This window comes from Lutimonas halocynthiae (assembly GCF_030409835.1).
Classification (GTDB): domain Bacteria; phylum Bacteroidota; class Bacteroidia; order Flavobacteriales; family Flavobacteriaceae; genus Lutimonas; species Lutimonas halocynthiae.
Map to the genome: position 1 here is coordinate 1 of NZ_JAUFQO010000002.1, position 57,671 is coordinate 57,671.

Below are 57,671 nucleotides of genomic sequence, written 5' to 3' on the forward strand. Positions count from 1 at the left end.
AGGTGCTACAACACAGAGTATTACGGTAAGTCCTAGTTCAACAAGGGATTATACTGTTACAGCGACCATAAATGGTTGTGAAGATACTGATAGTGTTAGAGTAACAGTAAATACAAATGATATTTCGGCACCCACTGAAACTATTGCGAACGCAGGTGAACCTATGACTATTTGTTTAGGAGAATCAATAACCCTAACTGGGAGTGGCGGTAATACTTTTAGATGGGATACAGGAGAAACTAGTCAGATGATTACTGTAAGTCCAAAGAGGACTACTACTTATACATTAGAAGTTACTAATCAAGGTTTAACAAGCGTTGATACTGTAATTATAACAGTCGAAAATTGCTCAAATGATATATCAGAGGAAACTTCTATGAATTCTAGTATTTCTGTTTATCCGAATCCTTCTTCAGGAGTTTTAAATATCAAAATTGATAATCTTGAAGAAAATTCAGAACTATTGATTAATGATATGAAAGGGAGTATTATTTATATGGATGATTTGAATTTATCAAAATTTAATACTATTACAAAACAAATAGATTTATCTCGATATAGTAAAGGAATTTATTTTGTGCGTTTTAATAATTCTCGACAACAAATAATTAAGAAATTCATACTTATTTAGCTTAAGTGCGTAGATTTTTCTTCTAATCTTTTAGAAACTAACCTCCAATCTTCGTTTTTTTTGAAAATTTCATACTTATTCAGATGGACTTTAACCTTTTAAAGAAACTGAGACATCATGCTGCATAAGTTTGTCATTCTTTTTTGCAAAGAAGTGTTTTGATACAAGAATTTCCTTTCTTCTTAGCCCTTAAATAAAGGTTATTTCAAAAACCATATTTCTATAAATATATCAGTTATCTATGGCTAAATAACTAAAACATCTGGCGTATTATTGAATACATAATGTTTATTAATTAGTTGCCGCTGATCATTGCAGGAAGCCGACAATCCATAAATATAGATTTTAGAAATAATAACATTTGAAAATATATTTGAGAATCTTTGAGAATTTGTAATATCATTGCTAACCGTAAATTAGTGCCCTAGAAAACCTATTATAATTTCATCAAAAGGTTAGTTATTCTCATAATCAATAATTGTACTAAAACTCTGTAGATAAGTCTTAATGTAATGTGGCTTTTCAGAATTTAGTTGCATCATTATAATATTCAAGGCAAACATATGATAACATTTTCGTCATATTCGACTAAGGTATACGTACGAGTTGTAATGAAAAGTAATTCGAAACATTTAATATCTACTTTTTTTATTAACCAAAATTCGATAAGCCATAATTAATAATTCTATTATTATTAAATTAAAATATGAAAATTCGCCATTGTATTGAATTTTTTTTCCGCGTGTCCCTTTCTTGAAATTGTATATTCCATTTTTTTCTGAATTTGAAACTGGAATCCGGCACAAATCAAAAAACTCAAAATTTTCTGATTTAAGACAATTTACCACATAATCCACTAAAAAATGGGAGCCAAATCGAGTTTTAGCTTCTGGAGAATTTGCTGCAATAACAAATGTAGAATAAGGTTTGTTGGTATGAATTATTACAACAGAAATCGGTCCAAATTCAGGGCTTATCGCCATGAAAGTTCGGTAGTCATTAGATAAAACTAGTGATTCTAAAGATTTAGTATTGTGATGTTTGAGCTTTTTAGAGTCTGCCATTTTAGCTATCAGCATAATAATTTGAGACAAATTATTAGTACTAAAATCAGTTATTTCAAAGGCATTTAGTTCATTTTTGAATCCTTTTCTAATATTTCCTTTCCAATTATTGTCATATTGAATTTTTTTATTTAAATCTATTTCAATCGAAAGATTGGAGTTAAACGAGCCTAAAGGCCTTCTAAAGCCAGCTAATTTGAGGCCTATTTCAAAAATTATATTGTACTTATTATCGCTGAATATTTCGACTCCTAAATACCCTAAATTCTTCAAGTGAGAATAGCAAGATTCGATTTTTTTCTCACTAATACATGAATCAAAACATTCTCCCTGAATCGTAAAAATTTTTCCTCTTATTATAGGTACCTTATTTAAAACACCCCAAAATGCAATTTGTGTATTCTCTAAGGAATCAACAAAAAATAGAATTTCCTTATTTAATTGAAGAACATAATTATACCATCCATGAGATTGTTGATATGGGATCTTAGTAAATGTTTGTTGAATTTTAAAAAATTCATTCGAATCATGAATTAGTATCATGCTTAATTATGAGGGGATTTAACTTAATTTATATCTGATGTAAAATACAAAATTCAATTAATTTAATCACATTGTTCTGCCGAAATTTATTCTTAAAAAATATTCATTGTTTTATTAAGTTTGACGGTAAACTAACTGGATTTTGTATTTTTAAATTATCTTATCTTCGGAAAATGATATGCCTGGATTAATTGAAATAATTGATGTCGCAAAATACAATGAATATGTATGAAAAAATGAAAATTGGTTTAATTGTGGATGGGCTCGAAATTTCTAATTGGGCTTACGAAATGATCCAAATTTTGAATAATAGTAATTATTCGAAGGTCGTACTTATTGTTAGGAAAGATTATATAGATGAACAGAAACCCACATTTTTCTCCAAACTAAATAAATTAAGAAAACAATTTGTTTTAATAATTTATTCAAAATTTGAATCAATATTTTATAGATTTAAGCGTGATGCAATGGAGCTTAAAAATTTAAGTGATATTAATAATTGTTCAAGTATTTCAATAAGATTGAAGAAAAGTGAATATACAGATTTTTTTAATGAAAAGGATTCAAATCGAATAATGCCGTATGATTTGGATATACTGTTGAATTTGAGTCAAAATGATAGTCGAGGTGAAATAGTTAAATCTGCTAAATATGGTGTTTGGACTTTATGTTTTGGTACACAAGGAGTTTATGGAAGTGGATTAATTGGAGTTTGGGAAGTAATAAAAAATAAGGATGTGTCGATCGTTTATTTAAAGCTGAATAGGGATACTAAGGATAGAGAGCTCTTATTGTTTAAATCATTCTCTTCAACTGATTCGAAAAGCTTTAGAAAAAACGCGAACAATATTTTATGGAAAACGAAAAATATTATTCCAAGAAAGATACAAGAGTTATATATTAAAGGTGGCAAAGAATTTTTTCAAAGAGTACATAAAAATAATAAATTACCAATATTTGTTTTTGATAAAAATCCTAATTCACCATCTAACATTCAAATGCTGAAGTTTATTATTTCAAAGTATTCAATGTACTTGATAGGGAAGATCAGATTAAAACTCTATTTTAAACAATGGATTCTACTGGTTAAATTTAATGAAACTAATTTAATTTCAAATTCATTTTTTAATTTTAAAAGACTTATCCCTCCGAAAGATCGATTTTGGGCTGACCCTTTTATTTTAGAAAGACAAAATAGTTATTTTATCTTTTTTGAAGAATTAATCTATAGTGAAGATAAAGGTAAAATTAGTGTTATAGAAATGAATTCAAATGGTATCGTTAAAGAGCCGGTCGTCGTCCTTGAAAGAAATTATCATTTATCATACCCATTTTTAATAGAATATTGTGAAGAATTGTATATGATACCGGAAACGGCAGAGAACAATTCAATTGAGATATATAAATGTATAGATTTTCCTGTTAGTTGGAAGTTGCAAAAAGTATTATTTAAGAATATTAAGGCTGTAGACACGACAGTATTTAGGCATGATAATGTTTATTGGTTATTTACAAATATTAAGGAAGATTCTGGTGCATCTCAACATGATGAGCTCTTTCTTTTTTACTCAGACAAATTATTAACTGAAAACTGGGTGCCTCACCCAATGAACCCAATTGTTTCTGATGTAAGGTTTGCAAGACCCGCAGGGAATATATTTTGTTTTGAGGATAGAATTTTTAGACCTTCTCAAAATTGCGCCAAACATTATGGTCACGGAATTGAAGTAAGAGAAGTTATTGAGTTAACTAAAACTTCTTATTCAGAAAAAAATGCCCAATCAATTTATCCGAATTGGAATGATGACTTGACATCTACTCATACTCTAAACTGGTCCAATAAATTGACTGTTATTGATGCAATGATTATTAGAAGAAAGACTATGTTTTAAGTCTAGGTTAATTTGATTTATTGATTTCAATTTCGTAAATTTTCATGCAACAATGGAGACAATTTTAAATAGAAAAAATGTTATTCAACTCACTTGATTTCGCTATTTTTTTACCAATAGTCTTTGTACTGTATTGGTTTGTGACAAACAAGAATCTGAAGCTTCAGAATTTGTTGATTGTTGTGGCGAGTTATGTTTTCTATGGATGGTGGGATTGGCGTTTTTTATCCTTGATCTTATTCAGTACACTTGTAGATTATACGGTAGGTAGGAAGCTAAGAGATGAGAATGATAGTTCAAGAAGGCTTTTATTACTATGGACAAGTATTATAGTGAACCTCGGATTTTTAGGATTTTTCAAGTACTATAACTTCTTTCTTGATAATTTTATTGAGGCTTTTAGTTTCTTCGGATATGCCTTCAAGGCAGGAAGTCTTCAAATAATCTTACCTGTAGGTATTAGTTTTTATACTTTCCAAACACTTAGTTATACCATAGATGTCTATAAAAAGAAATTAGAGCCAACCAAAGATTTTATTGCCTTTGCTGCTTTCGTAAGCTTTTTCCCACAATTGGTTGCTGGGCCCATTGAGAGAGCGACGAATCTTTTACCACAGTTTTATAAGAAGAGAACCTTTGATTCTAATAAGGCCATCGATGGTTTGAAACAAATCTTATGGGGATTGTTTAAAAAGGTGGTTATTGCTGATAATGCAGCACAGTTTGCCAATGAGATATTTAATAATTCAGGCGATTACTCTGGAAGCACCTTGTTCTTAGGAGCCTTGTTTTTTGCATTTCAAATTTATGGTGATTTTTCAGGATATTCTGATATTGCTATTGGAACGTCAAGACTCTTCGGTTTTAATTTAATGAAGAACTTTGCTTTTCCGTATTTCTCAAGAGACATTGCGGAATTCTGGCGCCGATGGCATATTTCATTATCCACCTGGTTCAGAGATTATTTGTATATTCCATTAGGAGGTAGTAGAGGAGGATTGTCGATGAAAATCCGAAATACATTTATCATATTCGTCGTTAGTGGTTTTTGGCATGGAGCTAACTGGACATTTATTGTTTGGGGAGTTTTGAACGCCTTGTATTTTTTACCATTATTGCTGGCTAAGAAAAACCGTCAAAACATAACCATTGTAGCACAAGGAAAACTATTCCCTGGAATCAAGGATTTATTGATGATGGGAAGCACATTTTTTCTGACTCTAATTGCCTGGGTATTTTTTAGAGCAGAAGATATGTCTCACGCGATGGGCTATTTGTCAGGTGTTTTCTCCAAATCTATATTGAGTGTACCTGAATTTGAAGGAAGAGAAAGTGCAGCGGTAACGCTTATGGTCATTGTATTTTTTGTATTTATAGAATGGTTAGGAAGATCTAATGAATATGCTATTGAACGTTTAGGCTCAAAATGGCCTAAAATATTGAGATGGTCATGGTATGCGCTTATCATATTTTTAATAGGTATCCTTGCTCAAACTGAGGAGACACCTTTTATATATTTTCAATTTTAGAACATGAGAAATTTTTTAATATCCTTTTTTAAGTTTGTTCTTTTCGCAGGTGTGTTTTATATATTGATGATCATACTTTGGGGAGAATTTTCGCCTATAAGAGGTAATTTAATTTATAAGTTAGGTGCAGGAGGGCATGCATTTACTAGGCTAAAAGAGGTGAAGCAGGCAAAAAATATTGATATTTTGTTCTTAGGGTCTTCTCATACTTTTAGAGGATTTGATACCAGAATATTCAATAAAAAATATAATTCTTTTAATTTAGGAACTAATTCTCAGACTCCTATTCAAACAGAGTATTTGTTAAATAGACATTTAGACTCATTAAATCCAAAAATAATATTTTTGGAAATATGCCCATTAATTCTCTCCTCAGACGGTATAGAATCAACGTTGGAGATATTGTCAAACGTAACTATTGATCCTAAGATAACTGAATTTGTTTTTGAACAGAATCATTTAAAAGTGTATAACACATATTTTTATGCCGTTTTCAATGATTTTGTTTTAAACAGAGTGAATAATTTTTCAGAAAAAAATAAAGTAGGTAATAGCATTTATATAAAAAATGGATTTGAAGAGTCGGAGCTAAAAAATTATAAAAAGATGTATTTTCAGCCTTCAAAATGGCATTATTCAAAAAAACAATTTATGTCCCTAGAAAGGATTCTGAATTTAGCCAGAGAGAAAAATATACAAATTATTTTAGTTCAGGCTCCGGTAACCTCTGATTACTATAATTCCATTCGAAATAACAATGAATTTGATTTCGAATTAAGTAAATATGGTAAATATTATAATTTTAATGAAATTTTAGAGTTAAATGATACTATCCATTTTTTAGATTATCATCATTTGAACCAAGGAGGGGTTGAATCTTTTAATAATCAAATCCTGAAAATATTGGAAGAATTGGAGGTTTCTAATAACTTGAATTAAGAAGATTGGAATAGAATATCTACTTTTAGGGATTTTAATTTCTTTTTTTTCAATATTCGGCCTGTAATTTTAATCACTATTAAAAAAGAATAAAGAATAATTTTCCTCAACACTATATTTGTGTCAATAGCGAAACATTTTTTATTGCATTATGAATTGAAATCATTAATTGATGAAGTGTTATCTAGATATTAATTTTTGAAAAACACCATCATAAGAAGGTTATAAAAAAGAAAAAATAAAGCGGTTTGGTCAACGGTCTAATTACAATAAGCAATTAATACAAATTTTTATAATTCAAGAATTGATTTATTCATATTTTCGAATCAAAAAATTCCATTTATATTTATTAAACACTTCAATATAAACTCTTAATGCCATATGCCTAGAATTTAATTTTTTTTTAAATTTTATTGAAGGGGTATTAAAATAATCTGAAAAACTATAGAATTCATTAATGCCCATGTTCATCAATAATAAATATGCTTTAAACCTGAGGTAAGGCGCCAAATTTTTCCCTCTATACTTTTCAATAGTTTTCATTCCAATCAAAAATGCCTGGTTTTTTTTTAAACTAATGCATTCCGTTCTTTCAGAAACTTTGGAAAGTTCAATCCACATAAATGTTGAGTAATATGAACCATTGATAAGCCCAACGCACATTTGACCATCATTAAGTCGTTTTATTTTTTCATTTTCATTTAAAATATATCCCTTTTTACTAAGTTGTAAAATATCAAATTCATCAAATATTCTGAATTTATAATTTGATTTTATATCTCTTATAACAGGTTCTTTACATTCAGTATCAAATTCTTTTTCTAAGTAATAAGGTGAAATTTCAATCCCTAATTTTTTACATTGATATAAAATACTATACAGAACTGTTCCGTATTGAAAATATTTGGAATATTTATTAATTAACCTAGATTTCATTCTTTAATTATCAATAAGGCCATACTTACCGTTGCCTGGTTTCAATTTCATAATATTTCTAAATTCTGATGAGCTCATAATTTCTCGTGAATTTGCTTTTGCAATTATATGTATGCGTTCTATTAAATCCACATTAGTTGCAAGTTTAGTTCTATTGTGATCATACCAGATATTGTCCTCTAAACCAACTCGTACGCCCCCTCCAATAGCAATAGATATTGAATTCATTTTTAGTTGATTATCTCCAATTCCAGCTAAACTCCAAATAGAATTTTTGGGTAAGTCGTTAATCATAAGCCCTGAGTGCAATAAATCAGCTTGAGCTCCAGCAATATTTCCTAAAAGAAGATTAAAATAAAAAGGAGGTTTTATTAATTCTTTTTTTTCCAAATATTTTGAAAAATTAATCATCCCAGAATCAAAAGCTTCTAATTCTGGTAAGATTCCTTTTTCTTTCATAATACTCGCTAAATTAACAATCATATCAGGAGAATTAACACTTGCAACTCGATTAAAATTTAAAGAGCTTAATGTTAAACTACCCATGTCAGGTTTAAGATTTCCTTCCAAATTTAATGGATCTGCTCTTAAATGTAGTTCACTAAAATTTCTTCCACTTAAGGAAACACATATAACAAGGTCAGGAACGTATTTACGAATTCCTTCAATTATTTCTCCATAAATTTCTTTTTTGTAGGTAGGCACTCCTGATTCCAATTCTCTTGCATGCAAATGAACTTTTGTTATCCCTAACTCACATGCTTTATGCACATCTTCAATTATTTCTGAGCTGTCTATTGGTACATGGGGAGTCATTTTTTTTGTTGGAATCATTCCGGTAGGAGTAAAATCTATGATTAATTTGTTGTTCATATTAATGTAATTAAAAAATGAAAGTTTGAATTAATGAATATTTTTATATTCACACCGTATTTTTGTTTTCATTAAATGCACCTATATCATTTGTTTCCTATTTATAGCTGCATGAATAATGATGAATTTTAAAATCAAATGATTAAAGCCGATAGATACCTAAATTTTAATCAATAAACTGTACAGGATGGTGTTTTAGTTTTTCATGAATATCGTCATTCATAAAAAGACAGTGTAAATAATTACGACAGAGAATATTTAAACATTATTCCCTTAAAATCGACTAATAATAGAGAGACGAATATTTTAAGATTCATCTCTCTATTTGATAAATGTTAATTTTCGCAGATTACAGCATGTGGAATAAGCCAAACACCATCACCATCCTTATCTTCAGCAACAAATTCTTTAGAAAAGGTTTCAACACCTGGATCAAATTCACGAGTAAATCCAAATTGACCAGGAGCTATTGTAGTCGGTACGGCGTCATTAGCATAAATGTGTATTTCTTTAATTGAGTAGCCTTCAAAAACGCTGTAAGTAACAATTAGGCCGGAATCATCTATTCGCTTGACATTAACATTTCCTACCAAAGTTCCTTTGTTTGTATCATTTTTACCTGCCCCAGACCATAATTCAAAATTAAATCCGTAAGTAGCATTATTATGGCCATCTGGAATATTAATGGCCCAACCCCATCTATTTTGAGTCAATCCTAAGGAGGCAAGTTGCTCCGGATTTGCATTTCTGTTAGAGGCGAAAACATAACCTACCCATTCACATACTTGGTGCCATTTAGCAAAAGCTGTTTCACAACCTTCATCATCAGTATCTGATGTTTCAGTAGATTGCATTTTTTCTGTAGGTCTTTTCTCAGCTTCGCTGATGTCTAAAGAGTCTTTGTTACAGGCACTTATTACAACAAAAAGTAACATGGCCGCTAGAATTTTGAGGGGATTCATAGTAGATAAAATTTAATTTATTAATAAATATTTAAGCCACATTAATGGTTCAAATCAAAATAAAAATATTTTTAACAATTTTTTTCAATCAAATCCTCATAGCAGTGGAAAAACAAAAGTATGTTTTTTTTTTTAAATATCAAAGTAAACCCGTAAAGACTTAATAATCAATTAAAAAAAGACCCAACTTTTTGTAGCTGTCTGTATTTTATCCCTTTCAAATTGTTAGGAAATATTGTTGTGAACAAATTAGGTGTTAAGATGTTAACATCTATACCTGTTCATATCTTTTTTTGGTGTTTACATTGGTTTGTGATATTTTTACATTTAAATGGCGTTGTGGCCGAGAGGATAGGCATTACTCCGCAAGAGTATTTACAGTGGTTCGAATCCATTTTACGCCTCATTTCATAAAAAAATCAGAAAACAAATTTCTGATTTTTTTTTTAATATAAACTTACCAGATACCTTTAGCTTTTCTCACATTAATTCAGCGTTATCTTTAAATATCAAATATTGTACTTTCTTTCATTTTACGATATCTGAATAGGATGTTTTTTATATCCCTTTACTCTCTTTTATTCTAAATATAGTTCTAAAATTAGGGCAAAGATTAAATTAAAAAAAACAAATTTAAATTTGGAAGAGAAGACTTACTTATATACTTTTGGAACACAGGCGCTATTGTTAGGTCTAATATTAAAAGCTTAATTTGTCAAGATCAAACATTTTCACTTATCTGTACGAATAGCAATATTAAACATGCTTAGTAAATACTAAATAGCAAATGACAAAAAAAAAAGAAATTCTTATTATAGGTGCAGGACCAAGTGGCTTATCTGCAGCCTTGGAATTAGCCAAAACAGGTCATAAGATTATACTTATAGAAAAAGCAAAATGTCCAGGAGGTTTAATGCGAAATATTAACCATGGTGATTTTAATGTCGATCTTGGTCGCAAAGAATTATATACTAGGATCCAAAAAGTAAATGATTTTTGGGAGGAATTGCTTCATGATGATTATATAAAATATGAGCATAGAGTAGGAATTTTATATAAAAATAAAATTCTTGAATCATCTATTCTTTATAAGGGCCGTTTAAAAGGGCTTTCTCTTATTCAGTTTCTTAAATGCCTTATCAGTTTCGTAAAAGAGAAAATATCAAATAGAAAAGTTTCTAATTATCGAGATTTTGCCTATAAAAATTCGGGTGTTCTATTCACAGAGATATTTACCAAAGGATTTCATGAAAAATTTGTTGGTAGACTCTGGAAGGATTTACCTATTCCCGATAAAACAGCTAGGGAGATTGATAATCGTTCCACTGTTTCTTTGTTTCAATATTTTTTTTTAAAAAAATTTGAAACAAAAGCATCTCGGATCGAATGGAGGCATCCCAAATATGGAGCGGGCCAAATAACGAATCTAATTATTGAAAAATTAAATAACTTAAATGTAAATGTTCATTATGAATCAAATTTAAGTGGTGTAAAAATTATTGACAATAGTATCTCTTTGGTTACAATTGAATTAAAAGGTGTAAAAAAAGAATTGAAGCCAGACTATGTAATAAGCAGCATACCTCCGGAGTTTTCTGGAAATATTTTTTTGAATTTAGATTATGCAAAAACCCAGGTAAAGACAAGCATGAATAGAGGTGCTATTTTAGTTTACTTATTTCTAGATGAGTCGTCTAAATTTAATCATTGTTGGGTTAATGTTTCTGATCAAAATAGCAAAATTGGAAGGATTGTTAACTATTCTAATTTTGGTGGAGGAATGGTGCCTAAGTTTAAAACCTGTCTTTGTTTAGAGTATTTTCTGTTTAATAAGGACCCTCTTTTTGATTTGCCAAAGCAAGAGCTTCTTGAAATGGCATTGACCGAGCTAACAAAGGCTCACTTAATAAATCGGGAAAATCTTCAATATCATATGATATTTAAACTTCCAAATACTAATCCTGCCGTTGATTGGAAGGATTACTTAAATGAACCTCATAAGGTGGAATTATACAAAAAACTTAAGGAAATTAAAAACCTTTACAATGTAAATAGAGCAGGAACAGATCGAGCTACTCACGCTGGTTTAGAAGCGGCAGCCGCGATTAAATTTGGTTCTAAAGAACTTTTTGAGAAGTATACTGATCCTCGACAGAAAGAACCTTGGAATCATTAGCTTTTTAATGTTTTCAAATTTCATCAATTATAATATTGACCCAAATATATATAGGCTTAAATAGTCTATCCCATTTTATTATTCAAATATTACTAGAATTGAAGAAATGAGTAACAGGGTTTATTGATTGTGGGATAGATGGAATTATGTTCAGTTTTCTAGATTAACAAGATACCCCAATCTCCACAACATACCCCTCCCAATTCCTCACATTAAAAACAGTGCTATCTTCAAAGATCAAATACTGTCCTTTTACACCTTTTAAAACTCCTGAATAGGAAGGTGTTTTATCAAGATTCAGGCTTTTTACTTTTACCGGAAATTGTTCCACAGGAAAGGAGATAGGTGTTTCTTTATTATTTTCAATCAAATAGGGCTTTGCTTCTTCAGGGACATATTGAAATAATTTATCTCTTTCTTCAGCCAGATCAACATCTTCAATATTATTGGTGAGCATTTTACGCCAGTTGGTTTTATCCGCCACATAGTCTTTGAGTGCGACTTCAGTAATTCCTGCTAAATAACGATTAGGTACTTCAACAATTTCAATAGCTTCATGAGCCCCTTGATCGATCCAACGTGTTGGGATTTGCGCTTTTCTCGTCACACCCACTTTTACATTAGAACTATTGGCCAAATAAACAACATGAGGTTGCAATTGCGCCTTCTTTTCAAACTCCAGGTCTCTATCCTCTATATCCAAATGTGCCTTGCTTAATTCGGGCCTCATGATCCAATCCCCGGCATTGGGTGTTTTGTAAAAATCTTCATAGCAATAGCCTTGCCTAAAGATCTTCTTATTCTCTCCACAAGCCAAACACTGATATTTTACAAAATCTATTGAAATGGTTTTGTTGATCAGTTGATTCATGTTTATATAATCATCACCCATATCGAGATAGTAATTTACTGGAGATGTGAATTCAGTTTGCATTTTTTTTAAGACACCGGAATATTTCATAGTTTGATATTTTACTAAAATTCTTCATAAAGTAAAACCAAATTTATGAATTTAAGTATAGTTATGTGTTATTGATTGGAGATTGAAGATTTTTGATTTGGGATTTTAGAAGTTTTATAAAGATGTTGACATAAAATTCATGGAGGAACAAAGTACTAAACATCTACATGAATAGAAATGATTTAGAGACAAGGCTGATCGAGTTTTCAGTTGTAATAATTAAATTATCTCGGAAAATGCGGAAATCATATGCAGCCAGAAATTTATCTTCTCAACTCATACGATCAGGAACATCTGTTTCACTTAATTATGGTGAAGCCCAAAGTGGAGAATCCAGAAAAGATTTTATTCACAAATTAAAAATTATTTTAAAGGAACTTCGAGAATCATATATCTGTCTAAGAATTATTCAAAAAACACAATTATGTTCTGATGTAAAAGAATTGGAGATCATCAAAACTGAAAACAATGAGCTAATATCCATTTTCGTTAAAAGCATAACTACAGCTTCTAAAAATTAGTCGATAATCAAATAAGGAGTAATTTTCCAACAATCTTGATCTCCAATCAAAAATCTTCAATCTCCAATCTTCAATCCAAAGTTTCTATTTATTGAATTTACCCAGTTTTCGAGAAATATAATAGCTCATGGATCCAAGTATACCGCCTAAACTAGTAAAAATTAAATCTAGTTTATCACGATCTCCTCGAAGGTAGGGGTCAATTAATTCTTTTGCTAGCCCAATAAAGGAAGAGGTTACTATCCCAAAGAATAAAGCGACCCAAATAATATGGGTCTTTTTAAAAACGAAATACGAAACGATGGCTCCAATTAGTATTCCACCTATAAAATGTTCGACATAGCCATTACGAGTAACTTGCAAAAAAGATTCAATTTTTCGAATTAGATCAATCATAAAATAATTAAAAATATTTTAGGAGGGTTTCGCCACAACCCGAATCGTCTCCTTCACCTTCTCCGCAATCTTCCTCGCTTCATCAAGGTCTTCATTAACAATAGTAACATGCCCCATTTTCCTAAACGGTCGGGTTTCTTTCTTGCCATAAATGTGTGGTGTCACCCCATCAATGCCTAGAATTTCTTCCATGTTTTCATAGACAACCGGGCCTGAATGGCCTTCTTCACCTACCAGGTTTACCATGATGCCGGCAACTTTGTTGTCTGTATTTCCTAAAGGAAGGTTTAAAATTGAACGTAAATGTTGTTCAAACTGACTCGTATAAGAAGCTTCGATGCTATAATGACCGCTATTATGGGTTCTTGGTGCTACTTCATTGACTAGAATTTGATCATCCTCTGTCTGAAACATTTCAACTGCTAATAAGCCAACAATGCCCAACTTATCTGCTACGTTTAAAGCGATTTCTCTTGCTTTTTCAGCCACATGTTTTTCTATTCTTGCAGGGCAAAGTACGTATTCCACTTGATTTGCAGTAGGATGAAATTCCATTTCTACAACAGGATAGGTTTTGATGTCGCCTTTTTCATTTCGAGCCACGATGACAGCCAATTCATTTTTGAATGGGATCAATTTCTCGGTGATGCAATCTACTTCAGGGAGTCCTTTTAGATCGCTAACAGATCTGATTACTTTTACTCCAGTGCCATCATAACCGAATTGGGCCGATTTCCAAACAAAAGGAAAATCGGTATTCGTATCCATTTCACTAATGGCATTAAATCGATGATAAGGTGCGGTAGGAATATGATGTGCCTGGAAAAAATCTTTTTGTCTTCCTTTATGTTGTATAATCTCTAAAACAGCTGGTTGAGGATAAATAGCAAGGCCTTCTTTTTCGAGTTGTTTCAGAGCCTCGATGTTTACATGTTCGATTTCGATTGTTAAAAGGTCCACTTTTTTACCAAAATCATAGACGGTTTGATAATCCATTAAGCTGCCCTGGTAAAATTCATTGCAAATCTGTGAACATGGCGCATTTATGTCACCATCAAGAATGGCTGTGTAGACATCATATTTTTGTGTTTCTGTCAATAACATGCGTCCTAATTGTCCACCACCAAGTACGCCGAGTTTGAAATTAGAGGAAAAGTAATTTTTCACTGTAAAGAGTAGGTATTAAAAGTTGGTTATTTGTAGGGTATTTGGTCCGGTATTGAGCACCCTGTATTGCCTTGCAGCATAATTCACACCATCTGTCAAAGGAGCTCCATTAAGGATGTTAAATACACTACCATCACAAGGGCATTCCATGGTTAAGCCATTTTTGACTGACATTCTTGAGCAAGGCTGTGGGCTAAGATGCGGAGCGCTTCTTTCAAAAGCTATAAAAGTATCAATCCCATAATGATAAATGATGATACCGCTTATTCCGTCAGAGGTATAGGCCCATCCTCCAACTACCTGAAGATCAATAAATTCAGGATTATTTAAAAATACGGTTTTATTCACCTGAACCTCTGGTAAAAGATCTCTAAATTCATCTCCATCGTCATTACAAGCAAGCAAGGTGAATAATATTAAAAGTGTCAAAAGTTTTTTCACTGTCAAAAATTTTTCGCAAGGTACAAATAAATTACGTTTGGGTATGACGACTTTCAATGTCATTATCGCATGTTTTTGGCTATTTTTTCGTACCTTTTTGTCGAAATAAAATAGAAATTGGTACATTTGTACTTAGATCTCATACCAAGCACTTTGGTTGTGGGATTTTTTGTCTTTATATGTATTAGTAACAATCCAAGGATTTTAATATAAAAATTGTTGAAAATGAGTGACGTATCCTATTATACTGCCGAAGGTTTGAAGAAGTTAAGAGATGAATTGGAGCATTTGGAACATACTGAACGTCCAAGAGTGACCCAGGAAATCTCTGATGCCAGAGATAAAGGGGATTTGAGTGAGAATGCTGAATATCATGCTGCTAAAGAAGAGCAGTCTATGTTGGAATATAAAATAGCCCAATTGAAAGATACGCTTTCTAAAGCCAGATTGATAGATGAATCTTTACTTGATACATCTAAGGTATTGGCCTTGTCAATAGTAAAGATCAAGAATATCGATAATAAGATGGAATTTGAATACACTTTGGTCGCTGATGCCGTGTCTGATCTGTCTCAAGGAAAATTATCAGTAAGCTCACCTATTGGTAAGGGTTTACTCGGTAAAGAAGTAGGGGATATTACAGAAATTCAGGTGCCCAACGGAATCATGAAATTTGAGATTCTTAGTATTTCAAGATAAGCTTCTTATATTCGTATCATATAAATCAAAAGTATGGCCAGTATATTCACAAAAATAATTCAAGGAGATATTCCAAGTTACAAAGTTGCTGAGAATGATCTTTATTTCGCTTTTTTAGACATTAGCCCGAATTCAAAAGGACATACGCTTGTGGTGCCGAAAAAAGAAGATAACCGCTTGTTCCATCTGAGCGAAGATGAATATCTTAATCTCATGCGCTTTTCGTATAAAGTGGCCAAAGCTATCGAAAGGGCAGTACCCTGTGAAAGAGTTGGGATGAGTGTTATCGGACTGGAAGTACCTCATATACATGTGCACTTGATTCCACTTCATACCATGGATGATGCTAATTTTTCTAAGAAAGAGGAATTAACTCCGGAGTTGTTTAAGGAGATTGCTAGTGAGATTAGTAGGAATATGGTGTATTAGGTTTATTTTTTTTGAATTAGGATTGTAGTAGACCACCTTTTACATAATGATCTTTTCTGTTCATTTTTTTTGCTTCTCCAAAAAAAACGAACCAAAAAAAAGGAGCCTTTTGCGAGGTGTTTTTAAGCTTTTCTGCCGAACGCTTAAAACCGTTTAAAAAACGCTAAATTTTTTCCAAGGCTTCAAAAACTTTTAACGCTTTTTTCAAACTACACTGACGCAAAAGATTCGATATAATTATCGTTTTTGGATCGAAGATAGTTTTTTTGACCTTTCTGACCTCTTTGAATTCTCGTTTTAGCTTCCGAATTATTTTAGAAGAGAGAAGCAGCAGCCAAAAAGTGAAACGGCTAAGGCTGCGGAGGAAAAATAATGAGGTAAAGCTACAGAGAAATCGAAGATTCAGCGGAGCTAATTAAAAGTAGTCTTGAAATCGAAGATTCATGAATCCTTTGAAAGCAAATAGATTCCTGAGTAATTTTTCGTTCTTTTGTTTCAAGACAAAAGGACAAATAAGATTTATTGAAAAAGAATTATGAAAACTACACTGACGCAATAGATTCGATATAATTAATAATAGCTGATTCAAAGAACACTCTTAAATCCTGCCTCGCCGGCAGGCGGGTCCAATCAACTTTTCTCTTCTTCTGAAACTTTAAGCTGAATCAAAAACGTCGTCCCAACACCAATCTCTGATTTCTTAACATAAATGCGTCCTTTGTGGTAATCACTAATGATTCTCTTGGTAAGTGATAGTCCGAGACCCCAGCCTCGTTTTTTAGTAGTGTAGCCAGGTTCGAATATTTTTTTCTGTAAGCGTTTTGGGATACCTTTTCCTGTATCCGATATGGTGATGATGGCATTTGAGTTTTCCTGAACTACATTGATATCAATTTTACCTTTTCCTTGCATGGCGTCAATGGCGTTTTTGACCAAATTTTCTATTACCCAGCTGTAGAGCTGCAGGTTAAGATCTACATAAATAGGCTTGTCATTTTCTGTGTTGAATGTAAATTCTATTTGTTTAAAGCTTCGAGATCGGATGTAATCAAATGCGGTATCTGTCTCTTTAACGATATCATGTTGTGTCAGTTTGGGTATAGAACCAATCTTAGAGAAACGATCAGCAATGGTATTTAAACGATCAACATCTTTTTCGATTTCCTTTACGGTATCTTCTTCCACTTCTTCCATCCGAAGTAATTCGACCCAACCCAACAGTGAAGAAAGCGGTGTGCCAATTTGATGCGCCGTTTCTTTAGCCATACCAGCCCACAATTTGTTCTGCTCAGCTATCTTATTCGATTTAAAGGCGAGGTAGATAATTGTTCCGAATAGAAATAAAATCAGTAATAAGGCAAAAGGATAATACTGTAGTCTGTTTAATAAGTCAGAATCTCGGTAGTATATTTTTTGAGTGATATTAACGTTGTCGAGTTGAAAGTTCACCACCAATGGTTCGTTTTCTTCCATCATGATCTGAAGCTGACGGCTCAGGTATAACCTGTCATCAACATCTAATTTGGTAAATCCTTTATTGTTTTCAACATCCAGATTCGCCCAGCGGTTAATGTCTCCGTTTTCATAGGTAATGATCATTGGGATGCTCCTGTTACTTTGAATGATCTTCTGTTCTAAAGAAACATCGATATCCAAATCAGGGGTGTTGAAATTCTCATAAGCCGTAGCCAAGACTTCCATCTTAATACGCTCTTCGCTCTTGAATTTTCTGAAAAATTGATTCGTATTCCATAAAATGGAAGAAACAATTAAAAAAGACGCCAAGATAAGCGCCCACTTGATAAGAGTTTTACTGCTAGGGAGGTGAATCATTGAGAGCAAATATATAATATTCTAGAATTATAACTTAATATTAGTAAGCATATTATGTGTAAAAAAAAATATGGCTATTTTTGTTAAAAAATAAGCCCAATTGTTAACAATTCACCCCAAAGACACCCCGACAGCCAAGCTACATGGCTATTTATTATCCGCTGTAGCGCCTAGACCAATCGCATTGGCAAGTACTATTGATAAAGATGGTAAACCAAATGTTTCTCCTTTTAGCTTTTTTAATGTGTTTAGCGCGAACCCACCTGTGCTGATTTTTTCTCCAGCCAGAAGGGTAAGAGACAATACAACAAAACACACTTTGGAAAATGCAAAAGCAACAAAAGAAGTGGTGATCAATGTTGTGAATCATGATATTGTTCATCAAACTTCATTATCGAGTACTGAATATGGGCAAGGTGTAAATGAATTTGAAAAAGCGGGCTTTAGCATGCTAGCCTCAGAGAAGGTTACACCTTTTAGAGTGAAGGAATCTCCTGTTCAGTTTGAGTGTAAAGTTTTAGAGATTAAAGAACTTGGAAATCAGGGAGGCGCCGGTAATCTGATTATTTGTGAGGTGGTTTGCATGCATATTGATGAATCAATTCTCGATGAAAATGGAAATATTGATCAGGTAAAACTCGATTTAGTGGCCAGAGCCGGCGGGAGTTTTTATAGCAGGGCTAAGGATTCATTTTTTGAAATTCCGAAACCTATTCTCCAAAAGGGTATTGGTGTAGACGCTTTACCTGCAGCGGTGAGAAATAGCAATGTGCTAACAGGAAATAACCTGGGTCAACTTGCAAATGTTGAGTTGCTGCCAAAAGAGAGCGATGTTAATAAGTTTATGCAAGACAATCCTCAATATATGGCCTCAAAAATAAATGAAAAGCATAAATTTGCTCAAGAGTTCTTACAAAAGAATGATGTAGAAGGTGCCTGGAAGGTACTTTTAAGTTGAATAAAAAAAGAAGACAATTAAGAAATGGAAGTAACTGGAAAAATCAAAAAGATTGACGAAACCAAAACATTTGGTAACAACGGATTTAGAAAAAGAGAATTGGTAATTACTACTGATGAACAATATCCTCAAATGTTAATGATCGAATTTGTACAAGATAAATGTGATCTATTGAATAGTTTTAAAGAAGGTGAAGAGATTAAAGTAAGTATTAATCTTAGAGGTAGAGAGTGGATCAATCCTGAAGGGGAAGCTAAATATTTCAATTCTATCCAAGGATGGAGAGTTGAGAAAGTTCAAGCTGGAGCGCCAGGTGCCGTGCCACCAATGGATGCTGCAAGTTTTGCACCTGCAACAAGTGTAGACGAAAATGAGCCAGACGATCTTCCTTTTTAGAGTTAGAAAGTTTTTAAAATAAATAAAAACCATCAATCGTCAGATTGGTGGTTTTTGTATTTTTATACCAGGATTATATAATAGAACTTTGTTATGAGGTTGAAACCACAATAAAATATGACTTTTTAGTAGTTTATGCATAGCATCGTTATGGTTAAACTTCAAAAAGTAATGAAATGGTATATTTTACAATGGTTTCAAGACGTAATAAATTTTCTATTGCATAAAACGGGTTAAAGTATGGTATTGTTAGGTAAAGAGTTGGTTTTTCCTCCTGTTGAGATGGCTAGTGTCGAAGGCATACTTGCTTTTGGCGGAGACCTTCGGCCTGAAAGATTGATTTTGGCTTATCAAAACGGAATCTTTCCCTGGTATAACGAAGGGGAACCTATTATTTGGTATTGTCCGGAAGAGCGTATGGTTTTATTTCCTCAAGAACTGAGGATATCAAAAAGCATGCGTCAGCTTATGCGAAACAATACTTTCAGGATAACAACCAATACTGCTTTTGAACAAGTGATTTCTCAATGTCAAAATAGTCCAAGGAAAGACCAATTAGGCACTTGGATTACTGATGATATGAAACAAGCCTATTTAAAATTACACGAGCTCGGATTCGCCAAATCCGTTGAAGTATGGCAAGATGATCAATTAGTTGGTGGCTTATATGGGATTGATTTAGGCCATGTTTTTTGCGGAGAAAGCATGTTTAGCAAAGAGAGCAATACCTCTAAATTAGCCTTTATCCATTTGGTTCAGGAACTTCAAAAGAAAGATTATAAACTCATCGATTGCCAGGTCTATAATGAGCACCTTGAAAGTCTTGGGGCCAGGGAAATTCCGAGGAGTGAGTTTATGGGTTTTTTAAGGGTTAAGGATTAAGGACTAAGTGTTAAGTGTTAAGTTTTAAGTGAGAAGGGGTAAGGGATTTAAGATTGGACCCGCCTGCCGGCGAGGCAGGGATTGGTGAATTTGTAGCTCCCCTCTCGAGAGGGGTTGGTTCGACTTTAGGAGAACCGGGGTGTGTAAGTAGATTTTTTTGAATGAACTTAGGATAACCAAGAGAAAATAAAGAATTTCAGGGCCGATGAAAGGAATGATTTGGTTTTATATATATTAGATTTATAAATAGTTCAAAAGTGGTCAGTACTATTTAGGCATCGACACTTCAAAAATCTGAAATCTTCAATCTTCAATCTCCAATCAAAAAACTATATTTGTTGCTGTAAACAAAAGTTATGGACATAAAGAATGCACAACTCGCAGTTGATGAATGGATCAAGACTCATGGAGTTCGGTACTTCAATGAATTAACCAACATGGCCCAACTCACTGAAGAAGTGGGCGAGGTGGCTCGAATCATTGCAAGGCGCTATGGAGAACAAAGTGAGAAAGAAAGTGATAAAAACAAGGATTTAGGAGAGGAGCTAGCGGATGTTATGTTTGTCGTGCTGTGTTTAGCCAACCAGACGGGTATAGATCTTCAGGATGCATTTGATAAAAAACTTGATCTGAAGACAAAGAGAGACCATGATAGACATCATAATAATGATAAATTAAAATAGAATGAAAAAGAGTTTTAAGGATCTTACCTTTCTTCAAACATTTTTAGCCATTGCAGTTCTTTTTTTAGTGATTGTGATACTAATAGAGTTTTTGTACGGCCTCACTAGCTTGACTTTTGAGGAGGCTATTGCAGGTTTAAGCAACCCTAAATACTTGATTAGAAAATTAGTAGGATCAGTAATATACGCATTGATCATGACATTCTATTTTAAGCGAAAGCGAAAAAAAACAGCATAAATTGATTAAGAAATTAGCCCATCATAAAGGAAATATTTCGGGAGAGATATTTGTTTCCGGTTCGAAAAGTGAATCCAATAGATTACTTATACTGCAGCGTTCATTTGCAGATTTGACCTTAAAGAATTTATCAAATTCTGATGATACCAAGTACCTTGGAAAGGCCTTGACTGGAGAAAGTGAGATTGTTGACATCAGCCATGCAGGAACCGCCATGAGATTCTTAACGGCTTATTTTGCTGCCAAAGAGGGTAGAGAAGTTGTCTTAACGGGTTCTCATCGAATGCAAAACAGACCTATAAGTATCCTGGTGGATGCTTTGAGATCTCTGGGTGCGGATATATCCTATAAAGATAAAGAAGGTTACCCACCACTTATCATAAAAGGAAAAGAGTTGGTTAAATCAGAGGTGGCTATTCAGGGAAATGTAAGTAGTCAATATATTTCTGCTTTATTACTGATGGCGCCGGGTTTAAAAAATGGATTGAAGGTTCAGTTGCTTGGTGAAGTGACTTCAGTACCATATATCAACATGACCTTAGCCTTATTAAAAGAGCTGGGTGTAGCATATAGTTGGAACGGCAATTCAATAAAAATTAACCCTTTAAAATCTATGGCTAAGGCTGAAATGACAGTCGAATCTGATTGGAGTTCAGCATCTTATTTTTATAGCCTTGTGGCCTTAAGTAATGAGGGTGAAGTAACGTTGCATTCATATAAAGAGAATAGTTTGCAGGGAGATAGCTCATTGGTTGAGACTTATAAGCATTTTGGAGTAAGCACCCAATTTGACAAGGATAAAATCACTTTACGTAAAGTTGATCACAAGGTTGAGCCACTTCGATTAGATTTAAGTGATTCACCAGATTTGGCACAAACCATAGCTGTTACTTGCTTTGGTTTAGGCATAGCCTGTGACCTAACAGGTCTTCATACTTTAAAAATTAAAGAAACCGACCGATTAGTAGCACTGGAACAGGAATTGACTAAATTAGGTGCTGCTATTACAGTTACAGATAAAAGCTTGCACTTAGCAACTGGTAATAAGATTAACAAAGACGTATTAATTGAAACTTACGATGACCATAGAATGGCTATGGCTTTTGCGCCTTTGGCTTTAAAATTGCCTATTCAGATTGATGACGCCGAGGTGGTAACAAAATCATATACCGATTTCTGGGCTGATTTTGAATCGGTGCTAGTCTAGCGAGGTGATCGGAGCTGAGGTGATGGGAAGTGAGGTGATCGGAGGTGAGCACCTCAGCTCCGATCACCTGAGTTCCTAGAAAATTAGTTTTGACCCCTTCACTTAAGTGAGGGGCTCACTTAAGTGAAGGGGTGACAAAAAACAGCATTATGGAAAACATACAACAGTTTTTAGAATTTGAATTACTGCACAGTGGCACCTATGTGATCTCGGTGTTTACAATCGTCAGAATCTTATTGATAATAATTATTTCAAGCATTCTGTTGTGGGTCATCAGGAAAACTCTGATGAGAAAGAATATATTTCAGAGCCTTGATACTGGAACCGCCTATGCCATTTATCAGATTGTCAAATATTTTATTTGGGTAATCGCATTTGGATTAATTCTTGAAACTATTGGTATAAGAGTTACCGTTTTGATAGCGGGTTCTGCTGCCTTATTAGTGGGTGTTGGTTTGGGCTTGCAACAAACCTTTAACGATGTGATTTCTGGAGTAATTCTGTTATCTGAAAGATCCATCAAAATTGACGATATACTTGAGATTGACGGAGATATTGTAAAGATACAGGACATTGGGCTGAGAACTTCAAAAGGGCTGAATCGCGATCAGATTTCGATCATCATTCCAAACTCTTTGATCACCACCAACAAAGTGATCAATTGGAGTCACCAAACCAAACACAATCGTTTTAGGATCAGTATAGGAGTTTCTTATGAATCTGACGTTGACTTGGTAACAGAAGTACTTAAAAAATGTGCCCTGGAAAATGAACATGTCGATAAGAGAGACGGGGTTGAAGTACAACTGTTAGATTTTGCAGATTCTTCGCTGAATTTTCAACTGTTATTTTATAGTGATGAAATTTTCAGGATAGAAAAGATCAAAAGCGATATCAGAAAGGTCATTGTTCGGAAGTTTCATGAGAACAATATTATTATTCCGTTTCCACAAAGGGACCTTCACATTAAAAAAAGTTAATATTTTTAAATTATAGGATACCTGGAACTGAACCTCCATCAACCTTAATAGCGGCTCCATTTGTTGCAGCACTTAAAGGGCTTGATAAAAATAAGGCCATGTCAGCTATTTCCTTGGGTTGGGCGAAGCGTTGAAGCAACGAACTGTTCCGATCAGTTTTGAAAAAATTCTCAGCGACCTGTGCTTCTGTTTTACCATCTTTACTTGCCTGATCTTTTAAAAACTCAACAGCTCCTTCGGTTAAAGTAGAACCTGGAAGAAGCGAATTAACTGTTACTTTAGTCCCTTTTGTGGTTTGTGCAAGACCTCTTGACAAGCTAAGCAAAGCAGTTTTAGTAGTGCTGTATGCAATAAGATCGGCAGGTACCAATTGGGCACACTCACTGGAAACAAATAGTATTCTGCCCCAGTTTTGAGCAATCATTTTAGGTAAAAAGAACCTTGATAATTGAACCGAACTCATGACGTTGACCTGAAACATTTCGTGCCAGTCAGTATCTGTTGTTTCCTCAAAAAGTTTAGAAGCAAAAATGCCAACATTATTTATCAGGATATCAATTTGCGGGATGGCTTCTTGAATAATTTCAATAGCATTTGAGTCTTTAAAATTAGCTGCGATACCTGAAACGTTAGCATTTGAAACTGATGCTTTTAACTTATCAATGGCATTGTCAACCGAATTTTGAGTACGCCCGTTAATGAAGACATGAGCTCCTTCTTTCAAGAACCCTTCTGCCATGGCAAAGCCAATACCAGAAGTTGATCCAGTTATGAATACTGTTTTATGTTGAAGTTCTAATTCCATTTTATGAGATAATTCCAATTGGGCTAAAAAGTATCCAAAGGGTTAAAACACAAGCGATCAATAACACAGTGAGAAGTGCATCAGTTGACCATGTGATTTTAAAGTTTAATTCTTCTTTTTTAAACGTAACAAGCTCTAATAATTCGGCCTTTTTTGGTATTCCAAGCTTACTAAAAAGCATCAGTACTGCAACACTAAATACAAACAGAATGATGGCATAGTGTAGAAAGTTTATATCGAGCATGATTTGAATAAGACTGTCTTGTTCGAGTATGATAATTCCTTCTTTACTCAAATATTCAGTCACAAGTCTGAACATTCCAAGAGCAAAACCAGACCATAATGCAATAATGGCTCCTGTAGCATTGATCCATTTAAAGAAAAGACCAAACAAGAATACCGCGGCAATAGGAGGCGAGATATAGGCCTGAACACTTTGCAAATAATGAAAGAGCCCGCCACCCATTAGGGTTTTCATAAAAGGAATCCATAAAAAACTGGCAATAACAAGTACTAAGGTAGCCAGTTGGCCTACCCAAACTAGTTCTTTTTCACTGGCCTGCGGTTTCCATTGCTTGTAAAAATCAAAAGTGATTAGGGTAGAAGATGAATTAAAAGCAGAAGACAAAGAACTCATCAAGGCAGCCAATAATCCAGAAATGGCAAGTCCTTTTAAACCGATGGGTAAAAAGCCAGTGATCATGGCAGGTAAAGCCTGATCAGGATTGTCTAGAGAAAAATTAAGCATTCCTTTTTGGGCCAATGCATAAGCGATGACTCCTGGAATAAAAAATATAAATACAGGAAGCAACTTTAAAAATCCAGCAAATAAGGTTCCCCTTCGGGCATTACTGATGTCTTTAGCGGATAAGGTTCTTTGTACGATGAACTGATCGGTACACCAGTACCATACACCTAAAATAGGAGCGCCAAAAAGCATGCCGGTCCAAGGGTAAGATGTATCATCTGAAGGTCTCCATAAATTAAAGAATCTTTCTACTGGAGGGTTTTCAGGTTTGCTTGCAGCCTCAGTAAGGGTGTCCATCAAGGCATTCCAGCCTCCGATCTCCATTAAACCATAATAAGTTACTGCACCCGTTCCGGCCAAGAGAATAAAGGTTTGAATCATATCTGTATAGATGACCGCCTTCAACCCTCCCAGAACCGTGTAAAAACCGGTAGCAACGATGGTGATAATGGCACCTGTCCAAAAGGAAATACCCATTGTTTCAAAAACTAGGGCTCCCGCAAAAATGATCAATGAAATTTTGGTGATCACATAAGCCAATACCGAAATTACTGAAAGATAGTTTCTACAAGCTTTTGAATAGCGAATCTCAAGGAATTCAGGCATGGTATATACCCCGGCTCTTAAATAAAAAGGAACAAAAACCCAACCCAACAGGATCAGTATAAGGGCAGCAATGATTTCAAAATTTGCCTGAGGCATTTCGCCCCTGGCTCCGGCTCCTGATACGCCAATAATGATTTCCGAACCTATATTAGACGAGAATAAGGAGGCTCCTATGACGAACCAACCGGCTGTTTTTCCTGCCAGAAAATAGTCTTTGGAATCTCTCGGACCTTTGTTTTTTCTGCTTCCTCTAGACACCCACCAGGCGATCCATAATATGATCGCGAAATAAATGAGCACTATAGATATATCAATAAAATGTAGGTTACCCAGCATGAATAATTGTTAGAGTTTTGGTCAATGTTATAAATGTAGGGATTATTTACCTAATCTGATTTTACCAGTTTTTTAATCCTAATAACTTCTTGCCTAAGTCATTTAAATCAGCTCGTTCGTATTTGATCTGCTCAAAATTTCTTGGATCTCCGGGAAAAGCATAACCGCTCGGGGCGATTCTTTTATCCCATGAATTGATACGCCAGTTTCTTAATTCAGTATTGTCTTCTTCTGCTGGCATCATTGAGATATATTGGGCAATTCTAACTTTGTCTTTGGATAAATTTGGTCTTATCCCATGAGGTTGACAGCTATTAAAAATCAGGAGATCTCCTGCATTGAGTTTGACTTTAACTACATGTTCAGTCAAATCACTTACATCTGGTTTAAAATGATCGCGGTCTTCAGGTTGACTGAGTTTCCAGGAATCATAATTTCTATATAACCACGGAATGCATTGAAAGCCACCCATATCTTCATCATTCTGATCGGCCAAAGCCAAAACGCCTTGGACATTTTGTGGTTTGGTTTCAGGATCATAGTCCCAATGAATAAAACCTTTGTATTCAAACCCAGGTCTTATTGGAAAATTCAGATTTGCTCTGTCAATGGTTGCCCAAAGCTTATCTGTGCCCCATATATCCGTAAAGGCATCATAAACTCTTTGATTTTGGCGATTGTTCCAAAGTGCTTGATTATTATAAACTTCCACCATGCCGGTACCAGCTAATTCTTTCATTTCCATTTCTGCTCTGGGAGGAGCATACCAAGTACTTTGGTCGGTGGCATTTTTTTCTTCAAATTCCCATAGAAATTCAGCCGTTTTGGCTGCCTGTTCCTTTGGGACGGCATTTTTTATAACAACATAGCCATTCTCAATCCAGAATTTCCAGTCTTCTTCAGTCAGCACTTTAAGTGCCTTTCCGTTAGACCGATCATTTAATTTTAATTCGCTGCTTGTTGCAGTAGAAGGGTTGCCGGGAATCTCTTTATGATTTTGATTCGGGCTTTCTCTTTCATTTATTTTTTCGTCTTGATAATTCATGATGTTTGTTTTTATATTTCACTTTAGCCTTAGTCAGTTCAAAGATATACAGCATAAGACACGATCGCTACGCCTATAATGATGTTGATTTGAACAATATTAACAATAATGGGATATATTTAGGATGTAAAAGCAAATTATGTCTAAATTTATAATATGAAAACCGAATTAGAACATATTAATCCCGAACAAGGAAGTTCTTTGAGTTTAATGATCAATCCCGACCTGAGCGATTTTTTCTTTTGGCATTTTCATCCGGAGTTTGAATTAGTTTTTATTGAAGGAGCGGATGGCAACAGGCATGTGGGAAATCATAATTCTAGATTTAAGGGGAGTGATCTGGTTTTAATAGGATCTTACATTCCACATCTGAATTTTGATTATGGGATCAAGACAGCTTACGAGAAAATTGTAGTTCACATGCCGCCTGACTTTTTGAAAACTGATTTTGCTACAACGCCGGAGCTTGTATCGATACATCAGTTAATGGAAGATTCTAAGAAAGGAGTCGCTTTTGGAAATGATACGAAGTCCAAAATAGGTATGAGACTTAAAAAGCTGGATGACCTCAATAGCTTTGAACAATTTCTTGAGATGATGGATATTTTAAATGTGTTGGCTCATGCTAAGGATAAGGAATTCTTGCATTCTTCACCGGTTAAAAACCAGTTTAACACGAAAGACACAGATCGATTAGACCGAATTCATGATTTTATTGATGAACATTATCAGAGAAGAATTGATATTCAGGAAGTTGCGGATTTAAGTCATTTAACAAAACCAGCTTTTTGCCGTTATTTTAAGAAAATAACACGCTTGACTTTTACTCAATTTGTGAATCATTATCGGATAGACAAGGCTAAAAAACTCTTGCTGTCAGGAAAGAACGTTACCGAAACATGTTTTTCAAGTGGCTTTGAAAGCTTATCATATTTCAACCGGACTTTTAAGAAGATCACTGGTACTAACCCGATCTCTTTTCGCTCAAGGTATAAAAACTGAGGTGATCGGAGGTGAGGTGCTCACTTCCGATCACCTCACCTCCGATCACCTCGGAACATATCACTAATAATTCTTATAAAACGAAATCAACCTGTTGTGCAGTTGTGCTTGGATAGGTTTAGTGAATTCTACAAATAGTTGTTGTGGTGGTGCCGGGCTTACTCTTTGGTTATGACAGATGGCTACTTGCTCGTCATTTAAGGCTCTTTCATCACCATTAAATTGTCCCCATTCATGGAACCAAACAAATTCTCCTGGTAAATCCTGATAAACGATATCTTTATCATTCATTCCATTTTTAGTGATGGATAGATTCACTAAGCCTCGAGAGATTACTTCCATTCTATACAGCGCAACTTCGGCGCTTACAGATCCGATCACTTCTTTCTTTCTGCCACTGTCAAGGGTAACCTCACCGATTACGACACTATCTCTTTCCATCTTTTCAATGGTTTCTTTGGTATGGGTTTCGCCTACAACAAAATCTTCAAAGTTTACTTCAAGGATTTGATCAGGGTTTTGAATATTATTATTGGCAGCCTCCTCAGGAGAATAGAATCTAATGAATTCATTATTTTCTATTTGCTGTAAGGTATTCTCTACTTGTTTGTAAAATACATCTGCACTCACTTCATAGAATCGTGATTGAATTGGTTTTAGATTTGCAACGACATGCAAAATAGACCTGTGATAGGCTTCATCAATTTTTTCTCCAACGTTCCTGTATCCGGGGATGAATTTATCGGCTTCAAGAAAATAGAAATAAGCTTGTTTCGCATTGTCTCTGCTGCCCATTGACAGTTGATAAAGCCCAGCTTCATATTGTTCATCAGCTGCTTGTGGTTTAATCCTGTCTAGCGTTTTATAGTATTTTTTTGGATTTGTAATGACTTGTTGTGCACCAGGTGAGCGTTGTATGCTTTCATACATGCCGTTTAGTTGCGTGTAGGTTTTTGCTGCCTTTGTAAACTTAAAATCTACATTTGCCTGATCTTCATTTTCAAGTTTATCCATGAAAGTGTTGATGGCTAAAGGATAAGCATTGGCAAGGGTTTCCTGTGCGTTTTTATTGTTCGGACTTTTGCGTAATTTTTCAACTGAACGCATTACTGCGTCGTAATAATTACCGCGGTCATAAGAAGATTTTGCTGAATTACAGGCTACAAATATTGTAACAGTTGTAAGACAAAGAACCAAATATTTTGTAAGGCTTTTCATTGTTTTCGTATTAAAATTGAGTCGTTAATATAGTTGACTAACCTTGTAGATAACGAAATCTGAGCCTGAATATTGAATTAAAACCCTTAAAAAATTGTAGGTAAAAGTAAAATTCTAATAATTATACTAGAATTAATCTAAAAAAGGATTTTTGATAATTGGAGCAATCTGGATTCGAACATTCCAAATTGTGCCATAATCATCGGGTTTTATAATGGAATATTGAGGTTCAACTCTGAGTTTCCAGGGCGTGTTACCCCATTTTACTGTTTTAGTAACACCCAGGCCGATTGGTAATGTAACTTTATTACCAGATGCTGCATTCCAGTCAATAGAAACATTGGGTCCCATACCTATTGACATACCTTTTCCTTTGATCTGTTTACGCAGAATATATTGGATGTCTGTTTTCGTCACATCTGAGCGATCACTATCTCCTCCTACAGAATTCCAATGTTGGATGATGGTTCCAATGGTCCACTTTTTGGTAATACTCAGCGCCATAAGTGCCGGACCCATCTGTATTTTTCCACTTCCTAAGTTTTCCGAAGCGGCCGTAGGGAATGCAAATGTCAATCCTGCCCCCCATATCAAACCATCCTTTTTATCAGGGCCGTATAATGAAAAAACATTGATATCACCTAAACCTGTTTCTGTACCAGTCTTCTCTCCGTTTGCATCGAATACAGGAGCAGTCACCAACGGGAATACCGGTCGTACCAATAGCATTTTGGATTTACCAACAGGAACTGGAAGCGAAGGCTGGAAATTAAATACATTAGAGACATGAGTTCCATCAACTAAATCACCTGAACTAAAACTCAAGTTTTCCTGAAAGATCATTGACCAAAATCGGGATAAAGGATTTTCAAGCTGCCTGTTAAGGTCATCTATAGAGACTTCTTCTTCCTTCTCTTGAACCTCATTTTCCTGAGAAAATGAAAAAAAGGGAAGTAATACAAATATGATGAGTACTAGCTTTTTCATAAAAGAAAATGGCCTCCAGATTTCTCTGGAGGCCATTAAATATTGTTTATTAATACTGTTTATACAATTTTTCCAGGTTTTTTGTTTCTGGTCTTGCATTTGAAACCCCTGTCAATGCAGGACCATGAGCCTGTAATTCGTCGGGATATTTTTCTTTTAATTCTAAATGACGTGTTCTCATACGAACAAACCCAGAATTAAAGTGCAATAATGGTACTTCTAGGCCCTCTTTTTCACGAATATCATTTTGTAAGTCAAAATAATTATCTGTAATCATACCTGGAATACCTTTTGTCCAATCAATTTTATATACACCTTTTACAGTTGCAGACAAATTTTGGCCATTGTATATATGGACATAATCTCTTCTGCTAAAAGTGTCACCATTCATTAGTAATGAAGTTTGGTCAATTCCATCTATAACTCTATCTGTTGGTATGTTTTTTGTTCCATCACCAATACGAGCAAAAGTTGTAAATAAATCTGTTACATGAATAATATCTCCTACAACAGAATTAGGCTTGATAGTGCCTGGCCACCAAGCAAATGCAGGAACTCGAACACCACCTTCGGTATAATCACCTTTTCCTCCTGTAAATATTGTTTCTACCATTCCTAATCCAGGTGGTGGATTATGAATCATTGGACCATTATCTGCCATTGCCACTAATAACGTATTTTCTGCAATTCCCAAAGTCTTCAATTCAGCCATCACTTGCAATATAAATGCATCTACTTTTGTGTAACCGTCACTAAGTAATGATCTACTATTCGTTGTTTTTTGTGGGTTAGCGATAAAAGAGGTCATTTGAGGAGAATAATACACGAAAAATGGCTTATCCGTAGTTGCATTTTTTCTAATAAAATCAATAGTTCGCTTTTCACATTCTGCATCTACCTTCATGTAGTCTTCGTGTGTTGGTAAGCCCCATTCTTTTACTTGTTCGCCTTTTTTCCCATCAAGAGTTAAAATCCATCCTCTTGGAAGGAAATTATCATCTAATTGGTATGGGTTTTTAGGAAACTGATCTTCCATCACCCCAATAATTGCATTTGCACCCTCGCCGATAGGATTCCATAAACTCAACACTTGGTTATAAGGAGTAAACAGGGCCTCATCAAACCCTTGATTTGTCAAATAAGATTCTTCAATATCACCTAAATGTCCTTTTCCGTAGAATGCAGTTGCATAACCTGCATCAGATAAAACTTCTGCTATGGTAACTTCTTCAGCGGCTAAACCTCCATTTTCAACAGGAAACCCTGGAATAAACATTCCATTACGATAAGGTTGTCTACCTGTCATTAAAGCCGCTCTAGTAGGTGTACAGGATGGTTCTGCATACATTCTTGTAAATAAGATCCCTTCTTCTGCCATTTTATTAGCACCTGGTGTATCAAAACCTCTAATTTTATTAATTGCAGGAATTCCTGCATCACCAAAGGCCATATCATCCCATAAAATATAAACGATATTTGGTGTTTTTCCATGTTTCTTTTTTAATTCGGATAATCTTTTGTCCAAATCTTTATCTTCAGATGCCCAGCGTTCACCGTTTTGAGCCTCTATCACATAATATTCGGCGTCATGAACAATTTTGTTCTGGGCAGATGCCAGACCTGCTGACCCAAATAGAAATAAAAAGATTAATAAATAATAGTTATTGTATTTCATAATTGAATTATAGTTATTAATTAAAGATTGTTTTTTTGCTATTTATACGCATTTAGAACTTCTTAAAGCGAAGGTCTTAAAATAAAGAAAATCTACGAAAGGTCAAAATTAATAATTGTATACCTTTACAAAGGTCAAAAATCGGCAATACTATGTCTGAATCCTTTGTTAAACATGAATTTTTATTCAATGATTTTGATGAATATGCAAAATTCATTAGGCAGGCCGATATAGAGCAATCTCAATTGAGTCAAGGCAGTTTTAATGGTAAATTAAATCACTTGATTCATGGGCCGATCATTATCAGTCACCATCAAATGAATCAAAAGATTTTGCAACGTGGTGCCGCAATGAAAGGCTATACTACCTTTTTGATACCTGGAAATATGAAGCAGGATTTTATATGGAGAAAAAGTAATCTAAAAGGGAATGTGATTGGAATTCTGCATGAAGGTATGGAACATGATTGCGTAACACCCCAGAATTTCGTTGGATATCCTGTCTCAATTGAAAATACGTATCTGGTTAATATTATTCATAACTTAGGTTATGCTAAAATCCTTGATCACCTTTATTCGAATGAATCTGTTACAATAGACCAATTCAAGGCACAAAGGCTTCATCGATTGTTATTGAATTGTTTTAGGGTTGAAAATCAGAACCTTGCCAAGCAATTAGATGATTTACTTGTATTGTTAATTAAATCTCTTCATGAATCAATTGAAAAGAATACTTCGCCAGAAAAAGTTGGAATTGGTAAAATTAAAACCTTTTCTCAGGCCAGAGATTTTATTCATGCGCATACTGAAAGTACAATTTTGGTTTCTGAATTATGCACTTCTCTTGGGGTTAGTGAACGAAGCCTGCGATATGCCTTTGAGCTAACATCAGGCTTATCACCAAAAAAGTATATCAATCATTGTAGATTAAACAGAGTAAGGTCAGACCTTAAATCTGGCGGTTTTGAAAAGATAATCGAGGTAGCGCATCGCTATGGTTATTGGCATACCGGGCAGTTTGCGGCTGATTATTTGAAATTGTTTGGTGAATTACCTTCCAAAACACTTAAAAATGCTTAGAAAATTGAGCTAAGATAAAAGAGCCTTTTTGTTTAAAAAGCTTGCTGTCTGATCTTTTATGCTTCAATTCGAGATTAATAAAGGGTGTTGTTCTTACATTTTCAGAAAAGGCCAAGTCTTAAAGTTACTAAAATTTGACGAAATATTCCATAACAAAAGTCATTAGAATCAAGCATTTATTCATTTAACTTTAGTTCGTATAAATCTGTATTGACCAATACAGATTTTAAGTGACACATAATACATTAAATATTTTAATAACTGAATATCAGTTCATTGAAATATTTGAATTATTCAACTCACCCCTATGTCCAGTCGATCTAAAATAAAAGTTGCGCTTCAAGACGGGTCAAATATTGCGGTAATTGGAGGAGGTCCTGCCGGTAGTTTTTTCACTTATTATGCCCTTGAATTTGCCGACAGACTTGATTTAAATATTAACATAGATATTTATGAGGCTAAAAACTTCACGAGAATAGGAGCTGGGGGTTGTAATCATTGTGGAGGTATCATATCAGAGTCTCTGGTTCAAAAATTATCTACCGACGGTATTATTATTCCTGCAGAGATTATTCAAAGGGGTATAAATACGTATACGATGCATGTAGAAAAGGGTGATGCTGTGATACAAACACCAAGCAATGAAGACAGGATTGCTTCAGTATTTCGTGGATGCGGCCCTAAAGGTTGCCTTGATACTTCTCAACGAAGTTTTGATAATTACTTGCTGGATCTTTGCAGAGAAAAAGGAGTACGGGTTATTTTAGAAAAAGTTACTGAACTTGAAAGATGTGACGAAGGCATCATTGTAAAATCTAAAAAATTAGAAAATAAGAAATACGATCTTGTAGTTGGGGCTGTTGGTCTCAACAAAAAGACGCTGAACATGTTTCAGGCAATATCTGAACAGTTCGTTCCACCTCAGGTTACCAGAACTTATATTAGTGAATTTTATTTAGGGCAGCGTCAGATAGATAAGTATTTTGGGGGCTCAATGCATGTGTTTTTGCTTAACCTGCCCAATATTACTTTTGGTGCCTTGATTCCTAAAAATGACTATGTAACGCTGGTATTATTAGGGAAAGATATTAATAAAGAAACTGTCGAAAAGTTTATTACGGCGGAGCAAGTAAAAAAGTGTTTTCCTGAAAATTTCATATTACAAGATGCTGCACCTTGCAAGTGTTACCCTTTTATTAATGTTCAAGGAGCCAAACAGCCATTCGATGATAACATTGTATTGATCGGAGATTCTGCGTCTTCAAAACTTTACAAGAATGGTATTGGAGCCGCTTATATTACGGGGAGAGCAGCGGCAAAAGCTGCCATCTTTGAAGGGATTTCCAAAAATAGTTTTGAAAAAATGTATTTGCCAGCATGCAGGAGTCTTGATCGAGATAACCAGATTGGAAAATTGATATTTTTGGTCACAAGGATTATTCAAAGATCTTCTTTATTAAAAAAAGCAGTTCTTAATGCTGTCTTAAGAGAACAAAAGACAAACAATACTGAAAAATTAATGAGCCTGGCATTGTGGGATACCTTTACCGGAAGTGCTAGTTATCGTAATATATTAAAACGTTTTTTTCATCCGGTACTTTTGTTCAATTTGATAAGAGGAGTCTTTTCCAAGCCTTTGAAAACGGCGCATCACCAGCAACAAGCTAAACATAAAGATTTAGGGCAATTGTATAAAAATGGAGAAGTAATCATTAAACAGGGTACTTCAGGAAATTGTCTTTTCGTAATTCAGGAAGGGAAGGTAGAGGTGATCAATGAACACAATGGAGAGGATATTAAATTGGCAGAACTGGAAGAAACGGAATTTTTTGGTGAAATGGGTTTGTTTGAAAAAGATGTACGCTCTTGCACAGTAAGGGCTTTAGGAGATGCCAGGGTGCTCACTATTGATAAAAAAAATTTTTACGAGTCAATTCAAAACGATGCCTCATTGGCCTATAGATTGCTTGAAAAAATGTCAAACAGATTACGCGATGCGAATAGGATGATTAATGCTTAATGGGAATAATATAGAATCAAAAATATAATAGATTTTATCCTTTGAAAATTATTTATAGACTTTCGGACAATAAAACAGGTGTTTGGTCCTAACTAATAATATTTTACAATGTTAAAATATTATATTTCATAATCATTTTTAAAGGTTTTAATGTTTGTGAAATAGCAGGTTTTAATACCTAAACCCCCTAATTATGAAAAAAAATTACTTTTTTACGCAACTTCAAATAGTTTATCATAAGATCAAATTCGGATCTCATTATCAAATGATCATTACGTGTCTTGTATTGTTTTGTTTTTCCTTTTCGGGATATGCGCAAAAAGACAAGGCTATTCTCCCTTTGGTTTGCGTCAAAAAAATGGAAAACGGATTGTACCAGGCAACATTCTCGTACGAGAACCCAACTAAAAAAGAGGTGGTTATTGATGAGAATGGAAGTATCATCAAGTCGAATAATGGTAAAAGAGTTGCTAAAGGCCTGAATAAATTCAAACCTGGCGTGAATAAAAAGGCTTTTACAAAAGAATTCGGTGCCGGTGATTTTATTGTATGGACCATCACCAGCAACGGAAAAACACATGAGGTGGTGGCCAATGTGAATTCGGGCTATTGTGAGCCTGATAAAAATGTTATAGAACCTGTAATCGGAAATGGAAAATCATTTGATATTATCGGACAAGAACTGACATCATTATGTGAAGATGTTGCCGGAGAGGCTCCTTCAAATCTTATTTTTCAAATAGTCGGTGACAAGGTGCTTGTTGAAATAGTGCCAATTTTTAATAAAATGCCTGAAGTAATTGAATTATTACAAGGGCCTCCATTTAATAGGACACCTTCAGACTTCCTGTTAAATCTAAATGCCTATAACGGTCTGTCAGCTGTGGATGTTTATATTGAACCGGGAAAATTATTATGCGAACTAAATCTTCATGAGGATATTATAAACTTTGCCAGACCGGCATATCCTGCTAAGAATAATACCGGGGGGGTTAAATCTAAGGGAGATGGAGCCCAGACTTCAAATTTGGTGCGTGATTCGTTCCGCATGAAAAATGCTGATGGAACTTTTGTAACTGTAGACGGGTCTGACATTACTGTTGGTATTTTATCTGATAGTTATAATATGTTTGTCCCGGGAGGCAATTTAGCTGGTCTTGATATTTCAGCTGGAGAATTACCAGATGATAATGAAGTGGTTGTAGAAGATAGCCGCTTCAAGGCAAGTGATGAAGGAAGAGCTATGGCTCAGATAATTCATGACGTGGCGCCTGGAGCCACCCTGAAATTTCATACTGCTACGGCTTCTCCCCGACAATTTGAAGTGGCTTTTGATAAACTGGCCGCGTATAGTGATATTATCGTAGATGATATTACTTTTATTACAGAACCCTTTTTTGGTGAAGGACGTATTTCTAAAGCAATTCAATCCTTTGTGAATAGTGCACCTGAGAAATTTCATTTCACTTCAGCAGGAAATTTTGCAAACAAGGGTTATCAAAGTGTTTTTAATCCTACCTCGACGGCACCCGTTACTAATTTTATTGACCCCTCATCTACAACTGTGGCGCATGATTTCAATAAAGGTGCGGAAGTTGATTACCTTCAGAAAATCAGCGTAGTAAAAGGTACATATTTAATAGCTTTGCAATGGCAAGAGCCTGTCGCATCTCAGGATAATAATAATGGAGCCCTTCAAGATCTTGATATATACATCGTTGATGACTTCGGTCGTTTGCTTGTTGGAAGCAATCGTGTAAATGATGCAGGAGATCCTACAGAGATCATCGTTTTCAGGGCCACGGGATCAGGTGAGGCGAACATTTTAATTACAAACGCGAACGGTGCTAATAATCCTAATGTTAATGTGCCCTTCAGGTATATTGCTTTTCGGACAAGTGGTGATGATAATGTGCCGGACGGACTAAAATTTGAAGAGTATTTTAATGAAGGAATAAACTTTGGAGCACCAACAGTAAGCGGTCATGCCATGACTCCTGAATCTGTTACCGTGGGGGCGGTTGATTATAGATATGCCGACAATCCTGTTGCTGAAGGGTTCTCATCCTATGGGGGTCAATTATCTGACAATACTACTGAAGTTAAAATTGACCTTTATGCCCCGGATGGTGGTAACATCGCATCCAAATCTGAACCTCGAACTATAGGATTAGGTATAGATGCTCAGTGCGACACTTGTGATAAGGATGGTTTCTTGAATTTTTATGGCACCTCGGCCTCAGCACCCCATGCGGCGGGAGCAGCGGCATTATTAATGTCAGCGGCAAAATCCTGGTTTCCGGATGGTTTCCCAGCAACGAAGGCTTTAAGTACGTTTAAAGGAACCGCAACAACTTTTAGTACTCCTGATGGTTCAGGTGGTGCTTTCCTCAATACTTTTGAAGCTTTTAAAAGTATTGCAGCCCCATTACCAAAAATATTGGGAAAACTAAAATATGATGATGGAGTGACCCCCAGTCAACAGATTTTTGAAGTTTATGTTTATGGAGAATCACTTCCTGTAGACATTAAGAAATTAAAAGTTTTATTTGACGATAAAGAATTGGAGAATGTTGAATATTTTACAAGGAATGATTCAACTTTTATCTCGGCCACTGTACCTACTTTTTTTGGAAATCCGAAGTTAGTGATTGTTACAGAAGGGAATACTCCCGGTGGTACTGATGGAGGTGAATCTAACCCGGCCTATTTCTTTGACGACGGTAAAATAGCCTTAAACATTATTGCAAACAATGCGACGTTTAAATTTGGACAGGATATCGGACCTTCTTATTACAGGCCCGATAAAACAGACCCAGATTATGTTCCTCCCTTTTTTGTAGAAGGTCTTCCAGAAGGCGTTACCTACGAGTCACTGGAATTAGAGGATGGTCTTCCACCTGTTGTTTTAAACGATGATGAACTGAACAGATACCTTGGAAACGAAGGTAATGGTTATCCAATAGCGGGACTTTATATTATGAAACCCTCTTTTGGAGATGCTGTTTTAAGTGATGTGCAGCAGGAAAAATACCAGATTAATTTTATCTCGGGTTATCTCGATGATGAGTTGGGTGAAGTTGGTTATTTGACCATAAATAAAAATGATTTAATTATTAAGCCAAATGTTACTCAGGATTATACCTATGGTGACATCATTGACATTAAAAATAAATATTTATTTGACGACCCGGCAGGAATAAAAAGTCCAGCCGATTTTTACGCTGAAATTGAAGCGGCTCATCAAGATGATTTTTATGCTCAAAACACATTGGCCTTAGTCAATAGTTTTAAAGGGCTGGCCAATGGATATGATTATTTAGAACTGTTAAACGGAGGAAGCTGGATCGCAACTGAAAGAACCATATTTAACAGTTTTAAAGGACTGGCTAATGGAATGGATATTGTAGAATTGGATATCTCTCATTTCACTGATTATATAGATGCCAAGGAGGCCCAGGGAGAAACAAACGCATTTAAGGGCCTTGCAAACGCATTTAAGGGCCTTGCAAACGCATTTAAAGGCCTTGCGAATGCTGCGGATCTGTTTGATCCTAATGTTGAGGTTTCTTTTGAAAATAGCTTCAAAGGTCTGGCAAATGGCAGTGATCTTGGAGGCGAATCAGATAATAATGATTACTCATCGGTATTTGCGATCATTGATGAAACAGATTTTCCTACACAAGAGAACCAGGATGTAGAGATTTCAAGGTTGTATGCCTTGAATCTTATAACAGGATTAGAGGTCACAAGTGGTACTGATGGTCATTATATTTATCCGGGGGCATTTTTAAATGCCATGGCAGCAAATTTTAATATAACTTATGATTTTGGAGAAATTACCATTAAGCCAAAAGATCTTACGGTAAGTATTCCAAACTTCACGATTGAATATGGTGATGCTCTTACAAAAGCGAGACTGTTAGAAGATACCACTGTTTTTGAAGATTGGGCCTATGGAGAAGATATAGCAACTTATTTTGCTGAAGACGAGCAGCCTTTTGAATTTGTTAAAGATGGTCAACGACCATACAAAATAGGTGACCTTAAAGACCTTGGTGAATATGCAATCAAGCTTAAAGCCCTTGATAATTATAATATTGAAACTGTTGGCACTTTAACTATTGCACCTGCTACTTTAACCTTTACGGCGGTTTCAGAGACAATTATTTATGGTGAAACTCCTGTAATAGAACCTGAATTTGGCGGGTTTGGTCATGGAGAGTTGAAAGATGTGTTAAAGGTTAATGGTCAGATACCGTATTATTTCATGAAAGACGGCGCAACATTTACTATGGCGCAGCTAGCAGATATGAATGTTGGAGTTTATGAAATTTTCATTAAGGATTATCCAAATGATAATTATGTATTTAGCGACACAAAAGTTGTTAGTGACACAAAACTTGGCACTTTAACTATTGCACCTGCTACTTTAACCTTTACGGCGGTTTCAGAGACAATTGATTATGGCGAAACTCCTGTAATAGAACCTGAATTTGGCGGGTTTGGTCATGGAGAGTTGAAAGATGTGTTAAAGGTTAATGATCAGATACCGTATTATTTCATGAAAGACGGCGCAACATTTACTATGGCGCAGCTAGCAGATATGAATGTTGGAGTTTATGAAATTTTCATTAAGGATTATCCAAATGATAATTATGTATTTAACGACACAAAAGTTGTTAGTGACACAAAACTTGGCACTTTAACTATTGCACCTGCTACTTTAACCTTTACGGCGGTTTCAGAGACAATTGATTATGGCGAAACTCCTGTAATAGAACCTGAATTTGGCGGGTTTGGTCATGGAGAGTTGAAAGATGTGTTAAAGGTTAATGATCAGATACCGTATTATTTCATGAAAGACGGCGCAACATTTACTATGGCGCAGCTAGCAGACATGAATGTTGGAGTTTATGAAATTTTCATTAAGGATTATCCAAATGATAATTATGTATTTAGCGACACAAAAGTTGTTAGTGACACAAAAATTGGCACTTTAACCATTAATAAGGCTACACTTTCTATAACCATAACTCCGGAAAAATTGATTATTAACCAAGGTGACATTCCGGACATTACAGCTTCATTTGATGGGTTTGGTCATGGAGAGTCTGAAGATGTTTTGAAAGTTAATGGTCAAATACCGTATTATTACCTGAATGGTAACACAATGTATTATTCTACTGATGTACCAGGAGCCTATACAGTGCAAATTACAGCTCCAACTAATTATACAATGGTATATAGTAATGAGGCCACCTTGCTTATAAATTCAATCGATAACGTAAGAAAAGTACGTACATTTTCAGATTGTGTTAAATATAATGGTCCAGAAGATTATACCGTAATATTCCGCTATGAAAATGATAATGACGAAGTTGTATATGTAGCAGTTGGATCGGATAATGAATTAGCTGGAGGCGTTTTGGATGATGGAAGGCCGCCTGCTTTCTTTATGCCTGGAGGTGGAACTTTTGAAATTCGTTTTAATGGTCAACAATTAACATGGAGTCTTACAACCTTCGGTAGCACTAATAAATCTTCAGTTTCATCTGCAAATCAGAGTGATACTGGTGAATGTGGTGCAAAAATAGATGGAGCGTCATATACACTTACACTTTATCCTAATCCGGTTACAGATGGTAATTTGACCATTGAACAAAGTATGCCTGAAATTAGTACTGTTTATATATTAGACATGTATGGAAGGGTTTTATACACTGATTATGGTTTTGATGGAATTACTAATACGGTAGACATTGATATGTCTGACGGAAATCTTTATCCAAGTGCAATGTATGTTGTAAGAATAGTAAGCCAAGATCAGGTGAGAACCTATAACATTATAAAACAATAAGAATTATAAATGATCATAAATCATAAAGTATCTTTTGCTGCTGTTTGCCTGTTTTTATTGGCATGCTTGCCAGGTTTCTCACAAAACGTCAAAATAGACAGCTTAAAAGGCATTGTTGAAACAGGAGCAAAAGATACTGCCATGGTAAATACACTGAATGATTTAAGTGTATTGTTGAGACGGAATCAAGATGAAGAGGAGGCTATTGAAACCGCGTCCAAAGCTTTGGAACTGGCTACCTCGCTGAATTTTAAGAAAGGAATGGGATATGCCTTAAAGAATTCAGGTTTGGTATACTATAACAGGGGAGATTATTTGGAGGCCCTTGATGATTGGACAAAATCTCTGGAAATTTTTGAATCGGTGCCCGATACTTTAGGCATGGCGAATATTATTAATAATTTGGGAACACTGTATTTTCAGGCAGGAAGCCTTCCCAAGGCACTCGATAATTATTTAAGATCCTTAGGCTTTGCTGAAAAAGCAAAAGACACCTTTCAAATGACAACAGTTCTATATGGTATTGGGGCTATTTATGGTGAACTTAGGGAATATGACAAGTCTCTGGAATATTTCAATCAGATGGGGCGTTATACAGAGAACCTTAACAATAATCAGCTTAGAACTTATTATTTAATGGGATTAGGTGAGGTTTATATGAAAAAAGGAGATTATGAAATGTCCTTAAAATATTATAAAGAAGCTCTCCCTCTGAACGATGACACACCTGAATATACTCATAATTTGACCATGTTGGGTACTGTTGAACAAAAAATCGGAGATATTGATAAATCGATAGAATATTTGAACTTGGCATATGAATCTGCTAAGGAAAACAAACAACAATGGGAGACAGTACAAACCTTAATACCTTTAGGGAAATTATATCAGGATAGTGATTTTTCTAAAGCCATAAATATTTATAAAGAGGCTGAGTCAGTAAGTAAACAAATGGAAACTGACAAATCTCTGGTAGATATTTACAAGGGAATGTCTGAAACTTATGCAATTCACGGTCATTTCGATAAAGCTTATCAATACCAGGAATTATATGAAGCCGAGAAAGATTCCTTATTCAATTTAGAAACTGACGATAAAATAAGAGGCCTTCAATTTGATTTTGATCTTTCTAAAAAAGAAGATGAAATAGGACTGTTAGAAAAAGAGGCAGAAATTCAGGAATTTAAAGAAAGAAGACAGAAAAATATGCTCTTTGCTACGGGTATAGCTTTGTTTTTAATTGTTTTACTGGCCATAAGTTTATATAGAAGATATAAATTTACTCGGGAAACCAATTTAATCATTGAAAAAGAAAAGGACCGTTCCGAAAAACTGTTGTTAAATATTCTTCCCGAGGAAACCGCCCAGGAATTAAAGGAATTTGGGAAAGTTAAAGCCAAGCGTTTTGATTCGGTTACTGTACTGTTTACTGATTTTGTTGGTTTTACGGCCTATGCCCAAAACCTTGAGCCTGAAGAACTAGTGAGTAGCGTTGATTATTATTTTTCTAAGTTTGATGAGATCATGGAGAAGTATGATGTGGAAAAAATAAAAACGATTGGGGATGCCTATATGTGTGTGTCAGGTTTGCCAGAGCCTGGAGAAAACGATGTTTTTAGAGCTGTGCAGGCCGCTTTTGAGATTGTCGAATTTATCGAAGCGTCAAAGAAAACGAAAATGACTGACCTTACGCAATTTGATATCAGAATTGGGATCAATACCGGTCCTATTGTTGCTGGTGTTGTAGGGACCAAAAAATTCGCATATGATATTTGGGGTGATACCGTAAATGTAGCATCACGAATGGAGTCAAAATCAAAACCTGGTAAAATTAATATCTCTGAAAGTACTTATGAGCTGATCAAAGACCAATACGATTGTGAATTTCGTGGCGAGATCGACGTCAAGAACAAAGGGATGATGAAAATGTTTTTTGTGAATACTAAGAAGACGGATCATTTATCTTAAAATAAATCGATAACTTTTCCCGTTACTATAGAAGACCTAATAAAATCATTGAGACACTAATTGAAAAAGTCCGATTATTTATTTAGATCAATATAAAATTTAAATTATGCGTGGTTACAATAAACTGAGAAAGAAATCCTGGGATTTGTTGCACTCTGAGCTGCCTGTAGAACTTCATTATCACAGCATTCGTCATACAAAAAGTGCCCTTAAAAATTGTGAGGAATATATTAGGTATTTCGATATTGACAGCTATCAGGCAAAATTATTGAGAATAAGTATTTTATTGCATGATATTGGTTTTACAGTTTCTGTAGATGATCATGAGTTGGAAGGAGCAAAGATTGCCAACGAATTGATGACAGAGTTTGACTTTACCAAAAGTGATATAAAGGTGGTTACCCAGCTTATTCTGGCTACCAAATTACCACAAAAGCCTAAAAATTTATTGGAGCGCATTATTTGTGATGTCGATCTTGATTATTTAGGTAGAAAGGATTTTTATGAGATAAGTGATTTGCTATATCAGGAATTACTCGAAAAGTCTGAGTTTTTTGATAAAACCCAGTGGAACAGGATCCAAATAGATTTTTTAGAGAACCATACTTACCATACCGAATTCGCAAAAAAAAGAAGGCAAGGATTGAAAGAACAGCGCATAGCAGAATTAAAACACAAGGTTTCCTTTAAGGGTAGAAAAGCAGTTTGACGGCAAGTTATATGATATTGGTCACTAAAATGATCGTTAGAATAACTTAAATTTATAATGGTAAAAACTTTTTAGCTCTAACGGAGTTAATAATTTTCACAATCCTTGTTTAAGCCTTAAAATAATGCTGGGATGAAATCACTCGAAAACAACAATAGTTCTGAACCGGTTTACACACTTGCTGTGGCTTCAAAATTGTCCTTTACACCCGCCCATTCCATCCGGCAATATATTGACAAAGGATTGATCATTCCCTTTAAAACAGAAACGAACCGACATTTGTTTTCTGAGGTAGATATACTCAGGTTAAAATGTATCAGAAATTATTTACATGATCAGGGTCTGAATGTTGCGGGCATCAATGCCTTGTTTTCAATTATTCCATGTTGGATCATTAGATCATGTGACATGGAAGATCGGTTACAATGCGATGCATATACTTCCATTAAAAGCCCTTGTTGGACAGCCTCCAACAAAGGTTTGTTGTGTCGTAATACCGATTGCCGTACATGTGAAGTGTATAAACTACCTGAAAAATGCTCAGGCCCGAAGCAATTTATCAAAGAAATTACAAATACTTGATGTAGATGGTTGGGGTCTGGAATTAAATCTGACCTTCAGCATTATGCTTTTATGGGAATGGTTTAATTAGTCAGCCTAAAATGGAAGGCTGGTTATGACTTCATTTTTTCTTCGTATCAAGGTAGTATCTGCCTTTTTTTGTTGCCTTTCTTTGGTTGAAAACAGGTGTTTGTATTTAGCCTTTGTGACCTTGAAATCCATATCCTCTTCTGTTCCTTTCAAATCAATACCTGCTTTAAATGGCATGGGTGATTTTAATATGGATACATGGTAGTCATAGCTCAGATCTAAATTATGATGTCCGCCAATGGCCACTTTATATCGGTCAACAGTTACCATAGAAGGGAAGATTTCTATCTGTTTGTCTTTAAAGATCATGGCAAATTCTAAGGTGTCGATTTTATTTTTCTCCTTATTTTTAAAAAATAGCATTTTCGCCATTTTCTCAAAAGTTTTTCCATTTAGCACCACCAGATTCGTACCTGCAACTCTTGCCATAGCATCAATAGATGCCGCACTCATATCAAGATTTTTGTCAATGATAGTACTTCCCTTCATTCGTGCATCTACCTTTCCTTCAAAAGAATCGACCATGGGTAATAATGTGTCAAGAACAGGTAATAGTTCAGTGAGCTTAGATAAATCTATATCAAAAATTTTAAAATCAAAATCAAGGGCCGCAACTCCTGCCTCTTTCGATGTATAGGCAGCTGAAGTGGTCATTTTGGCCGCCATAGTTGTCATTTGTAAATTAGCCAAATCGATTTTCTGATCTTTAATAGTGATGACACCCACTACATCATCAATGATGAATGTTTTATACTTCAGCTTCGTAAAACGACTTTTTAGACTTAGATCAAGTTTTTGAGGAACAACAAACGACTTTGGTTGTTCAGCCACTTCTGTTTTATTTGAAGACTTGTCTTGAGCCAAGATCTCTTCAGTAGATTTTTCAACCGGCTGAGCCCCCTCATTAATAGCTTGAATAAATTCATTGAAATCAATTAAAGATGAATTTACTTCAAGTTCTCCAATGAACATTTTATCGTCAAAAAAGGCTTCTCCAATTTTATATACTTTCCCGGTAGCTTCAATATCAGATTCACCGATTTCAATTTTTGCATGGTCGAGACTGATAACGCCTGGTTTGAATGTAATCTTTGTTTGAGGCATTTTTAACAGCAGCGGAAAAGTAGGGGTATAGGCATATAGTTGGTCAAATGAAATATGACCATTGACGGGCCAGTTATTGTCAACTCTTATAGAAGTCAATTCATAGGCTCCTTTTGAAATAGCAAAAAAGCGCCCTTTTGATTTAATTCCTGTCGAATCTATTTGGAAAACAGAATGAATTTTAGGAATCTTCTTATCCAACTTGTAGGGTTCAATACTAATGTTTGCATTGACAAATTTGAGCTGAGCTAGCAGTGAGTCTCCTAGATTAAGGTTCCCATTTTTAATTAAAACAGTAGCCTTCATAACAGATACTTTAGTTGAATCTTTTATGGCAGTTGAGGCAAATTTAATATCTAAATGGTCTAAATTTCCACTAGATTTTTTGCCATCCTTGAATTCTAAGTTTTGAATAAGAATTTTACCTCCTATTACCTTTGTCGAGGTCTCAGTTAATAAGTCGCTGTTCTGATCTTGTTCTAAGTGTATGTTAGCCTTGTCGAGAATAAGTTTAAGGCTATCTGATTCATTATGAAAAATAATCTGATTCATGTTCAGTGTTCCGAGCGCCTGTATTTTTCCATAATCCTGATTTCGGATATCATTGATATTAAAAATAGAAGCAATATGAATTTCTCCGGCGCCTGCTAAATTTAAACTCTTCTTAAATGGAAAACTTTTCTCCATTGCTTCAAGGTCAATTTTTCCATCGACGCTGATGTCGAGGTCAGCATTATCAAACAAATTTTCTCCTTTTCCTTTAATGCTTATTTCAGTTCCAACCCCTTTAAGGGTGATATTTTTAATATCAAAATGAGATCCTGTATTAATTTCAGGTGAAATATAAGCGGCAATATCAGCCTCGATAAGGTCGATTTTGTTAGGCAGATCCTTATAAGAAATGGAGCCATTATTAATTTTAAAATGCGCATTGATAGCCGGAATTACTCCTTTCTTGTATACGCCTTTTATGTCTGCCATAATCGAAACATCTCCTTCGGCCGTATAATTATCAGTTTTATCAAAAACAGCATCTGGAACTAAATCTATCAAAGTATTCAAGGTAGGAACCTCCAAATTCAAATGCAAATCAACATCAATTTGTTTTTCATCTCTTTTGGGATACAAAGTTCCTTCCGTAACAAATTGAATGTCATTAATACCAACTTTTGCATTTTTCAGATCGATTACTTTAGTGCTGCGATTTACATGAAAATCAGTATTTAGAATCAGACTTAACTGATCTGTATAGGTATTTCCTTTTTTTCTAAAAATTAAATTATCACTTTGTGTTTGAAGAGCAAGGATGATGTCTTTCTCATTATATTCAGCTGAAAGATCCATGTCAAAGCCTTGTAATCGTATAAAATTGTCACTGTAGTGGTCATCAAATACAAGGTTTCCGTTAATAATTGAAATTTCTTCCAGGTTGATATTTGCATTGAATTTTTCCCCTTTAATTTCTTTATCAGGGAGACTGTCTTTTTTTTGATCTTCTTTTAAAATATTCCAGTTGACTTCTCCTTCTTCAGATACATGGGCATAGATGCTTGGGTTTTCAAATGAAAACTTTGTTACATCGATACTATTGCTAAGAAAGGCAATTGGGTTAACGCTCACTACGCCATAGTCAAAACTGATTAAGGTGTCATTTGAGCGTGAATTAGCGCCATGAACGCTGTCATTACTAGGTAGTATAAAACCATTTTCAAGTTCAAGTTTGAAATTAGGAAATGTTTTGAAAAAAGTAAGTTCAATCGCCTCAATTGAAAGCTCGGCATTGAGATTCTTATTGACGGCTTCAACAACTTTTGGTGTAATTTTTTCAGGCGTGAGTACAAACTGAAAAACAATACCTATTGCAACAGCAAGAAGAAAGACTATAGAAATAATCGTAATTCCTGTTATTTTTAAAATTTTTAAAAGCCTTTGATTCATGTTTGGTTTGGATATGTCTCTTTCATCTGAAATCTATCAAAAAAAGAGTCTCTAAAATACAAAATAATTGCTTGATAAAGAAAAAGGGGTCTTTGGGTAGTTTCAATGGCCTTTGGTCCTAAGTGACTGGATTTGCCTTAGTGAATTTCTTATTTTCAATTTCTTAAATAGAAATAATAGTATAATCAAATCAATTTTAAATAAACAATTTATGAAGACGGCAGTTATTACAGGCGCAAACAGAGGCATAGGACTTGATACGACAATAGGCTTCGCTCGAGCAGGTTACAAAGTGTATGCAACGATGAGAAACCCAAAAGGAGCAACAGTATTAAAAGAATTAATCATAGGTGAATCTTTACCCATATCTATGATGCAAATGGATGTTAATGATGATGATTCGGTTATCAATTGTTTAAATCAGATTCAGGACGAAAGTGGTGCCTTGGATGTTATAGTTAACAATGCTGGTATAGAAAGACATGGCGCTATTGAAGAAATGGATCTTTCTGTTTTTAGAGATGTCATGGAAACAAATTATTTTGGTGTGATACGTTGTGTGAAAGCCGTATTGCCTTTAATGAGGGAAAACAATAATGGATGCATCATCAATATATCGTCAATATCTGGCCATATTTCGAGCTCCCCTTTAGCTCCTTATGCTTCCTCAAAATTTGCACTTGAGGCTTTTAGTGAAGCTTTGGCTCAGGAAGTAAAGCCATTTAACATTAGGGTGGGTATTGTTGAACCAGGTATTATCAATACAGATATGGCCAATGATATACAAGATTCTGAACCAAATGTAAATTACCCGCAAGCTTTGCGATTTGCCGGAATGTTCAGAGCTTCGCTCGAAAACCCGACCTCACCAACTTTGGTAGCTGATACGATTCTAAATATAGTTGAAAGCGGCACATGGGATTTAAGGCATCCTGTTGGCCCGGATGCGATTCCTTTTTTAGATTGGAGAGCTTCAATGTCGGATGAACAATGGGTAGATTGGAACGCAGCTCCAGATGATGTTTGGTATAAAGCAGTTCAGGAAAGTTTTGGACTGGATGCCAGAGAGCAAAGTAAAAAGGTGTAATATATTTCTAAAGGCCTTTTATTCAGCATATTCATCGAGGAACCCACTAATTTTTAAGAATGATTTTGCATCATTCATCAGGAGGATCTCCTCGATAGCTTTTTTCTTGTCAGCGTGATTATAAAAATAGGACTCGGTTATTTTATAGCCCATCCAATAGCCAAGATCATTTGGCCGATCATCCTTGCCGGAAGTGCCATATAACCAATCGTTATAATTACTTTTATGCATGATCTGGACGAATTCTTTGCAGAGCTTCTCTTGGTTCTTTTCTCCATAGGTGAATGCGTCACCGTTTATTTGTTCTCCTGAGATCAACTCGCCAATAAAATCGGCACTTCCTTCAATAATACATTGAAATAAAAGATCTTCGTCTTCACCCAGACTCTTCTGTTGGAAGTGAATCAATTCATGGGCTACAAGTCCAGGTAAGCCATTAAGGTCATTCTGTTTTTCGACTCCCAGAATCACACCAGCCTCTGATACGGTTCCTCCGGAATTATAGCGTCCAACTACAAAATAGATTGGAGGGAATACAGATTGAGGATACCAATATTTCATAGCAGCATAAATAGAGACAATTCTCTTTCGTTTTGATTCCAGGTCTTTAAGAAGGTTTTTTGATTTTAAATAGTCACTTTTTCTTGATGCAACCATGTTATAAAGTGAATCAGCATTGATAATCCTATTGTCAATAAAACCTTTTAAGCCCGGGCTGCCCTGATCAATATATTTCTGAAATGTATTGTTCCCTGTCTGCTCCATTTCATCAAAGGCCGTCCAGAATCGATCAACATCTTCAGTGATGAACTGGGCTTCGAGTGGATTGGTTGAGAAGTTTTCCTGTGATTTTAGAGTGGGTGAAAAGATCAAAGCTGCAGCAATTAATACGAATCGTCTTAAAATCATAAGGTGGTTAATTATAAATGGATGGTAATTTATGTCGAAATAAAGATAGAAAATATCTATTCAAAATGAAACGAGTTTCTAGATTCTGGAATTAAGAAACCTGCTCTGCTTTCATTCGACTTTTTACTTCAATTTTCTCATTGATTTTTATGTAGAACATTTCTTTTTTCAATTTCGCTTGCTTTGAAAGCGCCTGTAACTTTTTTTCGATCAACTTTAATCGGAGATCAACCATCATAGATCCGATTAGAGCCCCAATCAAAAAGAAAACAAAAGACATGATAACAATTAAAAACATTTCATCCCAAAGGTCATCTAAATGGATTATAGAAATTTGATTGCTTTCCGTCCATTCTAAATTTTTCAACACCCTAAAAGGAAAACTAAAATATTCAGTTATGGCAAATTCCATGGTATTAAAGTTAGAAGTCATGAATCTAATAGAGAAAAATGCATAGGCGATGATTGAAATGCCAAAGCCTATCATACTCGAATATACTTTTCGATAAGACCACCAAAGATCCTTTTGAATATATTTTTCGCTTAGCGGTCTCTTTTTAATAAGCCATTTTTTAATACTGAAAATTTCCCTGTATTTTTTTACATAAATTTGGGAAAAGTAGCTCCAGGATAATATTAAAATTAGGGGTGTAATGACAACAAAAAAAGCGATTACTAATAATAGAAGAACAGTTACGAAATCAACAATGGCATCATAATTTAGGTAGGAAAATTTGTCATATTGTAAATCAAGTTTTAAAAAGGAAGGCAAAAAATTCGCGTGATTATCGATTTGTGTTGTAGCTTGATCATCAAATGGAATACCTTGATTTGCATATGATTGAGAATAGATATTCTTTGAAGATAGTAAACAGAAAAAAACGAAGACAAAAGCCCACTTCATAATGTCAGGTTTGGTTGATTGAAGGTATAATGATTAAGGAGGATAGACAAATGATATAGGACCAACTGCCCGAATTTCTTTGCGAAGGGGCCTGTTTTCTTTTCGAAGGGGATAAAATGGAATTTTGATTTTGCTAATAATTTAGGTAAAATGTTGAGAATTAAGTAATTTATCAATTAAATCTGAAATAGTGAAAAGAAAGGATTTTAAGTGAGTAACCAATTTTAGAGGGGAAAGTATTTTTTTGACATGTTTATGCGCTAAATTCAATAAGATTATGCAAAAAAAACTGTAACTTTAATAGGCGATTTTCGAACAATGTTTTTTAGGAAATTGATAGAGAAAGTCTAAAATAATCTCCATGTGCAGATTTATAGCCTATATCGGTAAACCCATCTTTGCAGATGAATTGCTTCTTAAGCCAAAGAATTCTCTTATGAAGCAAAGTTATCATGCACTTGAGGCAGAAATGACGGTTAACGGAGATGGATTTGGTATTGGATGGTACAATCACTTCAGAAGAAAAGAACCTGCCTTATTCCGATCGATTAGACCCGCCTGGAACGATGAAAATCTGTCCTACAATGCATCCATGATCAAGACAAATTGCCTATTGGCCCATATTAGGGCAGCTACTCAAGGTGGCGTGTCGATCCAAAACAGCCACCCGTTTCAATACAAAGAATTTTTAATGATGCAGAACGGGGGCATCCACGATTTTGCTAAAATCAAAAAAAAATTGATCAGTCGTTTGGATGACGAGGTTTTTCAATGGATTCAAGGTCAGACGGATACGCAATATATCTTCGCTTTATTTATTACTTTTTCAGGAGCGTTAAAAAGGAAAAAAGGTTCTCTTACTTTGGATGATCTTTCCTATTGTTTGTCTCAGACTTTTGCTGAAATAGAAAAGATGAAAAAGGAGGAAAAAATGGACGCACCATCACTTTATAATTTGGTATTGACCAATGGAAAGGCCTTAATTGCCACACGATATAGTACGCAACCAGAAGTTGAAACCAGATCATTGCACATTGCCTCTAATGCAGAGTGTTGTGTGTCAGAAGATGGTGATTTAACCTTTAAACCAATGACTAATAATGAGAATTCAGTGCTTATTTCTTCTGAAGTATTGAATGACAATAAAGAGTTTTGGCAGGAAGTTCCAGAAAATCATTGTATCATGGTAAAAGAAGACATGAGTGTAGAGATAAAACCAATAAATTGATTGTCACTTTGATAAATCAAATCATAAAAAATTAGTTAGCGTTTCCTGTTTTTTTAGTATTTTCCATTCTTCATTATCTAAAGATATTTCAAAAAAAATCAAACTTGTCAGGAAATTATATTGCATATCACAAGCTAAGACTGTTCGCAATCGTTTGTAGTTTTTTTTGCTATTCATTGGTACAGTCACAAAGTGATAATTATTGGTCATGGAATTTTAATACACCTTCAGTACTTCTTGCAGGATCAGTTGTTGGAGGAAATGCAGGTGCTTCTTCTGTTTTTTACAATCCTTCTCTAATTGACAATGACAGTATACCGTCGCTTTCTATAAGTGCGAATGTGCTCTCTTTACAATTTTTTAAAGCAAACAATATAGCCGGGGAAGGAATAGATGCTGATAAGTTTATTTTTAAAGTGCAGCCCAGATTTGTTTCCTATCTTTTCCCTACCAAGAGTGATAAATTTGGAGTGGAAGCTGCAATTCTGTCGCCGGTATCTGAGGACGTTAATTTTACTGTGCAGCATACAGATGAGATTGATGTTATTCAAAGAACTCTCGGTTTAGAGACTTATGATGGCTATCTAAAATATTCAAGGAAATATGAAGATATATGGGTTGGCGCAGGTTTTTCTTATGAATTATCCGAAAACTGGTCTATTGGAGCAAGTTCTTTTTTGGCCATTAAAACGATGAAATATATTTATCAACAAGATGCGGATGCCTACCAGGAAACAGATTCTGTTAGGGTTAAAGACCAATTTATTGCGAAGTATATTTCAGAAAATAAATTTAAGGAGGAAATCAAATATTGGGATTTGAGTTTTGTCTTTAAATTGGGAGGAAGGTATAAAACGAGCGATGACCGTTTAAGTATCGGTGCGAATATTACTTTACCAAACTTGCACATTTACGGTGAGGGAGATTTAAGAAAATCAGCTGTTCGAAGTAATATTTTTAATAATGATCAAGACCTATTTGTTTCTAATGAAGCAAGCCTTCAGGCCGAAAGGAAGGTTAGGGCTAATGTGAAAAGCCCTTTTTCATTTGCCTTAGGACTGCAGTATTTTACAAAGAATAAAAAGAATTTCATTTCTCTTACCAGTGAATATTTTCATGAGATTGACCCTTATTCGGTCGTTTCATTTTCAACACCAAATGATGCTGGAAATATCTATGATAATATTTTTGATAACCCAGTCATGTCTTATACCACACAGGCTAAATCAGTAACCAATGTTGGGATTGGCTGGAAGCAATTTATATCACCCAGTTTCTTTTTACTAGGAGGTTTTAGAACTGATTTTACTGTAGCCGAGATCGATCAAAAAGTAATTTTTGGAGATGAGACTGAGTTAAACAGGATACATTTGGATAAATACCACTTTTCAGTAGGGCCTGTATTTTCGATGAAGAATTTCAAAGTCATTACTGGTGTTCAATATACTTATGGAAGGAACAAGAACATGCAACAGATTGTTTCATTTACTGATCCCGTAGAGTATATTCCAGCTTTAGACCAATCCCTTTATGGAAGAAAAGACAATTCAGCCAGCGCCAGTCTTAATGAAATTGCATTATTTTTAGGAGTGACTGTTGGGCTTTAATAAGCAATGAAGAGGGTAATAATTAACATATTTTTTAGAGTTGAAGCTATTTTTTACCCTCGCTTTCTGACTCAAAATCAGTACATTTGCAGCAAAATTAAAAGAGATGAAAAAAGTAGTATTAGTTTTAATGTTAGGAGTTTTAGGATTGGGTATGCAAAGCGCATCTGCCCAAAGTATGTCGAAAAGTTTAGGACTTCATGTATTTCCTTCCAATGATCAAGATCAAGCGACACAAGAAGCTGATGAAGCTGAATGTTATAAATGGGCGATCAACCAAACAGGTTATGACCCAATTAACCCAACAGTAGTACAATCTGAACAAGTAGATACATCTGCTGATGGAACCGCTGTTAAGAGCTCTGCTCGATCAGCAGCTGGTGGTGCTGCAGTTGGTGCCATTGCAGGAGATGCAGGGAAAGGAGCGGCTATAGGAGCCACAGTTGGAGGAGCTCGAGGAATTAGAGCAAAAAAAGGAGGAGATGCGCAACAGCAACAGGCCAATGATCAGGCTGCGGCAAATGTTAGTGCAGACCTTGCAGCTGATTATAATAAAGCATTTGCAGTTTGTATGGAAGGCAAAGGATATTCAGTCAAATAAACATATGCTTCTCAACACTATTTTAAAAGATGTTGTTGTGATGTAGTGATAACAAAAAATCCTCCTTAGAAATAAGGAGGATTTTTTTATTGTTTTTTCAACGTTTATTTTAAAAAACAGGTACTAATAATTCTATAGTTCCTGCATCGGTGGCCTTACCAACAAAAACATTAATTATATCGGATTCATAACCAATATAGTTGTTATGTTCAATCTTGATTTTATAATCTCCAGGATCAAGCCCTTGAATAATAAAATCACCATTATCATCGGTTTCTGTTCCTGTTATATCATCGCCACTCATTGTAATAACCCTAACTACAGCGCCCTCTAATGGAATTGGTTCATTTGTACCATTACTCATAATTGGTTTTGCGACCACTTGGCCAAAAATAGATCCGGAATTTACGTCGGCATTAACTCTAATGACGGGCTTTAAATTATACTTACCCGAATTTCCTGCTTTGACAATAGATTTTTGAACATCCCAATCAAGAATAAACGTATAAGAATATCCAGGTATTAATTCTGTATTGATTTTAAGTTTTAATCCGGATTGCTGCGCACTGGGTGTGTCGAGGTCGATTACTTCAGCTTCTCCTTCTATAACTAAAGTATTATTATCTCCTAAAACAAGTCTTATTTGTTTTAGCATCCCGGAAGGAATTATTACATCTGACAATAAAAGTTCATTGCCTGCAATCAGTTCAGTTAAATCAACTTCAATTGGAGTAAAATCTTCAGGTGTAAGACTCGTCCATCCTCCTTCATCTTCTGTACTGTTGTAGAGAACATCAATGATCTCAACATTTACCTCCTGGTAATCACCAGGAGCATCGACTAACTTTAATTGAAGTCTCGAGGTCTTTTCAAGTTTTTCAGTTTCATCACTACAGCTTTGGAAGCCTAAAATCGCAAATAGCAATATGGCAACCATTAATACATTATTTTTCATAGCATTTAATTTTAAGGTAAAACTAGTATTGATTTCTGAGGGAATTCTTAAGATGGGTAAAATCGCATTCTCACTGATTGGAAAATGAGGGTCGGTAATGCAGTTGAATATTTCAGACCAATTGCCTTTTAATTCAATTGGGATTATTTTGGAAACTCTTGGAGTTATATGTCACGTTTTTCTAAAGAATAAAATCTTAAAAAATCTAGCGTCATATAGAAAATATTTGTCGATTTTTGAGATTTCCAAAAAAGAGGATTACCACAATTGACTGTTTTTGATGGTAAACGAGGATCAGAATTAATACCTGGGTATTCTTATACATTTATTATGAGTAAAAAAATCAGCACAGTATTATTTTTAGTTATTTGCTTGACATCGGTAACGTCATATTCTCAAGATTTTGAGCGTCTGTCTCAAAAAGAATTCATAACTCCTGAAGATTATAAATATGCAGAATCGGAGGTGTTAAAGTGTTCGGAGTACCTTATAAATAAACCTAGTGATTTGGATACATTGAATCGTTTATACGCAGTTTTATACATTGCAAAATGGATGACAGGAACTCCGGATCATAGAATCATATTAAATGTAAGCATAATGAATTTAGGCAAGGAGTATAGTGATTTTCAATCCATATATGTGGCCTCTCTTGTAAAATATACTTTAGACATTAAGCATGCTGACCTTTCAGCAATTGAACGAAGTAAAGCAGCTAATAATCAGTTATTAATGTACTGTTCTAATCCTGAGAATAAGATTTCATTGCCACCAGGACTGAAACTTTAGCCTAATTGACAATATGTTTAAATAGTCATGTTTTCATCAATTTTCATAATGTGGATAGAAAGCTAAGTCCCTGTCAGTTCAACTTATTGGAACTGGGAGCGAGAATACATGCCATTTATATTATAATGTAAAAGGCAATAAAACAGACATTATTGCTAGATTTCATACCTTTAGATCATGAGATCAGAATTCATCAAAAAGAGCGGTATTATTCAAAAATGGTTGTGTTTGTGTTTATTGGTTTATCCCCTGATGATTCAGGCTCAACAAGAGGAGAAGTTTGTTAGTGAAGTAAAGTTAATGAATGTAGTCGAAGTGGAGATCACGCTAAAAAACAATCTTTACGAAGTTCGTTTTCGAGACATTAAAAAAAAGCGCTTTGCCAGATACAAGACTTTTCATTTTCCTGATGACAAAAAACATTTTTTCAAGCTGAAGGATGCCGTATTGAGTGGCTTTGATAGTTTACCGGAAGCGCCTCATATTTTAGATTTTACCGAAGAGAAAGTTGAGATACAGTTTAGAAAGTCCTTTGGAGTAAGCTCATTTAGATTTGTTCTGGTTCAGGGAAAAAAAGACAAACGATACTATTCCTCTTGGTTAGTTAAAGGAAAAGCTGAGAAAATCTTTGGGATGTAGCACATGGGAATTAGCTTCGCTGAGTCCCTGTACGTCGAAGTTTGACAAAAGAAACATCCGCTGGGCGTCTGCATTTTTTTGTTTTCTTCCAATATTTACAAGTTTGTTGAGAAATGTAGCGGGAATTAGCTTCGCTGAGTCCCTGTCGGGTCAATTAACAAAAAAAGATCCAGCCGCTATGCGTCTGTATTTTTTTGTTTCCTTCCGTTCCCTTATGCGCAAGCGCAACGGTTACGTCAGAAAACAAAAAAACCAGGTTATAAAAACCTGGTCTTCTTTCATGTACTCGGAGCGGGACTTGAACCCGCACGAACATTACTGCTCATTGGATTTTAAGTCCAACGTGTCTACCAATTCCACCATCCGAGCATGTGTTTATTGGTTATAATTAAAGTGGAGCGAAAGACGGGATTTGAACCCCTGCCTGCCGGCAGGCTGGCGCGACTAGGTCGCTACCTTCTTTCAAAGATGAAAATTATTTTAAAAAATCATCTAAACTCTCAGAGCGAAAGACGGGATTTGAACCCGCGACCCCCACCTTGGCAAGGTGGTGCTCTACCACTGAGCTACTTTCGCATTAGTTTTAGTCAATGAACGAAGCAATTAAAAATTGCTAACCTAATATTCAAAACGCATCTTCTATTTCTTATTAGGCAGGCGCAAATTTAATATAATTTAATAAATCGCAAAGCTTTTTGTCCATATTTTTAATATTTTTTTATGCAGTTAATCTTAATTAATGGATATATTTGCACCGATTTTAAAAACAGGCATTTAGCAACTTGGAAGCGGTAGCAATTAAACATAATGTAATAGGCGATTTAAAAGAACTTACAAAGTTTGGATTATCGCTTAGCGTCGTATTTTCTTCAATCGCCGGATATTTGCTCGCTGTGGATGTCGTCAGTTTTAAAACTGTTGTGTTACTTTCAATTGGAGGTTACTGCATGGTAGGCGCATCAAACGCTTTTAATCAAATAATTGAGAGAGTTCCTGATGCGGTAATGAAAAGAACCATGGACCGCCCCATACCAACAGGTCGCATATCAGTTAATACAGCGATGATCATTGCTGTTGGTTTAACCATCACTGGTCTTGTCATATTGTATAACATCAATGAAAAAACAGCCCTATTCGGAGCTATTTCTATTTTTTTATACACAAGTGCCTATACACCTTTAAAACCTGTAACACCACTATCTGTTTTTGTTGGAGCCATTCCAGGCGCTATACCCTTTATGTTAGGATGGGTGGCAGGAACAGGGCAATTCGGAATTGAAGCGGGTATGTTGTTTATGATTCAGTTTTTTTGGCAGTTTCCTCATTTTTGGGCTATTGGATGGTTACAATTTGATGAGTATAAAAAAGCGGGCTTTAACATGATGCCAACAGGAGAGAAGAATAAAAAAGCATCAAGGTTGATTCTGATTTATACGGTTTTTATGTTGATTGTTTCAATTTTTCCTGTCTTTAGATATACAGGAAGCCTGTATTTATTGCCAGTTTCAGCCATTGTTATTTTTGGCTTAGGATTGGTCATGTTATATTTCGGAGTTAAATTACATAAAGAACAATCTGATATAATGGCTAGAAAGCTCATGCTATCGAGTGTTTTATATATAACTTTGATCCAGATTATTTTTGTCATAGATAAATTTTTACACTAGTTACATAATGGAACAGAAGAAAAAAGAAAAGACTTTTAAGCAGATGTTATGGATATCTATGATCAGTATGACCATGATGTTCGCGGGTTTGACTAGTGCATATGTAGTGAGTAAAGGTCGTGAAGACTGGGTGAGTTTTGTACTTCCCAGTGCGTTTTTCATTAGTACGATACTCATTATTTTGAGTAGTTTGAGTTT

49 protein-coding genes and 3 tRNA genes (1 of these 52 running past the window's edge) are annotated in these 57,671 nt (G+C 34.9%); 31 read left to right on the forward strand and 21 right to left on the reverse strand.

All coding sequences use genetic code 11. The annotated features are described in order from the left end of the window. Positions 1 to 631: T9SS type A sorting domain-containing protein (locus tag QWY87_RS02950; RefSeq protein WP_290288047.1), on the forward strand; the 631-nt coding region annotated here is incomplete at its 5' end. A gap of 632 nt (positions 632 to 1,263) precedes the next feature. On the opposite strand, the gene QWY87_RS02955 is transcribed toward QWY87_RS02950, so the two are convergent. Continuing rightward, a complete protein-coding gene (locus QWY87_RS02955) occupies positions 1,264 to 2,238 on the reverse strand; it encodes a GNAT family N-acetyltransferase (protein ID WP_290288048.1) in 975 nt (324 codons plus the stop codon). A 302-nt stretch (positions 2,239 to 2,540) separates the two neighbouring features. On the opposite strand from QWY87_RS02955, the gene QWY87_RS02960 reads away from it, so the two are divergent. The 3 genes from QWY87_RS02960 (at position 2,541) to QWY87_RS02970 (ending at position 6,598) form a co-directional block, all read left to right on the forward strand. After that, a complete protein-coding gene (locus tag QWY87_RS02960) occupies positions 2,541 to 4,130 on the forward strand; it encodes a glucosamine inositolphosphorylceramide transferase family protein (RefSeq protein WP_290288049.1) in 1,590 nt (529 codons plus the stop codon). 77 nt (positions 4,131 to 4,207) lie between these two features. Beyond that, the gene (locus tag QWY87_RS02965; protein WP_290288051.1) at positions 4,208 to 5,659 is read left to right on the forward strand and encodes an MBOAT family O-acyltransferase; all 1,452 of its coding nucleotides are present in this window, start codon (positions 4,208 to 4,210) and stop codon (positions 5,657 to 5,659) included. A gap of 63 nt (positions 5,660 to 5,722) precedes the next feature. Next, positions 5,723 to 6,598 (forward strand): hypothetical protein, encoded by an 876-nt coding sequence (locus QWY87_RS02970; protein ID WP_290288053.1) that lies wholly within the window; start codon positions 5,723 to 5,725, stop codon positions 6,596 to 6,598. 309 nt (positions 6,599 to 6,907) lie between these two features. On the opposite strand, the gene QWY87_RS02975 is transcribed toward QWY87_RS02970, so the two are convergent. The 3 genes from QWY87_RS02975 to QWY87_RS02985 all read right to left on the reverse strand — a co-directional run bounded on the left by QWY87_RS02975 (position 6,908) and on the right by QWY87_RS02985 (position 9,369). After that, positions 6,908 to 7,534: a hypothetical protein gene (locus QWY87_RS02975; protein ID WP_290288055.1), complete on the reverse strand. Its 627-nt coding sequence runs from the start codon at positions 7,532 to 7,534 to the stop codon at positions 6,908 to 6,910. Between the two features lie 3 nt (positions 7,535 to 7,537). Beyond that, positions 7,538 to 8,407: a beta-keto acid cleavage family enzyme gene (locus QWY87_RS02980; protein WP_290288057.1), complete on the reverse strand. Its 870-nt coding sequence runs from the start codon at positions 8,405 to 8,407 to the stop codon at positions 7,538 to 7,540. Between the two features lie 335 nt (positions 8,408 to 8,742). Further along, positions 8,743 to 9,369 carry a hypothetical protein gene (locus QWY87_RS02985; protein ID WP_290288058.1) on the reverse strand — a complete coding sequence of 209 codons (627 nt, stop codon included), beginning with the start codon at positions 9,367 to 9,369 and terminating at the stop codon, positions 8,743 to 8,745. 333 nt (positions 9,370 to 9,702) lie between these two features. Here QWY87_RS02985 and QWY87_RS02990 point away from each other — a divergent pair. Then, positions 9,703 to 9,773 (forward strand) — tRNA-Cys (locus QWY87_RS02990). A 383-nt stretch (positions 9,774 to 10,156) separates the two neighbouring features. Beyond that, on the forward strand, positions 10,157 to 11,545 hold the full coding sequence (locus QWY87_RS02995) for an FAD-dependent oxidoreductase (RefSeq protein WP_290288059.1): 1,389 nt from the start codon (positions 10,157 to 10,159) through the stop codon (positions 11,543 to 11,545). Positions 11,546 to 11,708: 163 nt separating this feature from the next. On the opposite strand, the gene QWY87_RS03000 is transcribed toward QWY87_RS02995, so the two are convergent. Next, entirely contained in the window at positions 11,709 to 12,506 is a 798-nt protein-coding gene (locus QWY87_RS03000; protein ID WP_290288060.1) for a DUF2797 domain-containing protein, read from the reverse strand. Between the two features lie 167 nt (positions 12,507 to 12,673). On the opposite strand from QWY87_RS03000, the gene QWY87_RS03005 reads away from it, so the two are divergent. Beyond that, complete coding sequence (locus QWY87_RS03005) at positions 12,674 to 13,027, forward strand: four helix bundle protein (RefSeq protein WP_290288061.1); 354 nt, start codon at positions 12,674 to 12,676, stop codon at positions 13,025 to 13,027. Between the two features lie 84 nt (positions 13,028 to 13,111). Here QWY87_RS03005 and QWY87_RS03010 read toward each other — a convergent pair whose 3' ends face one another. Genes QWY87_RS03010 through QWY87_RS03020 form a run of 3 tightly spaced genes read right to left on the reverse strand, consistent with a single transcriptional unit; the run spans position 13,112 to position 15,031 of the window. Then, positions 13,112 to 13,423, reverse strand: a complete 312-nt coding sequence (locus tag QWY87_RS03010) for a hypothetical protein (RefSeq protein WP_290288062.1) — start codon at positions 13,421 to 13,423, stop codon at positions 13,112 to 13,114. Positions 13,424 to 13,441: 18 nt separating this feature from the next. Next, positions 13,442 to 14,590, reverse strand: coding sequence for a 5-(carboxyamino)imidazole ribonucleotide synthase (locus tag QWY87_RS03015; protein ID WP_290288063.1), 1,149 nt, complete (start codon positions 14,588 to 14,590; stop codon positions 13,442 to 13,444). 15 nt (positions 14,591 to 14,605) lie between these two features. Continuing rightward, positions 14,606 to 15,031 carry a Rieske (2Fe-2S) protein gene (locus QWY87_RS03020; protein WP_290288064.1) on the reverse strand — a complete coding sequence of 142 codons (426 nt, stop codon included), beginning with the start codon at positions 15,029 to 15,031 and terminating at the stop codon, positions 14,606 to 14,608. 225 nt (positions 15,032 to 15,256) lie between these two features. Between QWY87_RS03020 and greA the strand changes: the two genes are divergently transcribed. Both greA and QWY87_RS03030 read left to right on the forward strand, forming a co-directional pair. Further along, positions 15,257 to 15,730 (forward strand): transcription elongation factor GreA, encoded by a 474-nt coding sequence (gene greA, locus QWY87_RS03025; RefSeq protein WP_290288065.1) that lies wholly within the window; start codon positions 15,257 to 15,259, stop codon positions 15,728 to 15,730. A gap of 33 nt (positions 15,731 to 15,763) precedes the next feature. Then, positions 15,764 to 16,159 (forward strand): HIT family protein, encoded by a 396-nt coding sequence (locus QWY87_RS03030; protein ID WP_290288067.1) that lies wholly within the window; start codon positions 15,764 to 15,766, stop codon positions 16,157 to 16,159. Between the two features lie 630 nt (positions 16,160 to 16,789). Here QWY87_RS03030 and QWY87_RS03035 read toward each other — a convergent pair. Next, positions 16,790 to 17,992 (reverse strand): sensor histidine kinase, encoded by a 1,203-nt coding sequence (locus QWY87_RS03035; protein WP_290288069.1) that lies wholly within the window; start codon positions 17,990 to 17,992, stop codon positions 16,790 to 16,792. Between the two features lie 100 nt (positions 17,993 to 18,092). Here QWY87_RS03035 and QWY87_RS03040 point away from each other — a divergent pair, with 100 nt between their 5' ends. The 7 genes from QWY87_RS03040 to QWY87_RS03070 all read left to right on the forward strand — a co-directional run bounded on the left by QWY87_RS03040 (position 18,093) and on the right by QWY87_RS03070 (position 23,336). Continuing rightward, entirely contained in the window at positions 18,093 to 18,950 is an 858-nt protein-coding gene (locus QWY87_RS03040) for a flavin reductase family protein (RefSeq protein ID WP_290288071.1), read from the forward strand. Positions 18,951 to 18,974: 24 nt separating this feature from the next. Next, the gene (locus tag QWY87_RS03045) at positions 18,975 to 19,346 is read left to right on the forward strand and encodes a DUF3127 domain-containing protein (RefSeq protein ID WP_290288073.1); all 372 of its coding nucleotides are present in this window, start codon (positions 18,975 to 18,977) and stop codon (positions 19,344 to 19,346) included. Between the two features lie 240 nt (positions 19,347 to 19,586). Then, positions 19,587 to 20,228: a leucyl/phenylalanyl-tRNA--protein transferase gene (aat, locus tag QWY87_RS03050; protein ID WP_290288074.1), complete on the forward strand. Its 642-nt coding sequence runs from the start codon at positions 19,587 to 19,589 to the stop codon at positions 20,226 to 20,228. A 356-nt stretch (positions 20,229 to 20,584) separates the two neighbouring features. After that, the gene (locus QWY87_RS03055; RefSeq protein WP_290288075.1) at positions 20,585 to 20,911 is read left to right on the forward strand and encodes a nucleotide pyrophosphohydrolase; all 327 of its coding nucleotides are present in this window, start codon (positions 20,585 to 20,587) and stop codon (positions 20,909 to 20,911) included. Position 20,912: 1 nt separating this feature from the next. Beyond that, positions 20,913 to 21,149 carry a hypothetical protein gene (locus QWY87_RS03060; protein ID WP_290288077.1) on the forward strand — a complete coding sequence of 79 codons (237 nt, stop codon included), beginning with the start codon at positions 20,913 to 20,915 and terminating at the stop codon, positions 21,147 to 21,149. A 1-nt stretch (position 21,150) separates the two neighbouring features. Then, complete coding sequence (locus QWY87_RS03065; RefSeq protein WP_290288078.1) at positions 21,151 to 22,356, forward strand: 3-phosphoshikimate 1-carboxyvinyltransferase; 1,206 nt, start codon at positions 21,151 to 21,153, stop codon at positions 22,354 to 22,356. Between the two features lie 149 nt (positions 22,357 to 22,505). After that, a complete protein-coding gene (locus QWY87_RS03070; RefSeq protein WP_290288080.1) occupies positions 22,506 to 23,336 on the forward strand; it encodes a mechanosensitive ion channel family protein in 831 nt (276 codons plus the stop codon). A 10-nt stretch (positions 23,337 to 23,346) separates the two neighbouring features. On the opposite strand, the gene QWY87_RS03075 is transcribed toward QWY87_RS03070, so the two are convergent. The 3 genes from QWY87_RS03075 to QWY87_RS03085 form a co-directional block, all read right to left on the reverse strand. Beyond that, positions 23,347 to 24,141, reverse strand: coding sequence for an SDR family NAD(P)-dependent oxidoreductase (locus QWY87_RS03075; RefSeq protein WP_290288081.1), 795 nt, complete (start codon positions 24,139 to 24,141; stop codon positions 23,347 to 23,349). 1 nt (position 24,142) lies between these two features. After that, entirely contained in the window at positions 24,143 to 25,831 is a 1,689-nt protein-coding gene (locus tag QWY87_RS03080) for a sodium:solute symporter (protein WP_290288082.1), read from the reverse strand. A gap of 61 nt (positions 25,832 to 25,892) precedes the next feature. Beyond that, complete coding sequence (locus QWY87_RS03085; RefSeq protein WP_290288084.1) at positions 25,893 to 26,876, reverse strand: phytanoyl-CoA dioxygenase family protein; 984 nt, start codon at positions 26,874 to 26,876, stop codon at positions 25,893 to 25,895. Between the two features lie 156 nt (positions 26,877 to 27,032). Between QWY87_RS03085 and QWY87_RS03090 the strand changes: the two genes are divergently transcribed. Further along, on the forward strand, positions 27,033 to 27,878 hold the full coding sequence (locus tag QWY87_RS03090; RefSeq protein ID WP_290288087.1) for a helix-turn-helix domain-containing protein: 846 nt from the start codon (positions 27,033 to 27,035) through the stop codon (positions 27,876 to 27,878). A gap of 63 nt (positions 27,879 to 27,941) precedes the next feature. Here QWY87_RS03090 and QWY87_RS03095 read toward each other — a convergent pair whose 3' ends face one another. The 3 genes from QWY87_RS03095 to QWY87_RS03105 all read right to left on the reverse strand — a co-directional run bounded on the left by QWY87_RS03095 (position 27,942) and on the right by QWY87_RS03105 (position 31,758). Then, the gene (locus tag QWY87_RS03095) at positions 27,942 to 29,096 is read right to left on the reverse strand and encodes a hypothetical protein (protein ID WP_290288090.1); all 1,155 of its coding nucleotides are present in this window, start codon (positions 29,094 to 29,096) and stop codon (positions 27,942 to 27,944) included. A gap of 132 nt (positions 29,097 to 29,228) precedes the next feature. Further along, positions 29,229 to 30,119, reverse strand: coding sequence for a hypothetical protein (locus tag QWY87_RS03100; RefSeq protein ID WP_290288093.1), 891 nt, complete (start codon positions 30,117 to 30,119; stop codon positions 29,229 to 29,231). A gap of 13 nt (positions 30,120 to 30,132) precedes the next feature. Then, entirely contained in the window at positions 30,133 to 31,758 is a 1,626-nt protein-coding gene (locus QWY87_RS03105; protein ID WP_290288095.1) for a sulfatase-like hydrolase/transferase, read from the reverse strand. Positions 31,759 to 31,910: 152 nt separating this feature from the next. On the opposite strand from QWY87_RS03105, the gene QWY87_RS03110 reads away from it, so the two are divergent. From QWY87_RS03110 to QWY87_RS03135, 6 genes are all read left to right on the forward strand, one after another. Then, the gene (locus tag QWY87_RS03110; RefSeq protein WP_290288096.1) at positions 31,911 to 32,837 is read left to right on the forward strand and encodes a helix-turn-helix domain-containing protein; all 927 of its coding nucleotides are present in this window, start codon (positions 31,911 to 31,913) and stop codon (positions 32,835 to 32,837) included. Positions 32,838 to 33,144: 307 nt separating this feature from the next. Further along, on the forward strand, positions 33,145 to 34,857 hold the full coding sequence (locus QWY87_RS03115) for a cyclic nucleotide-binding domain-containing protein (protein WP_290288097.1): 1,713 nt from the start codon (positions 33,145 to 33,147) through the stop codon (positions 34,855 to 34,857). Between the two features lie 193 nt (positions 34,858 to 35,050). Further along, positions 35,051 to 40,717 carry a S8 family peptidase gene (locus QWY87_RS03120; RefSeq protein WP_290288098.1) on the forward strand — a complete coding sequence of 1,889 codons (5,667 nt, stop codon included), beginning with the start codon at positions 35,051 to 35,053 and terminating at the stop codon, positions 40,715 to 40,717. A 9-nt stretch (positions 40,718 to 40,726) separates the two neighbouring features. After that, on the forward strand, positions 40,727 to 42,685 hold the full coding sequence (locus QWY87_RS03125) for an adenylate/guanylate cyclase domain-containing protein (RefSeq protein ID WP_290288099.1): 1,959 nt from the start codon (positions 40,727 to 40,729) through the stop codon (positions 42,683 to 42,685). Between the two features lie 106 nt (positions 42,686 to 42,791). After that, complete coding sequence (locus tag QWY87_RS03130) at positions 42,792 to 43,394, forward strand: HD domain-containing protein (RefSeq protein ID WP_290288101.1); 603 nt, start codon at positions 42,792 to 42,794, stop codon at positions 43,392 to 43,394. A 132-nt stretch (positions 43,395 to 43,526) separates the two neighbouring features. Then, entirely contained in the window at positions 43,527 to 43,976 is a 450-nt protein-coding gene (locus tag QWY87_RS03135) for a MerR family transcriptional regulator (RefSeq protein WP_290288103.1), read from the forward strand. Positions 43,977 to 44,051: 75 nt separating this feature from the next. Here the strand turns inward: QWY87_RS03135 and QWY87_RS03140 are convergent, their stop codons facing one another. After that, on the reverse strand, positions 44,052 to 47,087 hold the full coding sequence (locus QWY87_RS03140; RefSeq protein WP_290288104.1) for an AsmA family protein: 3,036 nt from the start codon (positions 47,085 to 47,087) through the stop codon (positions 44,052 to 44,054). A gap of 211 nt (positions 47,088 to 47,298) precedes the next feature. On the opposite strand from QWY87_RS03140, the gene QWY87_RS03145 reads away from it, so the two are divergent. Then, positions 47,299 to 48,174: an SDR family NAD(P)-dependent oxidoreductase gene (locus QWY87_RS03145; protein ID WP_290288106.1), complete on the forward strand. Its 876-nt coding sequence runs from the start codon at positions 47,299 to 47,301 to the stop codon at positions 48,172 to 48,174. Positions 48,175 to 48,192: 18 nt separating this feature from the next. On the opposite strand, the gene QWY87_RS03150 is transcribed toward QWY87_RS03145, so the two are convergent. After that, the gene (locus tag QWY87_RS03150; RefSeq protein WP_290288108.1) at positions 48,193 to 49,083 is read right to left on the reverse strand and encodes a DUF2268 domain-containing putative Zn-dependent protease; all 891 of its coding nucleotides are present in this window, start codon (positions 49,081 to 49,083) and stop codon (positions 48,193 to 48,195) included. 91 nt (positions 49,084 to 49,174) lie between these two features. Continuing rightward, positions 49,175 to 49,987: a hypothetical protein gene (locus tag QWY87_RS03155; RefSeq protein WP_290288109.1), complete on the reverse strand. Its 813-nt coding sequence runs from the start codon at positions 49,985 to 49,987 to the stop codon at positions 49,175 to 49,177. Between the two features lie 361 nt (positions 49,988 to 50,348). Between QWY87_RS03155 and QWY87_RS03160 the strand changes: the two genes are divergently transcribed. The 3 genes from QWY87_RS03160 to QWY87_RS03170 all read left to right on the forward strand — a co-directional run bounded on the left by QWY87_RS03160 (position 50,349) and on the right by QWY87_RS03170 (position 53,423). Then, positions 50,349 to 51,215: a class II glutamine amidotransferase gene (locus QWY87_RS03160; RefSeq protein ID WP_290288110.1), complete on the forward strand. Its 867-nt coding sequence runs from the start codon at positions 50,349 to 50,351 to the stop codon at positions 51,213 to 51,215. Between the two features lie 104 nt (positions 51,216 to 51,319). Beyond that, positions 51,320 to 52,822 carry a hypothetical protein gene (locus QWY87_RS03165; RefSeq protein ID WP_290288111.1) on the forward strand — a complete coding sequence of 501 codons (1,503 nt, stop codon included), beginning with the start codon at positions 51,320 to 51,322 and terminating at the stop codon, positions 52,820 to 52,822. 106 nt (positions 52,823 to 52,928) lie between these two features. Continuing rightward, positions 52,929 to 53,423: a hypothetical protein gene (locus QWY87_RS03170; RefSeq protein WP_290288112.1), complete on the forward strand. Its 495-nt coding sequence runs from the start codon at positions 52,929 to 52,931 to the stop codon at positions 53,421 to 53,423. A 109-nt stretch (positions 53,424 to 53,532) separates the two neighbouring features. On the opposite strand, the gene QWY87_RS03175 is transcribed toward QWY87_RS03170, so the two are convergent. Further along, positions 53,533 to 54,378: a DUF4382 domain-containing protein gene (locus tag QWY87_RS03175; protein WP_290288114.1), complete on the reverse strand. Its 846-nt coding sequence runs from the start codon at positions 54,376 to 54,378 to the stop codon at positions 53,533 to 53,535. 330 nt (positions 54,379 to 54,708) lie between these two features. Between QWY87_RS03175 and QWY87_RS03180 the strand changes: the two genes are divergently transcribed. After that, the gene (locus tag QWY87_RS03180; protein ID WP_290288115.1) at positions 54,709 to 55,167 is read left to right on the forward strand and encodes a hypothetical protein; all 459 of its coding nucleotides are present in this window, start codon (positions 54,709 to 54,711) and stop codon (positions 55,165 to 55,167) included. A 177-nt stretch (positions 55,168 to 55,344) separates the two neighbouring features. Further along, positions 55,345 to 55,806 carry a hypothetical protein gene (locus QWY87_RS03185; RefSeq protein ID WP_290288116.1) on the forward strand — a complete coding sequence of 154 codons (462 nt, stop codon included), beginning with the start codon at positions 55,345 to 55,347 and terminating at the stop codon, positions 55,804 to 55,806. 283 nt (positions 55,807 to 56,089) lie between these two features. On the opposite strand, the gene QWY87_RS03190 is transcribed toward QWY87_RS03185, so the two are convergent. Both QWY87_RS03190 and QWY87_RS03195 read right to left on the reverse strand, forming a co-directional pair. After that, positions 56,090 to 56,175, reverse strand: a tRNA-Leu gene (locus QWY87_RS03190). A gap of 135 nt (positions 56,176 to 56,310) precedes the next feature. Next, positions 56,311 to 56,382: transfer RNA gene (locus QWY87_RS03195), tRNA-Gly, on the reverse strand. A 206-nt stretch (positions 56,383 to 56,588) separates the two neighbouring features. On the opposite strand from QWY87_RS03195, the gene cyoE reads away from it, so the two are divergent. Both cyoE and QWY87_RS03205 read left to right on the forward strand, forming a co-directional pair. Further along, on the forward strand, positions 56,589 to 57,473 hold the full coding sequence (gene cyoE, locus QWY87_RS03200; RefSeq protein ID WP_290288117.1) for a heme o synthase: 885 nt from the start codon (positions 56,589 to 56,591) through the stop codon (positions 57,471 to 57,473). Positions 57,474 to 57,480: 7 nt separating this feature from the next. Continuing rightward, positions 57,481 to 57,671, forward strand: the start of a protein-coding gene (locus tag QWY87_RS03205) for a cytochrome c oxidase subunit 3 (RefSeq protein WP_290288118.1). The gene runs 370 nt beyond the window's last position; the window shows 191 of its 561 coding nt (coding positions 1-191); the start codon lies at positions 57,481 to 57,483; the stop codon falls past the right edge of the window.

Bases quoted from the DNA above. Each gene is read 5' to 3' on its own strand.
- QWY87_RS02955 (WP_290288048.1), bottom strand. From the start codon at position 2,238: ATGATACTAATTCATGATTCGAATGAATTTTTTAAAATTCAACAAACA.
- QWY87_RS02965 (WP_290288051.1), top strand. From the start codon at position 4,208: ATGTTATTCAACTCACTTGATTTCGCTATTTTTTTACCAATAGTCTTT.
- QWY87_RS02975 (WP_290288055.1), bottom strand. From the start codon at position 7,534: ATGAAATCTAGGTTAATTAATAAATATTCCAAATATTTTCAATACGGA.
- QWY87_RS02980 (WP_290288057.1), bottom strand. From the start codon at position 8,407: ATGAACAACAAATTAATCATAGATTTTACTCCTACCGGAATGATTCCA.
- QWY87_RS02985 (WP_290288058.1), bottom strand. From the start codon at position 9,369: ATGAATCCCCTCAAAATTCTAGCGGCCATGTTACTTTTTGTTGTAATA.
- QWY87_RS02995 (WP_290288059.1), top strand. From the start codon at position 10,157: ATGACAAAAAAAAAAGAAATTCTTATTATAGGTGCAGGACCAAGTGGC.
- QWY87_RS03000 (WP_290288060.1), bottom strand. From the start codon at position 12,506: ATGAAATATTCCGGTGTCTTAAAAAAAATGCAAACTGAATTCACATCT.
- QWY87_RS03005 (WP_290288061.1), top strand. From the start codon at position 12,674: ATGAATAGAAATGATTTAGAGACAAGGCTGATCGAGTTTTCAGTTGTA.
- QWY87_RS03010 (WP_290288062.1), bottom strand. From the start codon at position 13,423: ATGATTGATCTAATTCGAAAAATTGAATCTTTTTTGCAAGTTACTCGT.
- greA (WP_290288065.1), top strand. From the start codon at position 15,257: ATGAGTGACGTATCCTATTATACTGCCGAAGGTTTGAAGAAGTTAAGA.
- QWY87_RS03030 (WP_290288067.1), top strand. From the start codon at position 15,764: ATGGCCAGTATATTCACAAAAATAATTCAAGGAGATATTCCAAGTTAC.
- QWY87_RS03035 (WP_290288069.1), bottom strand. From the start codon at position 17,992: ATGATTCACCTCCCTAGCAGTAAAACTCTTATCAAGTGGGCGCTTATC.
- QWY87_RS03045 (WP_290288073.1), top strand. From the start codon at position 18,975: ATGGAAGTAACTGGAAAAATCAAAAAGATTGACGAAACCAAAACATTT.
- aat (WP_290288074.1), top strand. From the start codon at position 19,587: ATGGTATTGTTAGGTAAAGAGTTGGTTTTTCCTCCTGTTGAGATGGCT.
- QWY87_RS03055 (WP_290288075.1), top strand. From the start codon at position 20,585: ATGGACATAAAGAATGCACAACTCGCAGTTGATGAATGGATCAAGACT.
- QWY87_RS03060 (WP_290288077.1), top strand. From the start codon at position 20,913: ATGAAAAAGAGTTTTAAGGATCTTACCTTTCTTCAAACATTTTTAGCC.
- QWY87_RS03070 (WP_290288080.1), top strand. From the start codon at position 22,506: ATGGAAAACATACAACAGTTTTTAGAATTTGAATTACTGCACAGTGGC.
- QWY87_RS03075 (WP_290288081.1), bottom strand. From the start codon at position 24,141: ATGGAATTAGAACTTCAACATAAAACAGTATTCATAACTGGATCAACT.
- QWY87_RS03080 (WP_290288082.1), bottom strand. From the start codon at position 25,831: ATGCTGGGTAACCTACATTTTATTGATATATCTATAGTGCTCATTTAT.
- QWY87_RS03085 (WP_290288084.1), bottom strand. From the start codon at position 26,876: ATGAATTATCAAGACGAAAAAATAAATGAAAGAGAAAGCCCGAATCAA.
- QWY87_RS03090 (WP_290288087.1), top strand. From the start codon at position 27,033: ATGAAAACCGAATTAGAACATATTAATCCCGAACAAGGAAGTTCTTTG.
- QWY87_RS03095 (WP_290288090.1), bottom strand. From the start codon at position 29,096: ATGAAAAGCCTTACAAAATATTTGGTTCTTTGTCTTACAACTGTTACA.
- QWY87_RS03100 (WP_290288093.1), bottom strand. From the start codon at position 30,119: ATGGCCTCCAGAGAAATCTGGAGGCCATTTTCTTTTATGAAAAAGCTA.
- QWY87_RS03105 (WP_290288095.1), bottom strand. From the start codon at position 31,758: ATGAAATACAATAACTATTATTTATTAATCTTTTTATTTCTATTTGGG.
- QWY87_RS03110 (WP_290288096.1), top strand. From the start codon at position 31,911: ATGTCTGAATCCTTTGTTAAACATGAATTTTTATTCAATGATTTTGAT.
- QWY87_RS03115 (WP_290288097.1), top strand. From the start codon at position 33,145: ATGTCCAGTCGATCTAAAATAAAAGTTGCGCTTCAAGACGGGTCAAAT.
- QWY87_RS03120 (WP_290288098.1), top strand. From the start codon at position 35,051: ATGAAAAAAAATTACTTTTTTACGCAACTTCAAATAGTTTATCATAAG.
- QWY87_RS03125 (WP_290288099.1), top strand. From the start codon at position 40,727: ATGATCATAAATCATAAAGTATCTTTTGCTGCTGTTTGCCTGTTTTTA.
- QWY87_RS03130 (WP_290288101.1), top strand. From the start codon at position 42,792: ATGCGTGGTTACAATAAACTGAGAAAGAAATCCTGGGATTTGTTGCAC.
- QWY87_RS03135 (WP_290288103.1), top strand. From the start codon at position 43,527: ATGAAATCACTCGAAAACAACAATAGTTCTGAACCGGTTTACACACTT.
- QWY87_RS03140 (WP_290288104.1), bottom strand. From the start codon at position 47,087: ATGAATCAAAGGCTTTTAAAAATTTTAAAAATAACAGGAATTACGATT.
- QWY87_RS03145 (WP_290288106.1), top strand. From the start codon at position 47,299: ATGAAGACGGCAGTTATTACAGGCGCAAACAGAGGCATAGGACTTGAT.
- QWY87_RS03150 (WP_290288108.1), bottom strand. From the start codon at position 49,083: ATGATTTTAAGACGATTCGTATTAATTGCTGCAGCTTTGATCTTTTCA.
- QWY87_RS03155 (WP_290288109.1), bottom strand. From the start codon at position 49,987: ATGAAGTGGGCTTTTGTCTTCGTTTTTTTCTGTTTACTATCTTCAAAG.
- QWY87_RS03160 (WP_290288110.1), top strand. From the start codon at position 50,349: ATGTGCAGATTTATAGCCTATATCGGTAAACCCATCTTTGCAGATGAA.
- QWY87_RS03170 (WP_290288112.1), top strand. From the start codon at position 52,929: ATGAAAAAAGTAGTATTAGTTTTAATGTTAGGAGTTTTAGGATTGGGT.
- QWY87_RS03175 (WP_290288114.1), bottom strand. From the start codon at position 54,378: ATGAAAAATAATGTATTAATGGTTGCCATATTGCTATTTGCGATTTTA.
- QWY87_RS03180 (WP_290288115.1), top strand. From the start codon at position 54,709: ATGAGTAAAAAAATCAGCACAGTATTATTTTTAGTTATTTGCTTGACA.
- QWY87_RS03185 (WP_290288116.1), top strand. From the start codon at position 55,345: ATGAGATCAGAATTCATCAAAAAGAGCGGTATTATTCAAAAATGGTTG.